The 55,643-nt window shown below is 68.4% G+C and carries 52 protein-coding genes and 1 tRNA gene (2 of these 53 cut by a window edge); 34 read left to right on the top strand and 19 right to left on the bottom strand.

Going from position 1 to position 55,643, the window contains the following annotated elements:
- A protein-coding gene (locus tag ACCD06_RS16760) for an MFS transporter (protein WP_413341927.1) crosses the window boundary here: on the bottom strand, positions 1–132 show its 5' portion. The gene continues 1,152 nt to the left of window position 1, outside the view; only the first 132 of its 1,284 coding nucleotides appear in the window; the start codon lies at positions 130–132; the stop codon falls past the left edge of the window.
- A 306-nt stretch (positions 133–438) separates the two neighbouring features.
- Between ACCD06_RS16760 and ACCD06_RS16765 the strand changes: the two genes are divergently transcribed.
- A complete protein-coding gene (locus ACCD06_RS16765; RefSeq protein WP_109074943.1) occupies positions 439–2,703 on the top strand; it encodes an NADP-dependent malic enzyme in 2,265 nt (754 codons plus the stop codon).
- A gap of 214 nt (positions 2,704–2,917) precedes the next feature.
- Here ACCD06_RS16765 and ACCD06_RS16770 read toward each other — a convergent pair whose 3' ends face one another.
- Complete coding sequence (locus tag ACCD06_RS16770; protein WP_413341929.1) at positions 2,918–3,499, bottom strand: N-acetyltransferase family protein; 582 nt, start codon at positions 3,497–3,499, stop codon at positions 2,918–2,920.
- Between the two features lie 12 nt (positions 3,500–3,511).
- Positions 3,512–4,117, bottom strand: coding sequence for a helix-turn-helix domain-containing protein (locus tag ACCD06_RS16775; RefSeq protein ID WP_413341932.1), 606 nt, complete (start codon positions 4,115–4,117; stop codon positions 3,512–3,514).
- Between the two features lie 160 nt (positions 4,118–4,277).
- On the opposite strand from ACCD06_RS16775, the gene ACCD06_RS16780 reads away from it, so the two are divergent.
- The 7 genes from ACCD06_RS16780 (at position 4,278) to ACCD06_RS16810 (ending at position 12,358) form a co-directional block, all read left to right on the top strand.
- Entirely contained in the window at positions 4,278–5,912 is a 1,635-nt protein-coding gene (locus ACCD06_RS16780) for an ATP-binding protein (protein ID WP_413342515.1), read from the top strand.
- 128 nt (positions 5,913–6,040) lie between these two features.
- A complete protein-coding gene (locus tag ACCD06_RS16785; RefSeq protein WP_413341934.1) occupies positions 6,041–7,084 on the top strand; it encodes a PstS family phosphate ABC transporter substrate-binding protein in 1,044 nt (347 codons plus the stop codon).
- A 40-nt stretch (positions 7,085–7,124) separates the two neighbouring features.
- Positions 7,125–8,507 (top strand): phosphate ABC transporter permease subunit PstC, encoded by a 1,383-nt coding sequence (pstC, locus tag ACCD06_RS16790; RefSeq protein ID WP_413341936.1) that lies wholly within the window; start codon positions 7,125–7,127, stop codon positions 8,505–8,507.
- Positions 8,500–9,813: a phosphate ABC transporter permease PstA gene (gene pstA, locus ACCD06_RS16795; RefSeq protein ID WP_413341938.1), complete on the top strand. Its 1,314-nt coding sequence runs from the start codon at positions 8,500–8,502 to the stop codon at positions 9,811–9,813. Before pstC ends, pstA begins: the two co-directional genes overlap by 8 nt.
- 91 nt (positions 9,814–9,904) lie before the next feature.
- On the top strand, positions 9,905–10,651 hold the full coding sequence (gene pstB / locus ACCD06_RS16800; RefSeq protein ID WP_244560908.1) for a phosphate ABC transporter ATP-binding protein PstB: 747 nt from the start codon (positions 9,905–9,907) through the stop codon (positions 10,649–10,651).
- Between the two features lie 101 nt (positions 10,652–10,752).
- The gene (phoB, locus tag ACCD06_RS16805; protein WP_083896944.1) at positions 10,753–11,457 is read left to right on the top strand and encodes a phosphate regulon transcriptional regulator PhoB; all 705 of its coding nucleotides are present in this window, start codon (positions 10,753–10,755) and stop codon (positions 11,455–11,457) included.
- Positions 11,458–11,629: 172 nt separating this feature from the next.
- The gene (locus ACCD06_RS16810; protein ID WP_413341940.1) at positions 11,630–12,358 is read left to right on the top strand and encodes an S-adenosyl-l-methionine hydroxide adenosyltransferase family protein; all 729 of its coding nucleotides are present in this window, start codon (positions 11,630–11,632) and stop codon (positions 12,356–12,358) included.
- 82 nt (positions 12,359–12,440) lie between these two features.
- On the opposite strand, the gene ACCD06_RS16815 is transcribed toward ACCD06_RS16810, so the two are convergent.
- The 3 genes from ACCD06_RS16815 to ACCD06_RS16825 form a co-directional block, all read right to left on the bottom strand.
- On the bottom strand, positions 12,441–13,166 hold the full coding sequence (locus ACCD06_RS16815; RefSeq protein WP_109152073.1) for a Bax inhibitor-1/YccA family protein: 726 nt from the start codon (positions 13,164–13,166) through the stop codon (positions 12,441–12,443).
- 146 nt (positions 13,167–13,312) lie between these two features.
- Entirely contained in the window at positions 13,313–15,838 is a 2,526-nt protein-coding gene (locus tag ACCD06_RS16820; protein ID WP_413341943.1) for an ABC transporter permease, read from the bottom strand.
- Positions 15,839–16,036: 198 nt separating this feature from the next.
- Positions 16,037–16,804, bottom strand: a complete 768-nt coding sequence (locus ACCD06_RS16825; RefSeq protein ID WP_109074955.1) for an ABC transporter ATP-binding protein — start codon at positions 16,802–16,804, stop codon at positions 16,037–16,039.
- Positions 16,805–16,916: 112 nt separating this feature from the next.
- Here ACCD06_RS16825 and ACCD06_RS16830 point away from each other — a divergent pair, with 112 nt between their 5' ends.
- The 4 genes from ACCD06_RS16830 (at position 16,917) to thpR (ending at position 20,386) form a co-directional block, all read left to right on the top strand.
- Positions 16,917–17,537 (top strand): arylesterase, encoded by a 621-nt coding sequence (locus ACCD06_RS16830; RefSeq protein WP_109074956.1) that lies wholly within the window; start codon positions 16,917–16,919, stop codon positions 17,535–17,537.
- 3 nt (positions 17,538–17,540) lie between these two features.
- A complete protein-coding gene (locus ACCD06_RS16835) occupies positions 17,541–18,692 on the top strand; it encodes an FIST N-terminal domain-containing protein (protein WP_413341946.1) in 1,152 nt (383 codons plus the stop codon).
- Positions 18,693–18,720: 28 nt separating this feature from the next.
- A complete protein-coding gene (locus ACCD06_RS16840) occupies positions 18,721–19,776 on the top strand; it encodes an NADP(H)-dependent aldo-keto reductase (RefSeq protein ID WP_109074958.1) in 1,056 nt (351 codons plus the stop codon).
- Positions 19,777–19,843: 67 nt separating this feature from the next.
- Positions 19,844–20,386, top strand: a complete 543-nt coding sequence (thpR, locus tag ACCD06_RS16845; protein ID WP_413341948.1) for an RNA 2',3'-cyclic phosphodiesterase — start codon at positions 19,844–19,846, stop codon at positions 20,384–20,386.
- On the opposite strand, the gene ACCD06_RS16850 is transcribed toward thpR, so the two are convergent.
- The 3 genes from ACCD06_RS16850 to dnaK form a co-directional block, all read right to left on the bottom strand.
- Positions 20,383–21,567 carry a sensor domain-containing diguanylate cyclase gene (locus ACCD06_RS16850; RefSeq protein WP_109074960.1) on the bottom strand — a complete coding sequence of 395 codons (1,185 nt, stop codon included), beginning with the start codon at positions 21,565–21,567 and terminating at the stop codon, positions 20,383–20,385. The genes thpR and ACCD06_RS16850 overlap by 4 nt on opposite strands.
- Before the next feature lie 215 nt (positions 21,568–21,782).
- On the bottom strand, positions 21,783–22,934 hold the full coding sequence (gene dnaJ, locus ACCD06_RS16855) for a molecular chaperone DnaJ (protein WP_109074961.1): 1,152 nt from the start codon (positions 22,932–22,934) through the stop codon (positions 21,783–21,785).
- 162 nt (positions 22,935–23,096) lie between these two features.
- Positions 23,097–25,013, bottom strand: a complete 1,917-nt coding sequence (dnaK, locus tag ACCD06_RS16860) for a molecular chaperone DnaK (RefSeq protein ID WP_413341952.1) — start codon at positions 25,011–25,013, stop codon at positions 23,097–23,099.
- A 634-nt stretch (positions 25,014–25,647) separates the two neighbouring features.
- Between dnaK and ACCD06_RS16865 the strand changes: the two genes are divergently transcribed.
- On the top strand, positions 25,648–25,851 hold the full coding sequence (locus ACCD06_RS16865) for a hypothetical protein (protein WP_109074963.1): 204 nt from the start codon (positions 25,648–25,650) through the stop codon (positions 25,849–25,851).
- Between the two features lie 49 nt (positions 25,852–25,900).
- On the opposite strand, the gene ACCD06_RS16870 is transcribed toward ACCD06_RS16865, so the two are convergent.
- The 3 genes from ACCD06_RS16870 to ddpX all read right to left on the bottom strand — a co-directional run bounded on the left by ACCD06_RS16870 (position 25,901) and on the right by ddpX (position 28,419).
- The gene (locus tag ACCD06_RS16870; protein ID WP_109074964.1) at positions 25,901–26,443 is read right to left on the bottom strand and encodes a hypothetical protein; all 543 of its coding nucleotides are present in this window, start codon (positions 26,441–26,443) and stop codon (positions 25,901–25,903) included.
- 146 nt (positions 26,444–26,589) lie between these two features.
- Positions 26,590–27,642 carry a polysaccharide deacetylase family protein gene (locus ACCD06_RS16875; protein ID WP_109075010.1) on the bottom strand — a complete coding sequence of 351 codons (1,053 nt, stop codon included), beginning with the start codon at positions 27,640–27,642 and terminating at the stop codon, positions 26,590–26,592.
- Between the two features lie 228 nt (positions 27,643–27,870).
- Positions 27,871–28,419, bottom strand: coding sequence for a D-alanyl-D-alanine dipeptidase (gene ddpX / locus ACCD06_RS16880; protein ID WP_109074965.1), 549 nt, complete (start codon positions 28,417–28,419; stop codon positions 27,871–27,873).
- A gap of 199 nt (positions 28,420–28,618) precedes the next feature.
- Here ddpX and tsaB point away from each other — a divergent pair, with 199 nt between their 5' ends.
- The gene (tsaB, locus tag ACCD06_RS16885) at positions 28,619–29,353 is read left to right on the top strand and encodes a tRNA (adenosine(37)-N6)-threonylcarbamoyltransferase complex dimerization subunit type 1 TsaB (protein WP_109074966.1); all 735 of its coding nucleotides are present in this window, start codon (positions 28,619–28,621) and stop codon (positions 29,351–29,353) included.
- A complete protein-coding gene (locus ACCD06_RS16890; protein WP_109074967.1) occupies positions 29,350–29,820 on the top strand; it encodes a GNAT family N-acetyltransferase in 471 nt (156 codons plus the stop codon). The genes tsaB and ACCD06_RS16890 overlap by 4 nt, the downstream gene beginning before the upstream one ends.
- Before the next feature lie 3 nt (positions 29,821–29,823).
- Here ACCD06_RS16890 and ACCD06_RS16895 read toward each other — a convergent pair whose 3' ends face one another.
- Positions 29,824–30,078, bottom strand: a complete 255-nt coding sequence (locus ACCD06_RS16895) for a sulfurtransferase TusA family protein (RefSeq protein WP_109074968.1) — start codon at positions 30,076–30,078, stop codon at positions 29,824–29,826.
- Positions 30,079–30,167: 89 nt separating this feature from the next.
- Here ACCD06_RS16895 and ACCD06_RS16900 point away from each other — a divergent pair, with 89 nt between their 5' ends.
- The 9 genes from ACCD06_RS16900 (at position 30,168) to ACCD06_RS16940 (ending at position 37,400) form a co-directional block, all read left to right on the top strand.
- On the top strand, positions 30,168–30,581 hold the full coding sequence (locus ACCD06_RS16900) for a MucR family transcriptional regulator (RefSeq protein WP_085087004.1): 414 nt from the start codon (positions 30,168–30,170) through the stop codon (positions 30,579–30,581).
- A 349-nt stretch (positions 30,582–30,930) separates the two neighbouring features.
- Complete coding sequence (locus tag ACCD06_RS16905) at positions 30,931–31,806, top strand: GNAT family N-acetyltransferase (protein ID WP_413341956.1); 876 nt, start codon at positions 30,931–30,933, stop codon at positions 31,804–31,806.
- A gap of 7 nt (positions 31,807–31,813) precedes the next feature.
- Positions 31,814–32,725: a lysophospholipid acyltransferase family protein gene (locus ACCD06_RS16910; RefSeq protein ID WP_413341957.1), complete on the top strand. Its 912-nt coding sequence runs from the start codon at positions 31,814–31,816 to the stop codon at positions 32,723–32,725.
- A 47-nt stretch (positions 32,726–32,772) separates the two neighbouring features.
- Positions 32,773–32,846: transfer RNA gene (locus ACCD06_RS16915), tRNA-Gly, on the top strand.
- A gap of 199 nt (positions 32,847–33,045) precedes the next feature.
- Positions 33,046–33,294 carry a hypothetical protein gene (locus tag ACCD06_RS16920; RefSeq protein WP_109074971.1) on the top strand — a complete coding sequence of 83 codons (249 nt, stop codon included), beginning with the start codon at positions 33,046–33,048 and terminating at the stop codon, positions 33,292–33,294.
- Between the two features lie 636 nt (positions 33,295–33,930).
- On the top strand, positions 33,931–34,533 hold the full coding sequence (locus tag ACCD06_RS16925; RefSeq protein ID WP_413341959.1) for a YgjV family protein: 603 nt from the start codon (positions 33,931–33,933) through the stop codon (positions 34,531–34,533).
- Between the two features lie 119 nt (positions 34,534–34,652).
- Complete coding sequence (locus tag ACCD06_RS16930) at positions 34,653–35,096, top strand: ferritin-like domain-containing protein (RefSeq protein ID WP_109074973.1); 444 nt, start codon at positions 34,653–34,655, stop codon at positions 35,094–35,096.
- Positions 35,097–35,274: 178 nt separating this feature from the next.
- Positions 35,275–35,514 carry a hypothetical protein gene (locus tag ACCD06_RS16935; RefSeq protein ID WP_109074974.1) on the top strand — a complete coding sequence of 80 codons (240 nt, stop codon included), beginning with the start codon at positions 35,275–35,277 and terminating at the stop codon, positions 35,512–35,514.
- A gap of 95 nt (positions 35,515–35,609) precedes the next feature.
- Positions 35,610–37,400, top strand: a complete 1,791-nt coding sequence (locus tag ACCD06_RS16940; RefSeq protein WP_413341962.1) for a hypothetical protein — start codon at positions 35,610–35,612, stop codon at positions 37,398–37,400.
- Positions 37,401–37,439: 39 nt separating this feature from the next.
- Here ACCD06_RS16940 and ACCD06_RS16945 read toward each other — a convergent pair whose 3' ends face one another.
- The 3 genes from ACCD06_RS16945 to ACCD06_RS16955 form a co-directional block, all read right to left on the bottom strand.
- Complete coding sequence (locus ACCD06_RS16945; RefSeq protein ID WP_413341964.1) at positions 37,440–38,240, bottom strand: DUF1003 domain-containing protein; 801 nt, start codon at positions 38,238–38,240, stop codon at positions 37,440–37,442.
- A gap of 280 nt (positions 38,241–38,520) precedes the next feature.
- On the bottom strand, positions 38,521–40,344 hold the full coding sequence (locus ACCD06_RS16950; RefSeq protein WP_109074977.1) for a phosphoenolpyruvate carboxykinase (GTP): 1,824 nt from the start codon (positions 40,342–40,344) through the stop codon (positions 38,521–38,523).
- A gap of 489 nt (positions 40,345–40,833) precedes the next feature.
- Positions 40,834–41,766 (bottom strand): HugZ family protein, encoded by a 933-nt coding sequence (locus ACCD06_RS16955; RefSeq protein ID WP_413341966.1) that lies wholly within the window; start codon positions 41,764–41,766, stop codon positions 40,834–40,836.
- A 236-nt stretch (positions 41,767–42,002) separates the two neighbouring features.
- On the opposite strand from ACCD06_RS16955, the gene ACCD06_RS16960 reads away from it, so the two are divergent.
- The 8 genes from ACCD06_RS16960 to ptsP all read left to right on the top strand — a co-directional run bounded on the left by ACCD06_RS16960 (position 42,003) and on the right by ptsP (position 49,343).
- Positions 42,003–42,698 (top strand): response regulator transcription factor, encoded by a 696-nt coding sequence (locus tag ACCD06_RS16960; protein WP_109152051.1) that lies wholly within the window; start codon positions 42,003–42,005, stop codon positions 42,696–42,698.
- Positions 42,670–44,391 carry a stimulus-sensing domain-containing protein gene (locus ACCD06_RS16965; protein WP_413341968.1) on the top strand — a complete coding sequence of 574 codons (1,722 nt, stop codon included), beginning with the start codon at positions 42,670–42,672 and terminating at the stop codon, positions 44,389–44,391. Before ACCD06_RS16960 ends, ACCD06_RS16965 begins: the two co-directional genes overlap by 29 nt.
- A gap of 193 nt (positions 44,392–44,584) precedes the next feature.
- Entirely contained in the window at positions 44,585–45,001 is a 417-nt protein-coding gene (locus ACCD06_RS16970) for a hypothetical protein (protein ID WP_413341970.1), read from the top strand.
- 178 nt (positions 45,002–45,179) lie between these two features.
- The gene (locus ACCD06_RS16975; RefSeq protein ID WP_413341972.1) at positions 45,180–45,653 is read left to right on the top strand and encodes an HPr kinase/phosphorylase; all 474 of its coding nucleotides are present in this window, start codon (positions 45,180–45,182) and stop codon (positions 45,651–45,653) included.
- Positions 45,650–46,648: an RNase adapter RapZ gene (gene rapZ, locus ACCD06_RS16980; RefSeq protein ID WP_247871315.1), complete on the top strand. Its 999-nt coding sequence runs from the start codon at positions 45,650–45,652 to the stop codon at positions 46,646–46,648. Before ACCD06_RS16975 ends, rapZ begins: the two co-directional genes overlap by 4 nt.
- A gap of 122 nt (positions 46,649–46,770) precedes the next feature.
- The gene (locus tag ACCD06_RS16985; protein ID WP_042690507.1) at positions 46,771–47,169 is read left to right on the top strand and encodes a PTS sugar transporter subunit IIA; all 399 of its coding nucleotides are present in this window, start codon (positions 46,771–46,773) and stop codon (positions 47,167–47,169) included.
- 10 nt (positions 47,170–47,179) lie between these two features.
- Complete coding sequence (locus ACCD06_RS16990) at positions 47,180–47,482, top strand: HPr family phosphocarrier protein (protein ID WP_109074983.1); 303 nt, start codon at positions 47,180–47,182, stop codon at positions 47,480–47,482.
- Complete coding sequence (gene ptsP, locus ACCD06_RS16995) at positions 47,472–49,343, top strand: phosphoenolpyruvate--protein phosphotransferase (RefSeq protein ID WP_413341975.1); 1,872 nt, start codon at positions 47,472–47,474, stop codon at positions 49,341–49,343. Before ACCD06_RS16990 ends, ptsP begins: the two co-directional genes overlap by 11 nt.
- Before the next feature lie 39 nt (positions 49,344–49,382).
- Here ptsP and ACCD06_RS17000 read toward each other — a convergent pair whose 3' ends face one another.
- On the bottom strand, positions 49,383–50,243 hold the full coding sequence (locus tag ACCD06_RS17000; protein ID WP_413341977.1) for a c-type cytochrome: 861 nt from the start codon (positions 50,241–50,243) through the stop codon (positions 49,383–49,385).
- Positions 50,240–51,124, bottom strand: coding sequence for a thermonuclease family protein (locus ACCD06_RS17005; RefSeq protein ID WP_413341979.1), 885 nt, complete (start codon positions 51,122–51,124; stop codon positions 50,240–50,242). The genes ACCD06_RS17000 and ACCD06_RS17005 overlap by 4 nt, the downstream gene beginning before the upstream one ends.
- Positions 51,125–51,176: 52 nt before the next feature.
- Between ACCD06_RS17005 and ACCD06_RS17010 the strand changes: the two genes are divergently transcribed.
- Positions 51,177–52,652 carry a M48 family metalloprotease gene (locus ACCD06_RS17010; protein WP_413341981.1) on the top strand — a complete coding sequence of 492 codons (1,476 nt, stop codon included), beginning with the start codon at positions 51,177–51,179 and terminating at the stop codon, positions 52,650–52,652.
- A 130-nt stretch (positions 52,653–52,782) separates the two neighbouring features.
- Positions 52,783–54,786 (top strand): adenylate/guanylate cyclase domain-containing protein, encoded by a 2,004-nt coding sequence (locus ACCD06_RS17015; protein WP_413341983.1) that lies wholly within the window; start codon positions 52,783–52,785, stop codon positions 54,784–54,786.
- A 65-nt stretch (positions 54,787–54,851) separates the two neighbouring features.
- On the opposite strand, the gene cobT is transcribed toward ACCD06_RS17015, so the two are convergent.
- Positions 54,852–55,643, bottom strand: the 3' end of a protein-coding gene (gene cobT / locus ACCD06_RS17020; RefSeq protein ID WP_413341985.1) for a cobaltochelatase subunit CobT. The gene runs 1,080 nt beyond the window's last position; the window shows 792 of its 1,872 coding nt (coding positions 1,081–1,872); its start codon lies beyond the right edge, outside the window; the stop codon is at positions 54,852–54,854.

The raw sequence follows: 55,643 nt of genomic DNA on the forward strand, positions 1-55,643 counted from the left end.
GTCGGGACCGAGCGGCATCACCATCATGAAATCGAGGATGTTGATGAACTGTACCGCCGCGATCACCAGCGTGATGCGGCGTTCGTCCGGCGTCAGGGCGATGGGAGCCGCAGATTTGGGGGCCAGGGACAAGATGTCGGCTCCGGGAGGGAATAAGCGCGTCGGTTGTGTTCCGCACCGCATTATACCAGCCGTCTCCCAGCCGTCCCAACCGGCATGGTCATGCACGGAAAGCGGATCAGATAGGACGTGAAGCAAACTGGATGTGTCGCCAATCGTCAAAAAAATGCATGATTCGTACAAAAAGCGGGCGATGGAGGCTTGGCGAGTTGCGCGTGCGGCGTATACCATCGCGGCCCCACCGTCGGCAGCGCACCGCACAAAAGGCACCAACGAAGACCGACGGGCATCAGCACTCCGTTGAGGAACACGACATCCATGTCCGACACCAAGCGCGTCACCGACGAAGAGGCCCTGCTGCTGCATTCCAGCGGCCGGCCCGGCAAGCTGGAAATCACTCCGACGAAGCCGCTGACCACCCAGCGCGATCTGGCGCTGGCCTATTCGCCCGGCGTCGCCGCGCCCTGCCTGCGCATCGCCGAGGATCCGTCCCTTGCCTATGACTACACGGCCAAGGGGAACATCGTCGCCATCATCTCCAACGGCACGGCCGTGCTGGGTCTGGGCGACCTGGGCGCGCTCGCCGGCAAGCCGGTGATGGAAGGCAAGGCGGTGCTGTTCAAGCGCTTCGCCGATGTCGACGGCATCGACCTGGAGGTCGACACTCGCGACGTGGACGAGTTCGTCAACTGCGTGCGCTTCCTCGGCCCCAGCTTCGGCGGCATCAATCTGGAAGACATCAAGGCGCCCGACTGCTTCATAATCGAGGAGCGGCTGCGCGAGCTGCTGGACATCCCGGTCTTCCACGACGACCAGCACGGCACCGCGATCATCGCCGCCGCCGGCCTGATCAATGCCTGCGACATCACCGGCCGCCGAATCGAAGACGTGAAGATGGTGGTGAACGGCGCCGGCGCTGCGGGCATCGCCTGCGCCGAGCTGTTCTGCACGATGGGTGTTTCACGTGAAAACATCATCCTGTGCGACACCAAGGGCGTGGTCTATCGCGGCCGTACCAACGGCATGAACCAGTGGAAGTCGTCCTTCGCCGTCGACACCGACAAGCGCACGCTGGAAGAGGCGGTGGCCGGCTCCGACGTGTTCGTCGGCCTGTCGGCCAAGGGGGCGATGACCCAGGAGATGGTGAAGTCGATGGCGGCCAAGCCGATCATCTTCGCGCTCGCCAACCCCGATCCGGAGATCACGCCGGAGGATGTGAAGGCGGTGCGCGCCGATGCCATCGTGGCGACCGGCCGCTCCGACTATCCGAACCAAGTCAACAACGTCCTGGGCTTCCCCTACCTGTTCCGCGGCGCGCTGGACGTCCGCGCCACCACCATCAACGAGGCGATGAAGGTCGCCGCCGCCAAGGCGCTGGCGGCGCTGGCGCGCGAGGATGTGCCGGACGAGGTCGACGCCGCCTATTCCGGGCGCCGGCTGCGCTATGGCCCGGACTACATCATTCCGGTGCCCTTCGACCCGCGCCTGATCGTCACCGTCCCGGCCGCCGTCGCCCAGGCGGCGATGGAAAGTGGCGTGGCGCGCAAGCCGATCCTCGATCTGACCAGCTACAAGCACAGCCTGCGCACCCGTCTGGATCCGACCGCCGACAGCCTGGAGCTGATCCTGGAGAAGGTGCGGACCAACCCGCGTCGCGTCGTCTTCGCCGAGGGCGAGGAGGAGCGGACGATCCGCGCCGCCATGGCCTTCCGCGCCCACGGCTATGGCATCCCGGTTCTGATCGGCCGCGAGGAGGTCATCAAGGAACAGCTGGCGGCGATGGGCCAGCCGCACATCCAGTTCGAAATCCACAACGCCCGCCTGTCGGACGCCAACCGCCGCTATGCCGACCACCTCTACCGCCGTTTGCAGCGCAAGGGTGCCCTGCTGCGCGACTGCCAGCGGATGGTCAACCAGGACCGCAACGTCTTCGCCGCCTGCATGGTGGCGCAGGGCGACGCCCACGCCATGGTGACCGGCCTGACCCGCAGCTTCGGCGTCGCGTACGAGGAAATCCGCCGCGTCATCGACTCGAAGGCGAGCGAGCCGGTGTTCGGCCTGCACCTGTTCATCACCCGCAGCCGCACCGTCTTCATCGCCGACACCACCGTCCATGTCCGTCCCGACGGCAAGACCTTGGCCGACATCGCCGTCGGTGCCGCGGCCAAGGCCCGGCAGATGGGGCACGAGCCGCGGATCGCGATGCTGTCCTTCTCCAACTTCGGCCAGACGCCGCACCCGAACACCGATCCGCTGCGCGAAGCCCTGTCGATCCTCGACAGCCGCCGGGTCGATTTCGAGTATGACGGCGAAATGTCGGCCGACGTGGCGCTGGATTACCAGCTGATGAAGCGGGTCTACCCGTTCTCGCGGCTGTCCGGTCCGGCGAACGTGCTGATCATGCCCGGCCTGCACTCCGCCAACATCTCGGCCAAGCTGCTGAACAAGATGGCCGGCGGCCAGATGATCGGCCCGCTGCTGATCGGCCTGGACAAGCCGGCGCAGATCGTCACCATGGGCGCCTCGGTCAACGATATCGTCACCGCCGCAGCCCTGGCGGCGCACGACTCGCTGCCCTGGTGAGGTGAGGTGCTCCCTCCTCCGTCTCTGTGCGGAGGAGCTCCCCCTCTCCCGCCCCGGGAGAGGGAAGGGGCCCAAGCGAAGCTTGGGAAGGGTGAGGGGTGATCCGAGGAACCATGCGGTTCGGGATGCTTGGATCACCCATCACCCTCCCCACGCCTACGGCGCGGGTCCCCACCCTCTCCCGGGACGGGAGAGGGCGTCAAAAGGAATACCCTCACCCCAGCGCCTTGTAAAAATACGTCGTGTCGCAGAGCCCACCCTGCGGCCACAGGGCGTAGTTCGGGATGACGCCGACCTTCACCCAGCCGGCGCGCTGGTACAGGCGTTCGGCGTCGGGCGAGGCGGTGTCCAGCACCAGCAGGGTCTTGCCGGCGGCGCGGCCAGCGTCCTCGGCAGCCTGCATCAGGGCGGCGGCGACGCCGCGTCGGCGGGCGCGGCGGTGGACCAGCATCTTGGACAGGTCGGCGCGGTGCGGCTGGTTCGGCGGCTGGCCGATCACCAGCTGGACGGTGCCCAGCACGCCCTCCCCGTCCTCCGCCACCAGCAGGACGCGTTCGCCCTGCTCTACCCCGGCCACCACCTGACGCCAGAAGCCCTCCGCGGTGGCGCGGTCGAGCGGGGCCATGAAGCTGACCGACGCGCCGCCCGCCACGCAATCCAGAAGCACGTCGGTCAATCCCGGCACGGCGGCGTGAGCCTCGTCAGAGGACAGCACGCGCACCGTCACGGCGGCACCGCCGCTCTCTCCACCCCGCTGGCCACCCCGCAGGTCGGAGTCCAGGCAGGCACTGTCCATCGCATGCTCCTTTCAGCGTTTAACCGCGTTTAAAGCAGGGCGCCCGTCGGTGGTCAGCGCCACGATGTAGCGGGAGGCCCGGTCGGTCGGGTTGTGGAAGCCGGTCGGCCGGTCGAGCCGCATGGCAAGGCAGTCGCCGGTGGACAGCCGGTGCGTCACCTCCCCCACCGTCAGTTCGATGGTGCCGTCCAGCAGATAGACCTGCTGCTCCACCGTGGCGGCGCGGTTGCCGCTGTCGTAGGAGACGCGGGCGCCTGGCGGCAGCTCCACCTCCACCAGTTCGATCGGCGACGGATAGCCCGGCGGCGACAGATTGCGGCGGCGATAGCCGGTGGCGGGGTCGGCCCAGGCGATCTGGTCGGCGCGGCGGGCGACGGGGCTGGCGTCGGCGCGCTCGGCTTCCGCGAACAAGGCCGCCAGCGTCACCCCCAGCCCGGCGGCGAGCCGGTCGAGCACGGAGGCGGTCGGGCTGCTTTCCCCCCGCTCCACCAGCGAGATCATCGAGCGGCTGACGCCCGACCGTTCGGCGAGGCCGTCCAGCGTCAGGCTACGATCTGCACGCAGGGCACGCAGGCGGGCGGCAAGGCGGCTGTCTATGTCGGTTTTCGCACTTTCCATGATAATAGAATGAGGCTCCATGATATTGGAGTCAACGAAGGACCACACAGTTGCGGTCATGAATCTTTTATGACCGCCGCGCGGCATGCGCGACGATGGTGTAGAAGGGCTGAGCGTCACGCTGCCTGCCCTCTCAACCCTTTACTCCGGTGCCGTTCCCATGCGCCTGAAGGCGTCGCCGCCCACCTCGCTGCTGACCGCGATCCTGTTGATGCTGGTGCCCCTGCTGGGCGTGCTGGCCTGGGCGGTCCATGCCGGGGCGCTGCATGGCGGATTGGCGCTGGCCGCGGCTGCGGCGGCGTTGGTGGGCGCGATTCTGGTCTTGCGCACCTACCGCAGCGATGCCGACGCGATGACCGACTACGCCGGCCGGCTGGCCGAGACCGACGAGCCGCTGGCCCCGGCCGGCACGCCGCCCGCCTTGAAGGCGCTGGCCGCGACCATCGGCCGTCTGCACCGGGTCGGCCTGCGCCGGGCCGAGAGCGTGCGGATGCAGCTCGATGCCGACGAGGCGGTGATCGACGCCCTGCCCGCCCCGCTGCTGCTGATGGATGCCGAACGGCAGGTGGTGCGAGCCAACCGGACCGCGCGGGAGCTGTTCGGCGACAAGGTCGTCGACCGCGACCTCGCTTCGTCCTTGCGCACGCCGGCGGTGCTGGAGGCGGTGGACTCCGTGCTGCGCGGCGGTGCGTCCCGCATCATCGAGTTCACGCTGCCGGTTCCGGTGGAGCGCAGTTTCGAAGCGCAGGTGAAGCCGTTCCAGCGGCTGGTGCCCGAACCCGATCCGTCCCTGCTGGATGGCGATATCGAGGAGGAGCCGGCACCGCGCCCGCCCACCGTCGCCCGCATGGCGATCCTGACCCTGCACGACGTCACCGCCGCCCGCCGGTCGGAGCAGATGCGCGCCGACTTCATCGCCAACGCCAGCCACGAGCTGCGCACGCCGCTGTCCTCGTTGCTGGGCTTCATCGAGACTCTGCGCGGCCCCGCCCGTGACGATCCGGAGGCGCAGGACCGCTTCCTGGCGATCATGCACGATCAGGCCAGCCGCATGACCCGGCTGGTCAACGACCTGCTGTCGCTGTCGCGCATCGAGCTGGACGAGCATATGCCGCCCAGCGGCCGGGTCGATGTGGTGGAGGAGCTGGAGAACGTCATCGCCGCGCTGCAACTGAAGGCGGCAGAGCGTCGCATCCGCCTGCGTCTGGAAGCGCCGGAGGAACTGCCGCCCGTTGTCGGCGACGAGGACCAGCTGACCCAGGTCTTCCAGAACCTCGTCAGCAACGCGATCAAATACACGCGCGAAGACACCGACGTGACCGTCACCGTCGCGCTGGCCGACGGGGCGGCGGTGGGCTTCACCGGCCTGCCCGCGTCCGGCGGTGCGGTGAAGGACAAGCGCGCGTTGCGTGGCGGTACCGCGATGGTGTCGGTGTCGGTGCGCGACCGGGGCGACGGCATCGCCCGCACCCATCTGCCCCGCCTGACCGAGCGCTTCTACCGCGTCGATGCCGCGCGATCCCGTGCCATGGGCGGCACCGGGCTGGGACTCGCCATCGTCAAGCACATCCTGAACCGCCACCGTGGCCGCCTGACCATCGAAAGCGAGGTCGGGGTGGGCAGCGCCTTCACGGTTTATCTGCCGGCGGTGGGAGAGGCCGCATCTCCCTCTCCCCCCCGGGGAGAGGGCCGGGGTGAGGGGGACACACTGCGTATCGTTTCCAAAGCTACCGCCGCGCTCCCCCCTCACCCTAACCCTCTCCCCAGGGGGGAGAGGGGATTGGGTGGGGAGTGAGAGAAACCCATCATTCTGTGACGCCGTCATGAAAGTGTCATAAAAACGCAATCATTCGGTCGCCCTCCCGGTCTATGGTCCGCGCCATTCCGATGGACCAGTCTCCGTTTCCTCAAGGAGGGGCACCCGTGACCACCCGGACGCATGTCTTCGCCGCGACCGCCCTGGCCTTGGCGCTCGGCCTTGCCGCCGCCCCCGCGTCGGCGCAATCGCGCGACCAGATCCGCGCGGTGGGCTCCTCCACCGTCTTCCCCTTCACCACCGCGGTGGCGGAGGTCTTCGGCAAGACCGGCAAGTTCAAGACCCCGGTGATCGAATCGACCGGCACCGGCGGCGGGCTGAAGCTGTTCTGCGCCGGCGTCGGCCCGGCCCATCCCGACATCGCCAACGCCTCGCGCCGGATCAAGAAGTCGGAGGTCGACCAGTGCGCCGCCAACGGCGTCACCACGATCACCGAACTGAAGATCGGCTATGACGGCATCGCCCTGGCCTCGTCCAAGAAGGCCGCTCCGGTGTCGCTGTCGACCGTCGTGCTGTGGAAGGCGCTGGCGAAGGAGGTGCCGGTGAACGGCGCGCTGGTCGCCAATCCTTACAAGCTGTGGTCCGACATCGACCCGTCTCTGCCCAAGGCGGCGATCGAGGTGCTGGGTCCGCCGCCCACCTCCGGTACGCGCGACACCTTCAACGAGTTGGCGATGCTGGAAGGCTGCAGGAAGGTGGCCGAAGTCGCCAAGGCGGTTTCCGACGAAAAGGCCCGTGAGCGCGCCTGCATGACCATCCGCGAGGACGGCGCCTATGTCGAGGCCGGCGAGAACGACAACCTGATCGTCCAGAAGCTGACCGCCAACCCCAACGCGTTCGGCGTCTTCGGCTACAGCTATCTCGACCAGAACCGCGACACGCTGCAGGCGGCGAAGATGGACGGGGTCGACCTGACGGCGGAGACGGTGGCCGCCGGAAAGTACGAGCTGGCGCGCCCGCTCTACATCTATGTCAAGAACGCCCATGCCGGCGTCATTCCGGGCATCCGCGAGTTCATCGGCGAATACACCTCGGAACGCGCGCTGGGCGACGACGGCTATCTGGTCGACAAGGGCCTGATCCCGGAGCCGAAGGCGCTGCGCGATGCCGCCCGCATCGAGGCGGTGAACCTGACCCCGCTCCAGCTCTGATCTCTTCTCCGCCTGCCCCTCTTCCGTCGAAGCGACCCGCATGCAGCTGACCCTCCTCGCCCTGGTCCTGGCCCTGCTCACCGTGATCGGCTTCCTGATCGGCCGGTCGCGCGCGGCGTCGTCGGTCGGCGGACGGGTGGCGGAGCTGCATTCGGTCCCCTCCTACCATGGCGTCTATGTCGCGCTGTGGGCCGGTCTGCCGGCGCTGCTGCTGTTCGTCGCCTGGACGGCGTCGGAAGGCTGGCTGGCGATGCAACTGGTGCTGTCATCATTGCCCGACCGGCTGACCACCGGCGATGGCCAGTCGGTCGCCCTGCTGAAGGCCGACATCCTCAATCTCGCCCACGGCATCGCCACCGGGCGTGAGGCCGATCCGCTGGTGACGGAGGCGGCCGGCCGCTACTCCGCCCTCCGCGACCTTGCCGACTGGAGCCTGCTGGCCTTCGGCGCCAGCCTCGCCGTCGCCGGGCTCGCCTGGGGCCGTCACCGCATCGGCCCCGACCTGCGTGCCCGTCCGGCGGTGGAGCGGGTTGTGCGGGTGGCGCTGGTGGTCTGCTCGCTGGTCGCCATCCTGACCACGGTCGGCATCGTGCTGTCACTGCTGTTCGAGGCGCTGCGCTTCTTCACCGTCGTCTCGCCGCTTGATTTCCTGTTCGGCACCCATTGGAGCCCGCAGATGGCGATGCGGGCCGATCAGGTCGGGTCCAGCGGCTCCTTCGGTGCGATCCCGCTGTTCGCCGGCACGCTTCTCATCACCGTCATCGCGATGCTGGTGGCGGTGCCGGTCGGGCTGATGGCGGCGATCTACATGTCCGAATATGCCGGGCGCGGCGTTCGCACCTGGCTGAAGCCGACGCTGGAGATCCTGGCCGGCATCCCGACGGTGGTCTACGGCTTCTTCGCCGCGCTGACCATGGCGCCCTTCGTGCGTTCGGTCGGCGAGGCGCTGGGGCTGGACGTCAGTTCGGAATCGGCGCTGGCGGCCGGCATCGTCATGGGGGTGATGATCATCCCCTTCGTCAGCTCGCTGTCGGACGACGTCATCAACGCGGTGCCGCAGAGCCTGCGGGACGGCTCCTATGGCCTCGGCGCCACCAAATCGGAGACGATCAGGCAGGTGGTGCTGCCGGCGGCGCTGCCGGGCATCGTCGCCGCGGTGATGCTGGCGGTCAGCCGCGCCATCGGCGAGACGATGATCGTCACAATGGCGTCCGGCCTGACCGCCAACCTGACCGCCAACCCGCTGCAGGCGGTCACCACCGTCACCACCCAGATCGCCACGCTGCTGGTCGGCGACCAGGAGTTCGACAGCCCGAAGACGCTGTCGGCCTTCGGCCTCGGCCTTGTGCTGTTCCTCGTCACGCTCTGCCTCAACATGGTCGCCCTGCGGGTGGTCCGGACCTATCGGGAAAAATATGACTGACCTCGTCGAGCAGGACGTGGCGGCCGTGACGCCCTCCCCTGCACCCGCAACTGCACCGAAGTCGCGCCTGCGCAGCGAAGCCTTCGCCCGCCGCCTGCGCGCCCGCCATGCCGCGGAGCGCCGCTTCCGGCTGGCCGGTGCCGCGGCGGTGGCGCTGGCGGCGCTGATCCTGGTGCTGCTGCTGGGCTCCATCGTCGCCAAGGGCGCCAGTGCCTTCCTGGAGGCACGCATCCGGCTGGAGGTGACGCTGGACCCGGCGGAGGTCGCCGACCGCAATTACGCCGCCCTGCTGCGCCGGGCGCTCTACGCCCAGTTCCCTCAGGTGACCGACCGCGCCGGCAAGCGCGTGCTGAACGACCTGCTGTCGTCGGGCGCGCCGTACGAACTGGAGGCGATGGTCGCCAAGGACCCGGCGCTGGTCGGGACGACGCAGACCGTCTGGGTCCGCGCCGACGACCAGATCGACCAGCTGGTGAAGGGCGGCTATCGACGCGACCTGCCGGAAGGCGAGCGCGGCCTCAGCGACGCCAAGGTCGCGGCGACCGATGCGCTGCTGGCCTCCGGGGCGCTGGCGCAGGGCTTCAACACCACCCTGTTCACCGCCGGCGACAGCCGCGAGCCGGAACAGGCCGGCATCGGCGGCGCCATCGTCGGCTCGCTGCTGACCTTGCTGGTGACCATGGCGCTGTCGGTGCCGGTCGGCATCGCCGCCGCGGTCTATCTGGAGGAATTCGCGCCGAAGAACCGCTGGACCGACCTGATCGAGGTGAACATCAACAACCTCGCCGCGGTGCCGTCGATCATCTTCGGCCTGCTGGGTCTCGCGGTGTTCCTCGGCTTCTTCGGCATGCCGCGCTCCGCCCCGCTGGTCGGCGGGCTGGTGATGGCGCTGATGACGCTGCCGGTCATCATCATCGCGTCCCGCGTCGCGCTGAAGGCGGTGCCGTCGTCGATCCGTCAGGCGGCGCTGGGCATCGGCGCCTCGCCGCTGCAGACGGTGCTGCACCATGTGCTGCCGCTGGCGATGCCCGGCATCCTGACCGGCACCATCATCGGCATGGCTCGCGCGCTGGGCGAGACGGCGCCGTTGCTGATGATCGGCATGGTCGCCTTCATCGTCGACATCCCCCACGGGCTGACCGACAGCGCCACGGTGCTTCCGGTCCAGATCTACATGTGGGCCGACAGCCCGGAACGTGCCTTCACCGAGCGCACTTCCGCGGCGATCCTGATCCTGCTCGGCGTCCTGATCCTGCTGAACGGGGCGGCCGTGATCCTGCGCAAGATTTTCGAGAGACGGTGGTGAGCGCCCCATGAGCATCCCGAGCCCGCTGAAGCTGCGGCCCCGTGGCGACCGGCAACCGAACCGGGCAGCCGCTGCGGCGCTGCCTGCCAAGATGACCGCCCGCGGGGTGAAGGTGTTCTATGGCGCCAAGCAGGCGTTGAAGGGCATCGATCTCGACATCCAGGAAAACCGGGTGCTGGCGCTGATCGGTCCGTCCGGCTGCGGCAAATCGACCTTCCTGCGTTGCCTGAACCGGATGAACGACACCATCGAGGGCTGCCGGGTCGAAGGACGGATCGCGCTGGACGGCGAGGACGTCTATGGCAAGGCGGTCGATGCGGTGCAGCTGCGCGCCCGCGTCGGCATGGTGTTCCAGAAGCCGAACCCCTTCCCAAAATCGATCTACGACAATGTCGCCTACGGCCCGCGCATCCACGGCCTCGCGTCGGGCCGCGACGAACTGGACGAGGTGGTGCAGACCTCGCTGAAGCGTGCCGGCCTGTGGGCGGAGGTGAAGGACCGCCTGCGCGAACCCGGCACCAGCCTGTCCGGCGGCCAGCAGCAGCGGCTGTGCATCGCCCGCGCCATCGCCGTCAGCCCCGAGGTGATCCTGATGGACGAGCCCTGCTCGGCGCTCGACCCCATCGCGACCGCCCATATCGAGGAGCTGATCGACGAGCTGCGGGCCAACTACACCATCGTCATCGTCACCCACAACATGCAGCAAGCCGCCCGCGTGTCGCAGCGCACCGCCTTCTTCCATCTGGGCGAGATGGTGGAGTGCGACGACACCGAGGAAATCTTCACCAACCCGCGCGACGAGCGCACCCAGGGTTACATCACCGGCCGCTACGGCTGAGTCCTGCGCCACTGTGCCCTACTCCTGCCCCTTTCCTCCTTTGTTGAAAAGGCTGTCCCATGCCGGTTAACGTCGAGACGCGCGCTGTCAACGGAGCCACCATGAATGCGGCCCTGAAGCCGCTCGTCCTGATCGTCGAGGACGAGGCCGACATCCTGACGCTGCTGAAGTACAACCTGGAGAAGGAAGGCTTCCGCGTCGCCACCGCCAGCGACGGCGAGGAGGCCCTGCTGGCCGCCGGCGAACAGACGCCGCACATCGTGCTGCTCGACTGGATGCTGCCGCTGATGAGCGGGCTGGAGGTCTGCCGCCAGCTGCGCCGCAACGCCAAGACCCGCGACATCCCGATCATCATGCTGACCGCACGCGGCGAGGAAGGCGACCGGGTGCGCGGCCTGAATTCCGGCGCCGACGACTACATCACCAAACCCTTCTCCCCGACCGAGCTGGTGGCCCGCATGCGCGCCGTGCTGCGCCGCGCCTCTCCCGGCATGACCGACGAGGTTCTGACCTTCGCCGACGTGACGATGGATCTGGCCGCCCACCGCGTACGCCGCAACGGCCGGGACGTACATCTGGGACCGACGGAATTCCGCCTGCTGCGCCACTTCATGCAGCATCCCGGCCGCGTCTTTTCCCGCGAACAGCTGCTCGATCTGGTGTGGGGCCACGACGTGTACGTCGAGCCGCGTACGGTCGACGTACACATCCGCCGCCTGCGCAAGGCGATGAACGAAGAGGACGAGCTGGACCTGATCCGCACCGTGCGGTCGGCGGGTTATGCACTGGATACGAAGTCGGTGTGAGGATTGCTGGCTTCGATTGCCCCCACCTAACCTCCCCCGCTGGGTGGGGGAGGGACTGCCGCCGCTCTCCCGAACAAGTACTCTCCTGCCTAAGCACTTGTCCCCTCCCCCGCCCAGCGGGGGAGGGTTAGGGTGGGGGCAAGTCAGCAGCGGCACTGGTGAGATTGCTCCCATGATCCTGCTCTTCACCGACTTCGGCCTCTCCGGCCCCTACACCGGCCAGATGAAGGCGGTGTTGGCGCAACAGGCGCCCACCGTCCCGGTCATCGACCTGTTCGCCGACGCCCCCGCCTTCGACCCGCAGCTGTCCGCCTATCTGCTGGCCGCCTACGCCCCGGCCTTTCCCGCCGGCAGCGTCTTCCTCTGCGTCGTCGATCCCGGTGTCGGCACCGACCGCCGGCCGGTGATGGTCGAGGCAGATGGGCGTTGGTTCGTCGGCCCGGACAACGGCCTGTTCGCCCTGTTCGCCCGCCGCGCAACGTCGCTAAACGCCTGGACCATCGACTGGATCCCGGACCGGCTGTCCGCCAGCTTCCATGGCCGCGACCTGTTCGCTCCCGTCGCCGCCGGCCTCGCCACCGGCCGCAGCATCGCGCGCAGCACGCTCGCCCCCACCGCCATCGACCGTCCCGACTGGCCGGACGAACTGCCGCGCATCGTCTATGTCGACGTCTACGGCAACGCCATGACCGGTATGCGCGCCGCCACCCTGCCCGCCGACGCGGTGCTGTCCGCCGCCGGCAACCGCGTCACCCGTGCCCGCACCTTCGGAGCCGTCGGACCGGGGCAGCCGCTGTGGTACGAGAACTCCAACGGGCTGGCGGAGATCGCCGTCAACCGCGGGCGGGCCGACCGGGCGCTGGGACTGGCGGTCGGCGACCCGGTGACCGTGGAGACCTGACCAAAAGAAAACCGCCCGGAAGCGGGTGCTTCCGGGCGGCGGCTGCGTGATCCGATGCTTGTCCGATCAGGCGTCTTGAGGATCAGTCGTTGTTGCGCTGGCCCAGGAACTGCAGCAGGAACTGGAACAGGTTGATGAAGTCCAGGTACAGCGTCAGGGCGCCCATTAGGGCCAGCTTGCCGGTGCTCTCGTGATCGTAGCCCTCGGCGTAGCTTTCCTTGATCGCCTGGGTGTCATAGGCGGTCAGGCCGGTGAAGATCAGCACGCCGATGGCGGAGATCGCGAAGTGCAGGGCCGGCGACTGGAAGAAGATGTTCGCCAGGCCGGCGATCACCAGACCGATGACGCCCATGATCAGGAACGAGCCCATCTTCGACAGGTCGGCCTTCGTGGTGTAGCCGTACAGGCTCATCGCCAGGAAGGTGGCGGCGGTGACGAAGAAGGTCAGCGCGATCGACGCCCCGGTGAAGACCAGGAAGATGGCCGACATCGACAGGCCCATGGCACCGCAATAGGCCCAGAAGATCAACTGGGCGGATGCGAAGGACAGGCGCTGGATGCCGAAGGACAGCACCATGACGAAGGCCAGCGGGGCCAGCATCACCACCCACTTCAGCGGCGTGCCGAAGATGGCCTGGAGCATGGCCGGGCTGGACGACACGAGCGCGGCGACCAGACCCGTCAGGATCAGGCCGGCACCCATGTAGTTGTACACGCGCAGCATGTGCTGCCGCAGGCCTTCGTCGAAGTATCCCCGATCTGTCGCGCGGCCCACGGTCGCGAAGCGGTTATAGGTCGGGTCTGCCATGGTTTGGTTTCCTCGGTGGAATAGGGTGATCCCGTCGCAGGACATATTGGCGAGTCCGTCAGGCGGTTCAATAGGAATCGGCAGCGCTTTTTCCAGATGAAAAAGCTTTCACGATTCGTTTTTCCTGCGGCTTCATGACTCAGGCATCACTCGTTCCGAAGCAATGGCGCCGAAGGCTGGCCCAGAGCCCGCCAAGTACCATAGAACCCGAAAGCAAGCGTGATCGCCGTGCTCAGCAAAGCGGTGGTGACGACCGCCGACGGCAGGAAGCTCCACTCCCAATGCATCAGGAACGTCAGCACCGCCCAGGCGGTCAAGGTGCCGATGATGCCGGCGATCACCGCGGTCAGCAGGCCGAGCAGCCCATATTCCAGCAGGAAGGCGCGCAGCACGTCGCCGCGCGTGGCGCCCAGCACCTTCAGCACCACCGCGTCATAGACCCGCCGGCGGTGCCCGGCGGCAACCGCACCGGCCAGAACCAGCGTGCCGGCGGCCAGCGTGATCCCGGCGACGATGCGCACCGCGGTGCCGATATGGCCCAGCATCTCCGACACCGTGTCCAGCGCGTCCTTGACCCGCACCATGGTGATGTTGGGAAATCGCTGCAGCACGGCGCGCTGCACTTGGTTCTCGGCGTCCGGCGTGGCGCGGACGGTGGCGACCCAGGTCTGCGGCGCGCCTTCCAGCGTGCCGGGGGCGAAGACCATGGTGAAGTTGATCGCCATGCTGCTGAAATCGGCGGAGCGTACGTTGGCGACCTTCGCCTCGATGCTGCGGCCCAGGATGTTGATGGTCAGGGTGGCGCCGGGACCGATGCCGAAGGCCTCGGCGACGCTCTGGTGGATGGAGATCAGCGGCGGTCCGGCATAATCCTGCGGCCACCAGCTGCCGGCGGTGACGGTCGAATGATTCGGGATCGTCGCGGAATAGGTGATGCCGCGGTCGCCGGCCAGGATCCAGGCCTGTTCCGGATTGACCAGCGCCTTTTCCGCCTCCTGCCCGTTCACCCGCTCGATCCGGCCGCGCAGGCTCGGCACCGCCTCGAAGGCGCTGGTGCCGGGGATGGCGGTCACGAGGTCCCGCAAGGGATCGAACTGGTCGCGCTGGATATCGACGAAAAAGAAGGCGGGGGCGTCCTGCGGGATCGTCTCCGACACCCGGCGGGAGAAGTTGCCCTGGATCAGCGCGATGGCGACCAGCACCGTCAGGCCGAGTCCCAGCGACAGCACCACCGCCGCCGTCGGATTGCCCGGCCGGTGCAGGTTGGCGAGCGCCAGCCGCAATCCCGGCCGCCTGACCCGCCCCACCCGCTTCGCCCCCCAGGTAACCAGGGCGGCGGCCGCGCGGAAGGCCATGAAGGTAGCGATGGAGCCGCCGACGAACCACAGGGCGAACAGCTTGTTGTGCGCCGTCAGCACCGCCAGCCCGGCGAGCGCCAGGGCCGACAGGATCATCGCGACGGTATAGGGCGTGCGCGGCCTCCCGCCGGCCGGGGTGATGACGTCGCGGAACAGGGCGCCCGCCGGCACCTCCCGCGCCCGGCCGAGCGGCCACAGCGAGAAGGTCAGCGCGGTCAGCACGCCATAGAGCGCGGCGAGAGCCAAAGCTCCGGGATAAACGCCGATATGCGCCGACACCGGCAGCACGCCGTCGAGCAGCCGGCCCAGCGCCAGCGGCGCAACCGCGCCCAGCGCCAGCCCGATGACGATGCCCAGCAATGCCAGCGCCAGGATCTGGGCCAGATAGAGCTCGAAGACCAACGCCCCCGGCGCGCCGATGCACTTCATCATGGCGATGGTGCGGGCGCGGGAGTCCAGATGGCTGCGCACCGCATTGCCGACCCCGACGCCGCCGACCAGCAGCGCGGTCAGCCCAACCAGGGTCAGGAACAGCGTCATGCGGTCGATGAAGCGCTCGATCTGCGGCGAGGCGTTGGTGTAGTCGCGCATCCGCCAGGGCGCATCGGGAAAGCGGATGCGTAACCCCTCCTGCCACGCCTTCAGGTCGGTTTGCGGCGGCAGCGCCACCTTGGCGCTCCACCAGGTGAGGCTGCCGGGTTGCAGCAACCCGGTGCCCTGCAGCGACGGCAGCGCCACCAGCACCCTCGGCCCCAGCGAGAAGGCGTTGGAGGAGGCGCGGTCGGGCTCGCGGTCCAGCACGGCGGCGACGCGGTAGGCGCCTTCGCCGATGCGGATGCTGTCGCCGGGCTTGACCCCCAGCCGGTCGACCAGACCGGCCTCGATCACCGCGCCCCAGCGGCCGTCCTTCTGCGCCAGCGCGTCCCGCAGGTCGCCGCCGCCTTCCAGCGTCACGGCGCCGTAGAGCGGATAGAGGTCGTCGACCGCCTTCAACTCGACCAGGGAGGAGCGCGCCTCGTCCGCGGCACGGGCCATCGCCCGCATCTCGGCGGAAGTTGATACCCGGCCATCGGCCTTCAGCGCCGTCATCTGCTCGTCGGTCGGCGGGGTGTAGAGTTGCCGCAACGCGACGTCACCGCCCAGGATCGACCGCCCGTCGCTCGCCAGCCCGTCGAGCAGCCCGCTCGACACCGACTGCACCGAGGCGATGGCCGCGACACCAAGGGCGAGGCAGGCGAGGAAGACCCAGAAGCCCTTCAGACCGGTGCGCAACTCCCGCCGGGCAAGCCGGAGCGCGAGGCTGAGGTTGGTCATCGCAGGCTCCCCTTCCGCCCGCGCTGATCCCCTCTCCCCCCCGGGGAGAGGGTTAGGGTGAGGGGGATGCGTGGCGAGGATTGCGTGGGTGATCGGGGCGTCGCACGCCGAGCAGCGCCACGCCGCGCATCCCCTCACCCCACCCCTCTCCCCGGGGGGGAGAGGGAGAGTCCACCGCCATCGTAATTCCCATCCCCCTCACTCCCCCGCCGCCTGCAGCTTCGCGCGCCGGGCCGCCTGCCCGTCGTCGGCGATGCGGCCGTCCGCCAGACGCACCGTCCGGTCGCAGCGTGCCGCCAGCGTCTGGTCGTGGGTGATCAGCACCAGCGTCGTCCCCCGCCGCTCGGCAAGGTCGAACAGAAGCTTGACGATGGTGGCGCCGGTGTCGATGTCGAGATTACCGGTCGGTTCGTCCGCCAGCAGCAGCGACGGCTCGGTGACGAAGGCGCGGGCCAGGGCGGTGCGCTGCTGCTCGCCGCCGGACAGCTGGCCGGGATAATGATGGATGCGGTGCCCCAGCCCGACCTGCTCCAGCCCGATGCGGGCGCGGTCGAAGGCGTCGGCGACGCCGGCGAATTCCAGCGGGATGGCGACATTCTCCAGCGCCGTCATGGTCGGCACCAGATGGAAGGCCTGGAAGACGATGCCGACATGCTGCCGGCGGAAGCGCGCCAAGCCATCCTCGTCCAGGTGCCCGAGATCCTGGCCGGCGACGCGGACGGTGCCGCCGCTGGGGCGTTCCAGACCGGCCATCACCATCATCATGGTCGACTTGCCGGAACCGCTGGGGCCGACCACGCCGACCCGTTCCCCGGCCGCCACCTGAAGATTCACGCCGCGCAGGATGTTGACGGGTCCGGCACCGCTGTCCAATTTCAGGTGGACGTCGTCGAGTTCAACGATGAAGTCGTTGGAAGACCGGGCGATGGAATTTGACGACGTTGCAGGGGACTGAGCCTTGGACATGCGACTCTCGCACAAGCGGAACGGACCATCGCCATATGGAACGACCCGCCGGGCTTTCAACACGGGCGCCTTCGCTGCGGCGCTGGCCTTCGTCTTTGCCGCAGGGGTATCGATGACCGTTCCGACCCGCGCGGATGCCGCGCAGCCGGTGAAGCTGCTGGCGCTGGGCGACAGCCTGACCGCGGGCTACGGGTTGCCGGAACAGCAGGGCTTCACCCGCCAGCTGGAAAAGGCGCTGGCCGCCAAGGGCTACAGCGTCACCGTCATCAATGCGGGCGTGTCGGGCGACACCACCGCCGGCGGCCGGGCGCGGCTGGACTGGGCGCTGGCCGACAAGCCGGACGCCGCCATCGTCGAACTGGGCGCCAACGACATGCTGCGCGGGCTCGACCCCGGTCAGGCCAAGGCGAACCTCGACACCATCCTCAAGACGCTGACGGAGCGGAAGATTCCCACCCTGCTGGCCGGCATGCTGGCCTCGCCCAGCCTGGGCAAGCCCTACACCGACACGTTCAACGCCATCTACCCGGATCTGGCGAAAGCCTACGACCTGCCGCTCTATCCCTTCTTCCTCGACGGGGTGGCGCTGGACCGGTCGCTGATCCAGCCGGACGGGATGCATCCCAATGCCCAGGGCGTGGCGGTGATCGTGGAGCGCATCCTGCCCTCCGTCACCGCGCTGCTCGACGGCCTCCCCAATATCGGCAAGACTACCGTCAAAACCGGAGGCTGACCCATGACCGTGACCCTGGACAGCGACACCCGCTTTCACGCCGCCTGCGCCGCCGGGGCGGAATGGGGACCGACGGTCAAGGCCTGCCTCGACCGGTTGGGTCCGGTCGCCGGCTGCAACCTGGGCTTCCTCTACCTGACCGACGGTCTGGCGGAACATGCGACCAGCATCGTCACCCTGCTGCGCGGCGTCACCGGGATCCGTCACTGGGTCGGCACCGCCGGCATCGGCGTGATGGCCAATGGCGAGGTCCTGTTCGACGAGCCGGGGATGGCGATCATGGCCGCCCGTCTGCCGGAGGACAGCTTCCGCCTGTTCCCCACCCTGACCGACGGGCTGGAGCCGCTGCGCGGCAGTGCCGGCGGCTGGCTGGACAAGCATGGCGCGGCGCTGGCGCTGGTCCATGTCGACCCGCACCACGCCGACATGGCCGGACTGGTCGCCCGTCTGTCGGAGGAAGCCGGCGTCTTCCTGGTCGGTGGGCTGACCGCCTCGCGCGGGGAGTTCCCGCAGATCGCCGCCGGGGCCGAGGACGGCGATCCGGTCACCGAGGGCGGCGTGTCGGGCGTGCTGTTCGCGCCCTACCTGCCGGTCGCCACCGCCCTGACCCAGGGCTGCCGCCCGATCGGGCCGACGCGCACCGTCACCGCCAGCGACGACAACGTGATTCTGGAGATCGACAACCGCCCGGCGCTCGACGTCTTCAAGGAGGACATCGGGCCGGAGCTTGCCGCCGACCTGCGGCAGGTCGCCGGGGTGATCTGCGCCGGGCTGCCCATCGCCGGGTCCGACACCCAGGACTATCTGGTCCGCGACCTGATCGCCATCGACCCGCGCGCCGGCTGGATCTCCATCGCCGAGCGAGTGACCACCGGCCAGCCGGTGATGTTCACCCGCCGTGATCCCGAAACCGCCGCCGCCGACATGCGCCGGATGCTGGACAGCCTCAAGAAACGGGTGAAGGCGACGCCGAAGGGAGCGGTGTATGTCAGTTGCATCGCCCGTGGTCCCGGCCTGTTCGGCGCCGCCAATGCCGAGCTGTCGATGATCCGCGACACCTTCGGCGACATTCCGCTGACCGGCTTCTTCGCCTCGGGCGAGGTGTCGCACAACCGGCTCTATGGCTACACCGGCGTGCTGACGCTCTTTCTGTAAAGATCATTTCGAATAAGGAACGTTCCGGATGCAGTATCGTCCGCTCGGCCGCACCGGCCTGTCGGTCAGCGCCATCGGCCTGGGCACCATGACCTGGGGCCGCCAGAACACCGAGGCCGAAGGCCATGCCCAGATGGACGCCGCGCTCGACCGTGGCATCAACTTCTGGGACACGGCGGAAATGTACGCCATCCCGCCCACCGCCGACACCTATGGCAAGACGGAGGCGGTGATCGGCAGCTGGTTCCAGTCGCGCGGCAAGCGTGACAAGGTGATCCTCGCCAGCAAGATCATCGGCGCGCCGGCCGGCGGCTTCGGCTGGGTGCGCGAGGGCAAGTCGCGGCTCGACCGTGCCAACCTCTTCGCCGCGGTGGAGGCCAGCCTGTCGCGGCTGAAGACCGACTACATTGACCTCTACCAGATCCATTGGCCCGACCGCGTCACCAACCGCTTCGGCGTCCGCACCTACAAACACAAGCCGGAGCAGGACGGCGTGCCGATCGAGGAGACGCTGGCGGCACTGGCCGAACTGGTGCAGGCCGGCAAGATCCGCCATGTCGGCCTGTCGAACGAGAGCCCCTGGGGCGTGATGCGCTGGCTGCGCGCCGCCGAGGTGGCAGGGGAGGTGGCTGGGCTTCCGCGCGTCGCCTCGATCCAGAACGCCTACAACCTGCTGAACCGGACCTTCGAGAACGGCCTGTCGGAGGTGGCCCTGCGCGAGGATGTCGGGCTGCTCGCCTATTCGCCGCTGGGCGCCGGCACGTTGACGGGCAAATATCTGAACGGCGCCATCCCGCCGGGCAGCCGCCGCGCGCTCGACCACCGGCCGTCGCGCTATGCCACCGTCAACGCCGACGCCGCGACGGAGGCCTATCTGGACATCGCCCGCCGCCACGGTCTGGCGCCCAACCAGATGGCCATCGCCTTCACGTTGCAGCAACCCTTCGTCACCTCGTCGCTGATCGGGGCGACGACGATGGAAACGCTGGTCTCCAACATCGACTCCATCGACGTGACCCTGTCGCCGGAGGTGATGGCGGAAATCGACGCCGTGCACAACCGCATGCCGGATCCGTGTCCGTAAGCTGTCGTATGGTCCGCCCCTCATCTGAAGGAGGGGCGGATCAGTTCAGCAAACCCGGAGGTGCCCCATGCTCCGCCTGTTCGTCGCCCTCGATCTGACGGAGGAGGTTCGCCAACGGCTGGCCGGTCTGGCCGGCGGGGTGCCCGGCGCGCGCTGGACCGAGCCTGAAAGCATGCACCTGACCCTGCGCTTCATCGGCGAGGTGCCGGAGGATCAGGCGATGGACATCGACGCCGCGCTGGCGGAGATCCGGGCGCCGGCCTTCACGCTCACCTTCGACGGTGTCGGCATGTACGGCAGCGCGCGCCGGGCGCGGGTTCTATGGGCGGGGGTGGAGCGCAACGAGGCGCTGGCCCATCTGCAGGCCAAGATCGAATCCGCCCTGGTTCGCTGCGGCCTGCCGGCGGAGGAGCGAAAATTCTCCCCCCACATCACGCTCGCCCGGCTGAAGGACGCGCCGGCCGACCGCATCGGCCGCTTCCTGTCCGACCGCGGCCTGTTCCGCGCTGGCCCGATGCGGGTCGAGCATGTCACGCTCTACCGCAGCCATCTCGGCAATGGCGGGGCGGTGTATGAGGCGTTGCGGGAGTATCCCCTGGACTCTGTCTAGGCGGTGATGCTGTCCCAGGGCTGGGCTTCGGCATCCGCTTTGACGCCGCCGCCGACCACCCGATTCTTGCCGTCCTGCTTGGCGCGGTACATGCGCTGGTCGGCCAATTCCACCAACGATTCCCAGTCGGCCGGGCGGTCGGTCGTCTGTTCGGCGATGCCGATGCTGGCGGTCTGCAGGCTGCCGTCCGGCCGCTTGCCGAAACCGGCCCGGCGCATCCTCTCCACCGCGATCATCGCGCCATCCAGCGGGGTGTCCGGCATGACCACCAGGAACTCCTCCCCGCCCCAGCGCACCAGCGCGTCGGACTGGCGCAGCAGGCTGCGGATGGTGTTGGCGGCATGGCGCAGGACGCGGTCGCCCTCCTCATGGCCATAGCGGTCGTTGACCGCCTTGAAGTCGTCCAGGTCGACGAAGATCGCCGACAGCGGCTGTGCCGCGCGTTCCGCATGGGCGACCTGGAGTTTCAGCAACTCCTCGCCGATGCGGCGGGAGAAGGCGCCGGTCAGCGCGTCGTGCGCCGCCTGCTCCAGCAGCGCGATCATGAAATGCAGCTGGCTGATCGCCGCCAGCGTCGCCACCACCGCGATCAGCGCCAGCAGCCACAGCGCGCTGATGTAGGATGGAAACGGCATCACCAGCGAGCCGTAGAAGCCTGCGGCCAGATGGGCGCCCAGCATCGGGGCGGCGAACAGCGCCCCCTCCACCGCGGTCAGCGGAAAGACGCTGAGCCCCGCGACCATCACGAAGGGCAGATAGCCATAGCCGGCACTGACGGCGATGCGCAGGTCGTCGACACCCTGGTTGTAGAGCAGCGGGTGCGAGATGGCGAAGAACAGCGTCGGGATCGCCAGCAGGGCGGTCAGCCGCCACCAAGCGCAGGTCATGTCCTCGCAGGACCGGCGGTCGAAGGCGAGCGCCAGGAAGGCGGCACTGGCGCTGAGGCGCAGCACGATCAGCCAGACGGCCAGCTTCCATTCGAAGACGGTGACGTCGATGGCGATCCACAGCGGGGTCAGGACGCCGAAGATCAGCGCCACCATGCGCACGCGCGACTGGATCATCGCGGCGCGCCGCCGCTGCAGGATCGGCGTGTGACCGGCCGGCCAGATCAGATCGGGCAGTTCGTCGCTGCGGACGAAGGCGCCGAAGAGGGCGGCAAGAAGCCTGTCAACCCGCATCAGACAGCCTGCCCCCGGCATCGGCCGGACATGTCGCCAATGGATTAGCCATGCTGGGTGATTACACGGGCATGACCTCCCCTTCAACGGGTTTCGCGCCGAAATGGCTGATCAGCCGCTGGAAAACACGGAAACATCCCGGCATGCGACAAAAAGTAACGGGCGGCGCGTCACCGACACGCCGCCCGTTGAATAATGTCCGCTGCGGTGAAGGATCAGTCCTTCAGGTCTTCCCAAAGCTCCTTCACCTTGGCGAAGAAACCCTCCGACTGCGGATTCGACCCTTCCTTGGCGGCGCCCTCGAACTCGCGCAGCAGTTCCTGCTGGCGCTTCGTCAGGTTCACCGGGGTCTCGACCACCGCCTGGATGTACATGTCGCCGCGCTGGGCACTGCGCAGAACCGACATGCCCTTGCCCTTGATGCGGAACTGGTGGCCGGACTGGGTGCCCGGCGGCACCGTCACCTTGGTGCGGCTGCCGTCGATCGTCGGCACCTCCACCGAACCGCCGAGAGCCGCCGTGGTCATCGGGATCGGCACCCGGCAGTGAATGTTGGCGCCGTCGCGCTGGAAGATCGGGTGCGGCGCCAGCGCCAGGAAGATGTAGAGGTCGCCGGCAGGCGCCCCGCGCAGCCCCGCCTCGCCCTCGCCCGCCAGACGGATGCGGGTGCCGTCCTCGACACCGGCGGGGATGTTGACCTGCAGGGTCTTTTCCTTGCGCAGCCGGCCGGAGCCGCCGCAGTTCTTGCAGGCGTCCTTGATGACCTTGCCGGCGCCGTGGCAGCCGGGGCAGGTCCGCTCAATGGTGAAGAAGCCCTGCTGCGCCCGCACCTTGCCGTGCCCCTGGCAGGTCGGGCAGGTGATCGGCTGGGTTCCCGCCGCGGCACCCGAGCCGTTGCAGCTGTCGCACTGCACGGTGGTGGGGACACGGATGGTGGTCTGGGTGCCCTTGAAGGCCTCCTCCAGCCCGATCTCCAGATTGTAGCGCAGATCCTGGCCGCGGCCGGACGCACCGCCGCCGCCGCGGCGCCCGCCCATGAACTCGCCGAACATCTCGTCGAAGATGTCGGCGAAGCCGCCGCCGCCGCCGAAGTCGAAGTTGAAGCCGCCGGCCCCGGCGCCCGCCCCCGGACCACGGCCACCCTCGAAGGCGGCGTGGCCGAACCGGTCGTAGGCCGCGCGCTTCTGATCGTCCTTCAGGACGTCATACGCTTCGCTGATTTCCTTGAACTTCTGCTCGGCGTCCTTGTCACCCTGGTTGCGGTCCGGGTGGTACTGCATCGCCATCTTGCGATAAGCCTTTTTCAGCTCATCCGCGCTGGCGTTCTTCGCCACACCGAGCAGCTCGTAATAATCCTGTTTCGCCATGGGGGCCGACCGCCTTTGAGTCGTTCTGGTCCAAACTGTCCGCGTCGCGCCGGAACCTGAGCCCAGCATACCGAAGGCCCGCCGCCGGCAAACGGCGGCGGGCCATCGATGCTCGCGTCAGGTCCGTATCAAAAAGAAGCTGCCTGCCCTAAGAGATGGGCCTTAGGCCGACTTCTTCTTGTCGTCCTGGACCTCTTCGAAGTCGGCGTCGACGACGCCCGGCTCGTTCGGCTGGGCGCCCGGCGCCTCGCCGCCCGCACCCGGGGCCTCGCCCTGGCCGGCCTTGTACATCGCCTCGCCCAGCTTCATCGACACCTGGGCCAGCGCCTCGGTCTTCGCCTTGATGCCTTCCAGATCCTCGCTGTCCAGTACCGACTTCAGCTCGGTGACGGCAGCCTCCGCGGCGGTCTTGTCGGAGGCCGGGATCTTGTCGCCGTTCTCCTTGATGGTCCGCTCGGTGGTGTGGATCAGGGCGTCGGCATGGTTGCGGGCGTCGACCAGCTCACGGCGCTTCTTGTCGGCGTCGGCGTGGGCCTCCGCGTCCTTCACCATCTTCTGGATGTCGGCGTCCGACAGGCCGCCCGAGGCCTGGATGCGGATCTGCTGCTCCTTGCCGGTCGCCTTGTCCTTCGCCGTGACGCTGACGATGCCGTTGGCGTCGATGTCGAAGGTCACCTCGATCTGCGGCACGCCGCGCGGGGCCGGCGGGATGCCGACCAGATCGAACTGGCCCAGCATCTTGTTGTCCTGCGCCATCTCGCGCTCGCCCTGGAAGACGCGGATGGTGACGGCGTTCTGGTTGTCCTCGGCGGTCGAGAAGGTCTGGCTCTTCTTCGTCGGGACCGTGGTGTTGCGGTCGATCAGACGGGTGAAGACGCCACCCAGCGTCTCGATGCCCAGCGACAGCGGGGTGACGTCGAGCAGCAGGACGTCCTTGACCTCGCCCTTCAGCACGCCGCCCTGGATGGCGGCGCCGATGGCGACTACCTCGTCCGGGTTGACGCCGCGGTGCGGCTCACGGCCGAAGAACTGCTTCACCGCGTCGATGACCTTGGGCATGCGGGTCATGCCGCCGACCAGGATCACCTCGTCGATCTCGCTGGCCTTCAGGCCGGCATCCTTCAGGGCCGCCTTGCAGGGCTCGATCGTGCGCTGCACCAGATCGTCCACCAGGGCTTCCAGCTTGGCGCGGGTCAGCTTGATGTTCAGGTGCTTCGGACCGGTCTGGTCGGCGGTGATGAAGGGCAGGTTGACTTCGGTCTGCGTGGTGGACGACAGCTCGATCTTCGCCTTTTCCGCAGCTTCCTTCAGGCGCTGCAGCGCGAGCTTGTCCTTGCGCAGGTCGATGCCCTGCTCCTTGTTGAACTCGTCGGCCAGATACTCGATGACCCGGCTGTCGAAGTCCTCGCCGCCCAGGAAGGTGTCGCCGTTGGTCGACTTCACCTCGAACACGCCGTCGCCGATCTCCAGCACGGAGATGTCGAAGGTGCCGCCGCCCAGGTCATAGACCGCGACGGTGCCGGTGCCCTTCTTCTCCATGCCGTAGGCGAGCGCGGCGGCCGTCGGCTCGTTGATGATGCGCAGCACGTCCAGGCCGGCGATCTTGCCGGCGTCCTTGGTGGCCTGGCGCTGGCTGTCGTTGAAGTAGGCCGGGACGGTGATGACCGCCTGCGTGACCTTCTCGCCCAGATAGTTCTCGGCGGTCTCCTTCATCTTGGTGAGGATGAAGGCGCTGATCTGGCTGGGGCTGTACTTCTTGCCGTGCGCCTCGACCCAGGCGTCGCCGTTGTCGCCGGAGATGATGCGGTAGGGAACCAGGCCCTGGTCCTTCTTCGTCAGCGGATCGTCGAAACGGCGGCCGATCAGACGCTTGATGGCGAAGAGGGTGTTTTCCGGATTGGTGACCGCCTGGCGCTTGGCGGGCTGGCCGATCAGCCGCTCGCCGCCCTGGCTGAAGGCGACCATGGACGGCGTCGTCCGCGCGCCCTCGGCGTTCTCGATCACCTTGGCGCTGCCGCCTTCCATAACGGCGACGCACGAGTTCGTGGTGCCGAGGTCGATACCAATCACTTTGCTCATGTTCAGCCTCTTTCGTTCGGCAGATGCGTGGCGGCCCGTCTGGTCCGGCACCGCCGCGATCCCCATAGGGTCGGTGAAACGTCGGTGGAGCGCGTGGGGGTCTGGTCCCCGGGGAGCGATGCTTGAGAGCGACGCCTCCGGGTCCGGCCCGTGCTGGCGGAGATATAGGCGGAGCCGTTTCGGGCTGCAACAGGGTGGCGCGCCTTTCGACCCGCAAATGCGGCGAAAAAACGCTGCCGCGACATCCTCCGCCACGCCGCCGCCGCCCCGCTGCTCTTCGCAATAGAATACCAGCGTATTCAATCAAGCGAAGACGAGTATCCCGATAATCACCCTCTCTGATTCAAATCGTCACAGATGTTACAAGTGATTAATGCTTCGATTGTGAACCAGTCAATGCAGTTAACCTTTCATTAACAAGCAATGGCGTGCAGAGGCTCTTCCAATCAATTCGCGGTTGCTGCGATTATTCATGTCTTGGAGAATCTAATAGTGAAAATCCGAAAGGAATATGCTATCTCCTTTGTGTCATAAGGGACGACCGCAAGGGATTGGGCCAGCGACACCCTGTCGCCGCCACCAGAGCATGCGGTTCTATGCAACGCTGGTCATACAGGTGTGAAAGGGAAGCGCGATGATGGACGAACGACGCGATGTGGCCCTGGCCATCAAGTCCTGCCTGGACAGCCTGATGAGCGACGCGACGCGTTGCGACCTTGATGACCTCGCGCGCTTCATCAGCCTCGCCGCTCTCGCCGCGGAAGAGGCGGCCGTCGCCCACGACCCCCAGGCCGTCCGTCTGAAGGCGCTGATGGTGACCGGGGCCGGCCACTGCTGACCGGCACCCCCGGTCTTCCTTGACGTGCAGGGGCGGACGCCCTTCTGCTTTACAATATCTCAGCGTTGCGGATGGCGTCGTCGATCCGGCCCAGCATTTCGGCGCAGGACTCGTCGCCATCCATCAGGTCGGGAAGCGCGAAGCTGAACATCGCGACCGCGGCCACACTCCCCGCCGTATCCGGGCGTTCCGCGCCGACCAGCCACAGGTAATGGGTCTCGGCGCGGCCTTCCTCTTCCGTCCGCATCATCGCCTGGGCGATCACGGCTCCGTCGGCACGGCTCTCCACGGTCCGGTCGCCCGCCCGCGGGTCTTGCGGCCGGACGAAGCGCAGCGCCATCTCCTGCAGGGTGGCTGCCGTTCCGCCGGACTCCGGCCGAGGCACCACCCGATCCGTCACCAGCCGAAGCACCCCGCCGGCCGGCGGCGGCGGCCGGAAGGTGCCCACCGGCTGCCCTTCATGTTCTTCCACATCGACCGCCCAGCCGGCCGGCAGCCGGAACCGCACCGTATCGGACCAGCCGATGTCGGACGCCTGCACATCCCCTGGCCCGTTCCCCTGCCCGCTCGCCGAATATGTCTCGTCGGCCATTGCCCGCTCCCGAAAATCGCCACTCTGAAAAAAACTCGCGGGCCTCGCAACGGCACGCCGGGACCGGCACCATAGGCGGCGCCCGTCTTCCCGCCAATGCCCGATCGAACCGGTCGGGATTGCCGCCGCGATCTCCCGTCCCTGGATTATTCCGGGATCAGGAACTGAACGCCGAGCCAGCGCCAGCGGCCGTCGGCGGCCGGCAGGGTGCAGTTGACGCGGGCGCGGCCCGGCGGGAAGGGATCCTTGATGCGGACCTCCACCCGATCCTCGGCGATGCGCTCCAGCGCGGTGCGGCCCTGGCCGGCGGCGAAGCAGGCCAGCTTGGAGCTGTCACCCACCCCGTCGGCGATGGTGAAGCCCAGCGGCGGCGGGTTGACGGTGACCAGCGGGTCGTCGGGCGTCAGGTCCGACACCGGCAGCGGCAGCGCGTTGGCGGCCAGCTCGAAGCGGTCGGCGCTGCCGTAGGTCTCGTTCATGACGAAGCGCGGCAGGCTCCAGGGATCGGCCTGCGGGTGCAGGACACCCGATTGCTGGCCGAAGGCGGCCGCGAAGCCCTGGTCGACCACCAGTTGCCGCACGGCCAGCGAATATTCCCCTTGTGGATAGGCGAAGACCGCCGGGCGCTTGCCCAATTCGGTCTGGAAGCGGTCGGACATCCGGCGCAGGTCGGCCGCCAGCTGATCCGGGCTGCGCGACAGCATCGACTGGGTCGAGGTGCCGAGCGCCCCGATGGTGACCCCCGCCGCCGCCAGCTGGCGGATCTCGGTCCAGCTCATGTGGGTGGGGGAGCCGCGGTCCACCGCGTCGGTGGCGACGAACAGGGTGAAGGGCAGGCCTGCCGCCTTCAGCCGCGGCCAGGCCTCGGTGAAGGCGGAGCGGCTGGCCTCGTCGATGGTGATCGCCACCGTGCGGTCGGGCAGCGGCTTGCCGCTGCGCAGGGCGTCCAGGATCTTCGGCAGCGGCAGGACGTGGTAATCGCCGTCGGTCAACTCGTCGAGATGAGCTTCGAACTGGTCGATGCGGATGCTGATCGAGGGGTTCTGGTCCTCGCCGAAACGATCATAGGCGAAGACCACCGCGCTGGCGCTCTGCGGTGAAACGGATTCGGCGGCGGCGGGCCGGGACACCGGCACGAACGCGGTCCAGACGGACAGCGCGGCGGCGGCGAGTACCCTGACGGCACGACGGAACGGCATGGCGGCCTGCGGAAAAGGCTGATCGGGGCGACCTTCGCCCAGACGCAAAGGATGTGCCACAGTCTCCGCCATACGAACAAGCTCCGTCCGCCGCTTTTCCACGGAGGGCAGCGATGCGGTGCGCGCGTGCAACAATGGAAGACCTCCGCCCCGGTACAAGCCGGGATGGAGAACCCGGCGTCTCCGGCTATCCGTCTGCGGCCATCACCATTCTTGCACCGCCCGTCCTTACATCAGCCGGCCGCCGGCCGCCGCGTCGGTCAGCAGCGGGTAGCGCTCGGCTTCCGGAAGCTGATAGTGCCACCATTCCGACGGGTAATGCTCCCACCCGGCGCCGACCATCACGCCCAGCAGCAGGGTGCGGTTGCGCTGCTGTTCGGCGGTCAGGTCGCTGCGGCCATGGTGCGACCGCTCGGTCATCGCATCGAAGCCGGTGCCCATGTCCAGGGCCGAGCCGGCGCCATCCACCAGCGTCAGGTCGACCGCGACGCCGCGGGTGTGGTTGGAGCCCAGACGCGGGTCGGCGATGTAGACGGGGTCGGGAAAGGCGTGCCACAGCTTCCATTGCGCCTCCGCCGGGCGGAAGGCATCGTAAATCCGCAGGCGGCAGCCGATGCCGCGGGCCAGCCGGATGGCGTCGCCGAGCCGGCGGGCCGCGTCGGGATGCAGCAGGCACACCGCCGAGCGGTAGATCGGCACGCCGGACAGGTTGTCGGCGGTGGCGTAGAGAAGCTCCAGGTCGATGTCGAAGGCCGGAGGCGCGATCTCGGTCAGCATGGAATGGACAACCGTCGGCGTATGAGGAAAACGATCGTCCTCTAGCATGGCCGCGGCGCCATCTGCCATGGTCACGGGTCTGCCATGCCCGAGGTGGACTTTTCCAATGGAACGGCCCCCGCATGGCAATCCGGGGAAGGCGTGCCTGCGTATTAGAATTCGGCCGTCCGCATGACGCGGCGGCCAGGAAGGCGGAGCGATGAAGGTTCTGGGTCTGGATACGGCCACGTCCGGCTGTTCGGCGGCAGTGTGGGAGGGAACGGCCGGTCAGGCCGGCGGCGCGTGCGTGACCGTACGGCGCAGCCCGCCGATGTCGCGCGGTCAGGCCGAAGTGCTGGTGCCGCTGGCGCAGGAGGTGATGGCCGAGGCCGGCGTCGGCTTTGCCGACCTCGACCGCATCGCCGTCACCGTCGGGCCGGGCGCCTTCACCGGGCTGCGCATCGCCCTGGCCGCCGCGCGCGGCATCGCCGTCGCCCAGGGGCTGCCGGTGGTCGGGATCACCAGTTTCGACGCCATCGCGCATGGCGTGCCGGCGGCCGAACGCGCCGGCCGTTCGCTGCTGGTCGCCGTCGACAGCCGGCGTGCCGAGCCCTTCCTGCAACTGTACGACGTGGCGTTGACCCCCGTGGGCGAGCCGGCGATGCCCGACCCCTCGGCGATCGCCGGCTGGCTCGACGCACTGTGCCCGTCCGGTCCGCTGCTGCTGGCCGGCGACGCGGCGGCGGCGGTGCTCCCGCTGCTGGGCGGCCGGACCGACGTCGTCGCGGCGTCCGGCGACGGGCTGCCGGACGCCGCCGTGGTTGCGGCGCTGGGGGCGGCCCGCCCCACCGGACTGCCGGTCGAGCCCTTCTATCTCCGCCCGCCCGACGTCACCTTGCCGAAGGCTGCGGCCTCCAAGCCCGCCCCCAAGCCGGAACCGGGAGCGGCGGCATGACCGCGTCCTCCGTTCGCCTCCACCCCGCCGGCCCGCTGGAGGCCGGGGTGGTCGCGGCCCTGCAGCAGGCCTGCTTTCCCGACGATCCGTGGGACGAGGCGTCGGTCGCCACCCTGACCACGCCGCCGGCCGGCTTCGCCGTCATCGCGCTCGATGCGCAGGACCAGCCGGTCGGCTTCGTCATGGCCCGCGTCGCGGTGGAGGATGCCGAGATCCTGGCGATCGGCGTGCTGCCCCAGGCGCGCCGCGGCGGCATCGGCCGCCTGCTGGTCGAGGCTGCCGTCACCGGATCGCAGAACCTGGGTGCGACTGCGCTGTTTCTTGAAGTCGCCGAGGATAATCCGGCAGCATCGAGTCTATACAAGGCCAGCGGCTTTTTTTCCGTCGGGCGCCGCCCCGGATACTACAGGCGTGTCGACGGCCGGGTCGCCGCGCTTGTCCTGCGCCGCAATCTCGATGGGGCATAGGGGTTAATTTTTCCGCACGATCAGGCGGTGGACTCCGTCAGGATCATCCAATCGTTCGGGCTGGACAGACAGAATGCTGTGCCCCAACTCGATCAAGGATCGTGGAACGTTTTCCAAGGGTTCACCGGCATTCAGCCGGACTTCGAGTGTCTGCCCCGCGTCCATCCGTTCTACCATCAACTTGGTCTTGACGAAGGTTAACGGACAAACCTGCGAGGTGATGTCGAGAAACAAGTCTGCGGAGATTTTTTCGGTCACCGATTCCTCTTTGCTCCAAAGGATGGATATTGCACGACGCAGAAAACCTCTTTATATGGTGAGGTACGAATGCCGCGGAGCAAGCTTACATGAGCAACGGGTCCCCTTCCAACGCGCTGTTGTCTCTGACCACGGAGATCGTGGCGGCGCATGTCTCCAACAATACAGTCTCGCTGACCGATCTTCCGACTCTGATCGAACAGGTCTACAAGTCGCTGGCCAACGTCGGCACCGAACCGGTGGTGGCGGAGGAGCGGCCGCAGCCTGCCGTGCCGATCAAGAAGTCGGTGACGCCGGACTACATTGTGTGCCTGGAAGACGGCAAGAAGCTGAAGATGCTGAAGCGCCATCTCAAGACGGCGTACAATATGACGCCAGAAGAATACCGGGACCGCTGGGGCCTGCCGACCGACTATCCGATGGTCGCGCCGAACTATGCCCGTCAGCGCAGCTCGCTGGCCAAGCAGATCGGTCTCGGCACCCGCGCCCGCCGCGGCGCCTGAGGGCTGGGGCTTCCGCAGGGCGGACCGGCGTCATGACGGCGCCGCCGCCCGTGCCTGCCCTCTCCCGCTTCTTCTTTCCGCATTGGCTGCCGGGATATCGAGGGTCCCAAGGGGCCACATCCCCGAGGCGGACGATCCCTGAAGGTCGTAGCAGGTTTCGGCTGACGGCACGCGACGATGTCGGTTGACCGGCAACCGGCGGATCGTGTTATGCCTTGTGGTGCGTGCGACGCTGTCCGTCCCGACCCTGGCCGCCGTGGCCTGGCGGCGGCAAGCCGGCGCGGCGCACAGTCGAGAACCATCGCAGCGGACCGTCGACATGGCTGATGCAAGCTTGGACCAGCCGGGAATGACCCGGACTAGCCCGGAGCGGAGCGACGCGTCCGCACCCGAGGACGCCACCATCGAAAAAGCGACCGCCGGCGAAAAGCTGACCGACGGCATCCGCCTCGGCACGCTTGAAGTGCGGCTGGCCCGCTCCGCGGAGGAGATCGACTGGGCGCAGGCCTTGCGCTACCGCGTCTTCTACGAAGAGATGGCGGCGATCCCCTCCCCGGAGATGCAGGCCCGGGGGCGCGATTTCGACGATTACGACGGCGTCGCCGACCATCTGCTGGTCATCGACCATTCCCGCGGCAACGGCCCCGACATGGTGGTCGGCACCTACCGCCTGATCCGCCGTCCCGCCGCCGAGAAGGTCGGCCGCTTCTATTCCAGCGACGAATACGACATCGGCCGCCTTGCCAGCTATCCCGGCGAGGTGCTGGAGCTTGGCCGGTCCTGCGTCGACGCCGGCTATCGCACGCGCGGCAGCATGCAGCTGCTTTGGCAGGGCATCGCGGCCTATGTGTTCCAGCATGACATCGCCCTGATGTTCGGCTGCGCCAGCCTGCCCGGCACCGATCCGGATGCCATGGCGGAGCCGCTGTCCTACCTCTACCACCATCATCTGGCCCCGGCGGATCTGCGGGCGACGGCCTTGCCGGAACGCTTCGTGTCGCTGGACCGGATGGCGAAGGAGCACATCGACCCGCGGCGGGCGCTGAATATCCTGCCGCCGCTGATCAAGGGCTATCTGCGGCTCGGCGGCTTCATCGGCGACGGCGCGGTCATCGATCACCAGTTCAACACCACCGACGTCTGCATCGTGGTGAAGACCGATCTGATCACCGACAAGTATTTCAAGCATTACGAACGTCGCAGCCGCGACAGCCAAACCGGCTGAGGCGATCATGACCCGCACCGCGCGCGCCCTGGGGTCGTCCGGCCGCGGCGCCCTGCGCCTGACGCTGTACCTGCTGTGGACGCTTCTGCTGATCCCGCTGCAGGCATTGGCGGTGGCGCGCGGCTGGCGGCTGTGCCGCACCCTGCCGCCCTTCTACCACCGGGTCTGCGCCCGGCTGATGGGGCTGGACGTGGTGGTGAGCGGCCAGCGGGTGGCCGACGGGCCGGTGCTGTTCGTGTCCAACCACTCCTCCTACCTGGACATTACGGTCCTGGGCTCGCAAATCCCCGGGTCCTTCGTCGCCAAGTCGGAGGTCGGGAGCTGGCCCTTCTTCGGCCTGCTGGCCCGGCTTCAGCGCACGGTGTTCGTCGAACGCAAGGCACGCAATTCGGTCGACAAGCAGCGTGACGACATCGGCAGCCGTCTGGATGCCGGCGACAGCCTGATCCTGTTCCCGGAGGGCACCTCCAGCGACGGCAACCGCACGCTGCCCTTCAAGACCGCCCTGTTCGCCGTTGCCGCCCGCCGCATCGACGGCCGTCCGCTCATCGTCCAGCCGGTCAGCATCGCCGCCACCCGGCTGGACGGCATCCCGATGGGCTTCGCCTTCCGCCCCTTCTATGCGTGGTACGGCGACATGGATCTGGCGCCGCACCTGTGGCAGGCCTTCCGCCTGGGCGGCATGACGGTGGAAGTGGAGTTCCACCCGCCGGTGACCATCGATGGCTTCAGCAGCCGCAAGGCACTGGCCGAGCATTGCCAGCGCGTGATCGCCGACGGTGTCGCCCGCGCCATCTCCGGCCGCCCCGACGGGCCGTCCCCGGCGAAGCACGCCGCCGTCCCGGCCGCCGCCGGTACCGCCACGAGTACCGCCACGCCCGTGTCGCCGGTCGCCGATCCCGCTCCCGGGAGTGCTTGATTCCGCTCTTGTATCCGCCGCTGCAGTCGCCTATAAACAGCGGGCGCGCGGGTGTAGCTCAATGGTAGAGCAGAAGCTTCCCAAGCTTACGACGAGGGTTCGATTCCCTTCACCCGCTCCAAACGCCGTGCCGCCTGCATGGCAACCGGCCTTGAGCCGCTCCCTTCCAAAATCCGATTTTTCTGACGAGCGGTTCGCATCGAGGGGTGCGGATGGGCGCTCTCCTTTGCGTTGGCGGTTCGCCGATGGCGCGGTTGCCGGGATCGCCCGCAATCCCTGAAGCTGGGCGCCATTGTCCCTCAGCCGAAAGGAGAACGCCGATGCCGCCGATCGAAAGAGCCCGCCGGCTGAGCCGGTCCCTGCAGGCCCGCTTCCGCATCGACCTGTTCTCCGCCCTCGTGGAGCGCGAGTTCGAACGGCGGTTGGCCGACGCCATCCTGGAGGCTGAACGCGACGCCTACCGCCGTGGGCGCGAAGAGGCGCAGGCCGGGGCGAATGGCGGCGTGGTCAGTCCATCTCCGCGGCCGGAAGCGGCGGTTCGGCCGGGCGGCCCGCCCATGACCATGTAAGACCGGCCCGCTCGGCACAGGCATAGTGCCAGGGGTTCTGATGGCCATGTCCGGCCCAATGCGGGTCGCCGGCGCGGATCGGCCGGCCGCAGCCACAGCACAGATGCCTGTTGCGACCGGCACGGCCACCGTGGCCGCGCGCTTCGCCGGTCTTGCCCGATTTCGGCTTCGGTTCCCAGCCAAGCGAGGCAGGATGGCGGCCGTACAGCGCCATGATGATTCCCCCAGTTCGTCCGGATTGCGCCACTTACCGGATGATCCCCCGATCCCGGTCCGGCAGCGTCGATAATGACACAGTCGATAACGATTCTGCCGTGACGGTGCGAGAATGCCGCTGCACGCCTTCAAAGCCAACGGCAAGGATGGTCGGGATCCTCTCCGAAATCGTCGGGCCGCCTCCTGACAAACCCTTCACAACCCCTTCAACGGAGGGGCAATGAGGCAGAGGACATACAATAATCACCGGAGTTATCCGCAAGCTCCACATGATTGCGTTTCCAAACTGTCGGGGACATCGCCGCGACCATCTTTTGGTCTGTTTCCGGTCACATCGATGTTCATATCTGGTTAACCGTCCGGGACTAGCGTCCGCCGCCTTCGCTGCACTGCGGCATGTTTTTCATGCGAAGGCGCTTCATGACGGTATTTCTGCTCGATTATCTTCCAACCCTCTCGGCCCTTCCCGCAACGATCTCGCCGGTTGTCATGACCGGCATTGCCGGGTTGTCGGCCGCCACCCTGTCGACGCTTCTCGGCGGCCGGCGGGCGATCCTGACGGCGCAGGCGGCGGCCTCCTCGCTGTTCCTGCTCCATTTCCTGCTGCTGGGCGCCTGGACAGCCATGCTGATGTGCGGGCTGGGGCTGATTCAGATGGCGGTGCGCGTCCAACGGCAGCCATCCCGGACACTCGGCCTGCTTTATGGGCTGACGGTGCCGGCGGCGCTCGCCGTGGCGGTGCTGAGCTGGCAAGGGCCGATGTCGGCGCTGTCGGCCACCGGCTTCCTGCTGGCGACGCTCGGCCGCTGGCAGACCGCGGTCGGACGGATGCGGGTGTTCTTCGTCATGGCGACGGTGGTCGGGGCTGGGCACAACCTGCTGGCAGGATCGGTCTTCGGCCTGATGTCGGACGCGATGGGGCTCTGCGGGCATTGCGTCGGCCTGTGGCGGGCCGGGATGCTCCGCAGCCCGATCCGCCGCCAACCGCCCACCACCCGCGGTCTGTCCGAAGCGTCGGCGTAAGGGTACGGCCACCGGCGTCAGGCCCGTCGCACTGGTATTGCCCCCGGCGGCAGGTTGGAACATTCGGGCCCGCCGCCGGGTTGTGGCAGCGTAGGGGACGCATGGGAGGGCCTGCCGCCATGGAAAAAGACGAGATCGTCGATACGCTCAATGACCTGATCCGCATCGTCGAGGATAGCCACGAAGGCTACCGGCAGGCGGCGGAATCCGCCGAGGACGAGGATCTGAAGGCTCTGTTCAACGATCTCGCGGCCCAGCGCGGTGCCATCGTGCGCGAGACTCAGCGGCTGGTCGCCGAACAGGGCGGTGCGCCGGACATGGGCGGCACCATGCTGGGCGGTGCACACCGCTTCTTCCTGGAACTGAAATCCGCCGTGCTCGGCCATGACCGCGTCACCATCATCCAGGAGGTCGAGCGCGGTGAAAGCGAATGCCTGCGCCGTTACGAAGAAGCGATGGCAAAAGAGCTTCCCCTGCCCATCACCGCGGTGATTGCCCAGCATCTCGACCGCATCCGCGTCGACCGTGACCGCATGGCCGCCCTGCGCGGGGTGGTGGCATGATAGTGCGTCGCAGCATTGCGGGTGTGGGAAAGCGGGCGTAGGCTTTTACCGGTGGCTGCAACGCATTGATACGGCTGTAGGGTCGTATCGCAGCCCCCGCCGATTACCGGCTCCGATCATCCGGCCCCGCTCATCGAACCCCGGTGGCCGGATGTCCACTCCATCTGGACATGGATTGATGAACAGCGACAAATCGAAAAATGCAGACCCGGTCGGCAACGATCTGGTGACGAAGGGCGCTTTCGCCCTGTACCGCGCAGAGAACGCCCACCGCGTATCCGAGTTCAAGAAGTCCAAGAACGCCGAGGCGGCCATCGCCGCCGATTTCGACGCCTACCGCACCCGCTATCTGCGGAAGTTCAAGGACATCTCCGACAGCCTGTCCGAACAGGGCCTCACCGTCACCCACGCGGTCTGACCCGTCCCGCAGAACCGGGACCTATGGGGCCGGGGCAGCACTGAAACGAATGGGAAAGCCGCGGGGCCGCCGCTATACTGCGCGGCATGGCCCGTATGCTGTTCCTCCGCGACATCGACGCCGACGTGCAACTGCGCTGCCGCACCTGCGGACATGGCGGCGTGCTGCCCCGTGCCATGCTGGAACGGCGCTTCGGCCCCAATTACCCGGTTCTGTCGATCGCGCCGCATTACCGCTGCTCGCGCTGCGACTCCCGCGACATCGAAAGCCGGCCGATCCTGGCCGAACCCCTGGCCGCCGGCCTCCCCGCCGCCAGCAATGACGAGCCGTCCTTCGATGCGCCGCTGGCGGCGCTGAACGGGCTGCTCGCCTCGCTGCGCGGTAGTGACGGCGGCCGGGACAGGACGGCCGATGCGGAGGAGCCGCCCGCCCCCCCTCCCCCTTCACCGGCGCCCGTTCGCGGCAAGCCGGTGTTGGAACGTCCGCTGTCCGATCTCGTGGCCGACGGTCCGGCGGAGGATGGCGCCGCTCCGCTGTGGGAACCCGTTTCGCTCGCCGACATGGCGCGCCTGGGCCGCCCGTCGCCGCCCGACGATTGGGATGACGATTGGGACGATAAGCCGGCGACGGGCGATTCCAGGACTGCCGCCAACGACGAGCGGCCGGAGCCAGCCCGCGAGGAGGTCGCCGACGCCGGTGCCCCGGACGGTGCCGACTTCGAAGTTGGCGATCCCGAAGAAGATGATGGTGACGAGACGCTGATGGCGATGCGCCGGTTGCTGGCGCAGGCCTACGGCTCCGACGACGATGAGGACGACCCGGCGCCTGCTCCCCAGACCGCCCGCGCTGCAAGCTTTGCCGAGCACCCGCCCGCTGATGGTCCCGCCGGTGAGGGGCCGGACCTGCATGGCGGCGATCAGGGTGAGGACGACCTGGGCGGGGAAGACCGGGGCGGGGACGAGCCGCCGGTCTTCTCGCACAAGGTCCTGGTGCGCAGGGATTTCGAGGACGACGGCGCGGACGCGGGGGCCGATCCCTGGCACCTGGAGTCCGGGGACGACGGCCAGGAGGATGATCCCGAAGACGGCGGTCCGGATGGCGAGGAACCGTCGGAGGAGGAGATCCTGTCCTTCGCCATCCGCGACCCGGAGAAGCCCGCCCCGGCTCTCGCCTCCCGTCCGGCGAAGCCCGCGCCGCCGCCTGCCGAACCGTTGGACTTCGACCAGCATCGCGCCGAACGCCGGGCCCAGCGCCCGCCTCCGCCGCCGGAGGATGAGGAAGGCTTCGATCGGACTCTCGCCGCCCTGCGCTCCATGATCGAGGACGCGGCGAACGAGCCGGCGGAGGAAGAGGAGGACGCTGCGCCGCCGCCGGCCAAGGGACCCCGCAACGCCGGCAGGATGGTCGAAAAGCCCGCCCGTCGCGAGGAGCCGGATGATCCGGCACCTGACCGGGGCGAGGATGACTGGTCGGTGCCCGCTGGCTGGGGTGACCCCGATCCGGTGCCGGAGGCTGCTGCCCCGGAACAGGAACCGGAACAGGAAAAGGACCCGGCACCCGCCGGCCGCCGCTCCGCCCAGGAGCGCGAGATCGAGGAGGCGATGAAGGCCCTGCGCGGGCTGATCGAGGACGAGATACAGCCGGATTCGCCGCCGCCCGCTTCCCAGCCGAAACCCCGCGCCGCCAAACCGCGCCCGCCGGCCCGCAGCGGATCGGCCGCGCCGGAGGCAGGGCCGCCGCCCAATGCCAAGCTGCCGGATGTTCAGCCGGAGACGGCAAAGCCCGCCAATCCGGAAACCAAGCCCGCCGGCGAACCGACACCGCTCAGCAAGACCATCGCCGCGCTGCGCGGCATGCTGGAACTGGACGGCCGCCGCAAGCGCTGATGCGCCGCCCGGCGATGCTCTTGTCCGGCGGTATCCGGTTCACTTGCGCAGCCGTTTTTCCTGCATGATTTCCAGCTGCAACTGCTGAATTTCGGTCAGCCGCTGCCATTGGCGCTGGATCAGATAGTCCATCTTCTCGTGCAGATGCCGGATTTCCAGCTCGGCCTTCAGGTTGACGCGATAGTCGTTTTCGGAGCGCAGCCGGTCCTTCGCCTCCTGCCGCTTCTGGCTCATCATGATGACGGGCGCCTGGATGGCGGCCAGACAGGACAGCAGCAGATTCAGCAGGATGAAGGGGTAAGGATCGAAGGCCCGCGCTTCGCCTTCGAGGATGTTGATGAGCATCCACACGCACAGGACAACGGCGAAGGAGATCAGGAAGGCCCAGCTGCCGCCGAAGCTGGCGAGACCGTCCGACAGCCGTTCGCCCAGCGTGCGGTGGTCGTCGTACTCCTCCTCCGGGTTCTCGGCCAGCGTCTCGTGCCGGGCGAGGCTTTCGGCGACCTCGCGGTCCAGTTCGCTGAGTTCGCCATGCTCCTCCTTCAGCAACTCGGCGACATAGAGCGAGCGGTAGCGTGCCAGCTCCTGCCGGCTGATCTGCGCGTCCGGTTCCAGATGCGGGTGGTCGTGGCGGATGCGGTCGGCGAGGCTGGGGCGCAGCGCGTCCAGCGCGATCAGGTCGCGCTTCGGCCGGCGCTTGCCGCTGATGGCGCAGGGCTGGCGCTTGGACGACAGCAGGCCGCCGGCGTCCTCATGCTCGGCCGATTGGAAGGTCGGTTCCGCGGAGTCGTCACCATCCTGCGGTGGGCCATCCTGCGGTGGAATCTGATGATCGGACATGAGTCGCCCTCCCTGGCATGCGCGAACCGGCGCGGGCGACTTTATGCCCGATCTTTTTGACACGCCGGTTAAATCACCGACAGGCAAATGCGGCAGGTAAGGATGGCATCGCCTTGCAAAGGCTGAACCTCGGCGATCCCGCCCCCCGACCCCAGCGCCGGCGAGGCGGTTTCGGATGAATTCCCGTTCATCTTCACCGCCGCAACGGAAAAGGGGCCGCCTTGCGGCAGCCCCTATCCTTACCTGCTGACAGGCCTTACGTACTGACGGCTTCGGCCGGTCAGCCGATGCGCCAGACGTCCGGGCTGTTCTCCAGCCGCTTCAGGAGGGCGAGGCGCTGCTGCTCGATCTCCTCCGGCAGGCGGTCGCCGAAGCGGTTGAACAGTTCTTCCTGGTCCCGCGCCTCGGCCTCGGCCTCCTTGCGGTCAATGTCCATGATCTTGGCGAACTTGTCGGCCGGGAAGTTCAGGCCCGACCAGTTCAGATCCTGGTAGCGCGGGGAATAGCCGAAGGGCGATTCCGCCACGTCGGTGGCACGGCCGCGGACGCGGTCCACGATCCACTTCAGCACGCGCATGTTGTCGCCGAAGCCCGGCCAGACGAACTTGCCGTTCTCGTCCTTGCGGAACCAGTTGACGCGGTAGATGCGCGGCAGGCTTTCGATCTTGCCTTCCATCGACAGCCAGTGGTTCCAGTAGTCGGCCATGTTGTAGCCGCAGAAGGGCAGCATGGCGAACGGATCGCGGCGGATGGCGGCCTGGCCGACGGCGGCGGCCGTGGCCTCCGAGCCCATGGTCGCGGCCCAATAGACGCCTTCGCGCCAGTTGTAGGCTTCGAACACCAGCGGGAAGGTCTTCGACAGACGGCCGCCGAAGATGAAGGCGCTGATCGGAACGCCGGCCGGATCCTCCCAGGCCGGGTCGATCGACGGGCACTGCGCCGCCGGGGCGGTGAAGCGGCTGTTCGGGTGGGCGGCGACCCGGCCGCAGCCCGGCGTCCAGTCCTTGCCCTGCCAGTCGATCAGGTGCGCCGGCGCCTCGTCGGTCAGGCCTTCCCACCACACGTCGCCGTCGTCGGTCAGGGCGACGTTGGTGAAGATGACGTTGTGGTCCAGCGTCTTCAGCGCGTTCGGGTTCGACTTCACGCTGGTGCCGGGGGCGACGCCGAAGAAGCCGGCCTCCGGGTTGATGGCGCGCAGCGTGCCGTCCGGCTGCGGCTTGATCCAGGCGATGTCGTCACCGATGGTGCGGACCTTCCAGCCCTCGAACTCCTTCGGCGGGACCAGCATGGCGAAGTTGGTCTTGCCGCAGGCCGACGGGAAGGCGGCGCCGACATAGGTCTTCTCGCCGGTCGGGCTTTCCACGCCCAGGATCAGCATGTGCTCGGCCAGCCAGCCCTGCTCGCGGCCCATGGAGGACGCGATGCGCAGCGCGAAGCACTTCTTGCCGAGCAGAGCGTTGCCGCCATAGCCGGAGCCGTAGGAGACGATGCGGTGCTCTTCCGGGAAGTGGACGATGTACTTGTTGTCGGCGTTGCAGGGCCAGGCCACGTCCTGCTGGCCGGGCTCCAGCGGGGCGCCGATGGAATGCAGGCAGGGAACGAAGTCGCCGTCGCCCAGGATGTCCAGCACCTTCTGGCCCATGCGGGTCATCAGGCGCATGTTGACCGCGACATAGGGGCTGTCGGAGATCTGCACGCCGATGTGCGCGATGTCGGAGCCCAGCGGCCCCATGCTGAACGGCACCACATACATGGTGCGGCCACGCATGCAGCCTTCGAACAGGCCGTCCAGCTTGGCCTTCATCTCCACCGGGTCCATCCAGTTGTTGGTCGGACCGGCTTCCTCGCGGGTGCGCGAGCAGATGTAGGTGCTGTCCTCGACACGGGCGACGTCGCCCGGATCGGAGCGGCAGAGGAAGGAGTTCTGGCGCTTGGCCTCGTTCAGGCGGATGAAGGTGCCCGCTTCCACCATCTCGTTGCAGAGACGGTCATATTCTTCCTGCGACCCGTCGCACCAGTGAACGCGCTCCGGCTTGCATTTCAGCGCGATCTCCTCGACCCAGGCCAGGAGCTTCTTGTTCCGCGTCCGCGTATGTCCAGTCATATCGTCCCTCTCGAAGGCTGGGCCGGTCCCCTTGCGCCCGGGCATGCCCCTCGCCGGGGGTCCCGCGGCCGGTCCGGCCGTTCTTTCGTCCGTTGTCGTGTCGTCAGATGGAAGGCGGCCGCCGCATCAGCGGGGCGCCGGTCCGAAGAGGCGGCCGGGTTGGAAACCCGCCGCGATGCGCTGCACCGGCAGGGTGCGGCGACGATACGGTGCAAAAGGTGGTCCTGAGGCGACAGGTCTGGGGGCCAATGGCCCGGACGGGAAACGGGTCGATCCGTTATGGTCCACTGAAGTGTTCTCCTGGTTGCGCGTGCCCGCGCGCCGCGTTCTTGTTTTTGGTGCGGCGCCCGGTGGTGTCGAAGCGACCTCTCGGCTGGTCGTTCAGGCTGACGGTTGGCTTCTCGTCTCTCTCGTTGTTATCTTTTTTGCTGACCGTTCTTCTTGTTCTTCTTTTTATCTTCTTGTTGTTCTTCCCGGCGCTGGGGTCCGTCAGGCACCCTCGTCGCCGGCTGTTTCGGTTCCAGCCTTTTCGGTCCCGGATGTCGATCCTCCGGGTTGTCCGGACCCGTCCTGCGGCCGGATCAGCGTGTCCAGCATCAGTTTAGCCGATTCGGGGTCATGGATTCTCTGCTCAAAATCGACGCGGGCGACGTACCCCCCGCGTCGCAGATCGCATCCCTCCGGGTCCACGCCGGTCAGGCTCCAGCTGTCGCCCTCACCATCGGCGGCGGGCGCCAGTCGGGGGCCGTACCCCGCGCCGTTCAGGCGGTCGAGCAGCGCCGCCTCGCCCGCCGCCAGGGCGGGGACTGCGGCGGGAAGGTCCAACTCCGAAGCGGAGAGCCAGTGGATGCGGCCGAAGCCGGCGACCAGATGGGCACGCTCCACCGCCACGCGGTAGATCGCGAAATCGGCGAAGCCGGCATAGAAGGCGGCGTCGGGATGGCGGCGCAGATAGCGCTCGCGGTGGATCGGATCGTCCGACCGCTCCGCCCGGCCCAGGACCGACAGGCGGGCGCCGGTTAGCGGCTGCGCCAGTCCGGCGGTGCCGTCGAACAGCAACCCGATCCGGCCGTCGGCCAGCAGGTTGCGCGTATGATCGGCCAGCGTGGAGAGCAGAAGCAGCGGACTGCCGTCATGATCGAACGCCACCAGCACCAGCGAGGGATAAGGCCAGCCGGCGGCGTCCGCCACCGCACCGTCATCGGCCGGCCGCTGGGCGGTCGCCAACGCGGCGCGGTCGCAGGCACGCATCAGGCGCCGGGCGCCCAAGGCCGCAGCCATGGTTGCCGGAGCCGGGATGGCCGGATCCTGTATGGCGGACTCCGGGCCGCTCCGGCCGGTGCCCGGCGGCGTCGCGCCCTCCTTGCCGTCCGGCGTGGCGCCGGCCGGAGAGGACGCGGGAAGGGCGTTCGAAAAACTCATTCCAAAACGAGTGCGTTCTCCCGCGCGGCACCGTTGTTCGGCGCCGCATTGCCGCCATATTGGACCATACAAATGCTGCGGGAAAAGGGAAAACTGCCTCTGGTACCTGGACTCTGGCATAAAGTATTGGAATGACCACTCCTCCTATGCCTGATGTTTCCGCTAACATTTCTGAGAACCGGCACTTCGACCACCCCGACCTGACCTGACCCGTTTCAATAGGATCTGTTACGACCATGGCCCACACCGTCGCCCTGGTGGATGACGACCGCAACATCCTGGCTTCGATCTCCATCGCCCTGGAGGCCGAAGGTTTCGACGTGCGCACCTACACCGACGGCGCCGAGGCGCTGCGCGGATTGAGCCAGCGCCCTCCCGACCTCGCCGTGCTCGACATCAAGATGCCGCGCATGGACGGCATGGAGTTGCTGCAACGCCTGCGTCAGACCAGCCAGATGCCCGTCATCTTCCTGACCAGCAAGGACGACGAGCTGGACGAGCTGATGGGCCTGCGCATGGGGGCCGACGACTACATCAAGAAGCCCTTCTCGCAACGCCTGCTGATCGAGCGCATCCGGGCGCTGCTGCGGCGCGAGGCGCTGCGCGGCGAGACCGTGGAGGCCGATCCGGGCCAACTCATCACCCGCGGGCCGCTGCTGCTGGACGGCGCCCGCCATGCCTGCAGCTGGAAGGGCCAGCCGATCGACCTGACCGTGACCGAATTCCTGCTGGTGCGCGCGCTGGCCCAGCGGCCGGGCCATGTGAAGAACCGCGACCAGCTGATGGACGCGGCCTATGGCGAGCACGTCTATGTCGACGACCGCACCATCGACAGCCACATCAAGCGGCTGCGCAAGAAGTTCAAGGCGGTCGACCCCGACTTCTCCCAGATCGAAACGCTCTATGGCGTCGGCTACCGGTACAAGGAATAGCGCGGTGTCCACGCTGGGCCGGGGCAGGACCAGACGGCGCGTGTCGCCGCTGACCCTGCGCATCCTTGCGGTGAACGTGCTGGCGCTGGTCCTGCTGATGGCCGGCCTGCTCTATCTCGGCCGCTATCAGGACCGGCTGATCCAGGCGGAGACCGAGGCGCTGGAGACGGAGGCGCGCATCTTCGCCTCGGCGCTCGGCGAAGGGGCGGTGAACCGCATCCTGACCGCCCCCTCCCCCACCGGCGACGAGGGGGGCGAGCGGTTCGAACTGGCGCCGGAACTGGCCCGGCCGATGATCCGCCGTCTGGCGGAGGCGACGGCGACGCGCACCCGCCTGTACGACATCGACGGGCGCATGCTGTCCGACAGCCGGGTGCTGGTGGGGTCGCAGGGCCGCATCGAAATCCGCGAGCTGCCCTCCCCGCCGGCCGGCGACCCGCTGTCGCGCGCCATCAACGACCTCTACACCCGCCTGATCGACGTGGTGCCGAGCCGCGAGGGGCTGCCGGTCTACCGCGAGCAGCCGGGCGAGCCCAACCCCGATGTGGAACGCGCGCTGGGCGGCGAGGCGGCGGCCACCGTCTGGCGCGTCGATGGGGCCGGCGGCGATCCCGAATTGCTGCTGACCGTGGCGGTGCCGGTCCAGCGCTACCGCGAGGTGCTGGGCGCGGTGCTGCTGACCCGCGGCGGCGGTGAGATTGATCGCGCCATCCGCTCCGTCCGCTTCGACATCCTGCGGGTGTTCGCGGTGGCGCTGCTGGTGACGGTGGGGCTGTCCTTCTATCTGGCCGGCACCATCGCCCGGCCGATCCGCCGGCTGGCCCAGGCCGCCGACCGGCTGCGCACCAGCCACGGACGCCATGCCGAGATTCCCGACCTGACCCGCCGCGGCGACGAGATCGGCGAGCTGTCCGGCGTGCTGCGCGAGATGACCGACGCGCTGTGGACGCGGATGGACGCCATCGAACGCTTCGCCGCCGACGTCGCCCACGAGATCAAGAACCCGCTGACCTCGCTGCGCAGCGCGGTGGAGACGGCGGGTCGCGTCAGCGATCCGCGCCACCGCGACCGGCTGATGGCGATCATCGCCGACGACGTGCAGCGGCTGGACCGGCTGATCAGCGACATCTCCAACGCCTCCCGCCTGGATGCCGAACTGTCGCGGGCGGAACCGGAGCCGGTGGACATCGGCCTGCTGCTGACCATGCTGGCCGAACTGCGCCAGACGGTTGCCGAAACCGTCGATGAGCCTGTGTCGGCCGGCGGGACGGGAGAGGCCGCCGCCGCGCCGCCGCGCGTCGTCGTGGACGTGCCGGCGGGCGAGCGGCTGGTGGTGCCGGGGCTGGAGGGCCGGCTGACCCAGCTGTTCCAGAACCTGATCGACAACGCCCTGTCCTTCTCGCCGCCCGGCGGTCTGGTGCGGCTGACCGCCCGGCGCAGCGGCCGCAGCGTCACGGTGGTTGTGTCGGACCAGGGACCGGGCATCCCGGAGGGGAAGGAGGAGGCGATCTTCGACCGCTTCTATACCGAAAGGCCGGCGGGCGAAAAGTTCGGCACCCACTCCGGTCTCGGACTATCGATCGTGAAGCAGATAGTCGGTGCGCACAACGGTTCAGTATTTGCGCAAAATAGGAAGATATCGGATGGGAGCATCGATGGTGCCGACTTCGTCGTGACCCTGCCTCTGCTGTAAGAAGCTCTGCGGAATTTCATACATCCTTTGCACTCTCGGCTAGACAAGCCGCCTGTAAGCACCGATCATGGCTTGGGTCGTTCTCTCCTGCCGGCTGCCGAGGCGCTCGGACCATATCGGTTCGGTTGTTTGCCTTTGCCTCCTACGCCCGGAAGAGGGTGGCCACAGCCCGGAACAAGGATGTGGGGTTGCCATGCCTGAGTCCGCTCCACCCGATTCCCCCGTGCAGTTTCCGCGCAGCCCCGGCCGCCGCTCCTTCGGCATCGACGCCGCTTCGGCGGAGGTCGTCGATCTGCGCCGTTACCGTCTGGCCCGCCTGATCCGCGATGCCGGCCGGCAGCAGGGCGAGCTGGCGAAGCTGATGCGGGACTCCGCGCAGGAGCGGACGCAGCTGGCGGAAGCGCTGCAGGGTGCGCAACGCCACCTCGCCAGCATCGCCGACAACTACAAGGTCCTGCTGGTGCGGCTGAAGCGGGAAAAGGACTTCCGCGACGCCTGCCAGGAGGCGGCCGAGTTGGACGATCTGGACGAGATGATCCGGCGTCGCGACGCGCTGGCCCTGGAACTGGAGGCGATCCGCCGCACCCCCCGCGGCGCCGTCGGCGCCTGAGGAGTCCCACCGCCCGATCCATTACGCCGCCTTATCAATCAGACCGCCTTATCAATCAGACCGAAAGAACGGTCGGAAGCGGATGGGGGAGCCCGGACAGGTTTCCCCGCCTGACATCATCGGCCACCGTTCCGTTTCCATTGACAGAATCGGCGCCACGTCTCACCTTCGCCAGACTATGGTGACGATTCACGGCACCTGCGTCTTGCTCTCCGGAATCGGCGTGCTGCTGCGTGGAGAGTCCGGACGGGGAAAATCGGATTTGGCCTTGCGACTGATCGATGGCGGCGCCTTGCTGGTCGCGGATGACCGGGTGGTGCTGCAGAGCGAGCCCGGCCGCCTGACCGCCTCTTCCCCGCCCGCCCTGGCCGGGCTGCTGGAGGTGCGGGGCGTCGGCATCCTGCCCGTTCCCTCGACCCCGTCCGCTCCCGTCGGTCTCGTCGTCGATCTGGTTTCCCGTCCGGAGGTGGAGCGCCTGCCGGAGGCGGAGACAGAGACGCTGCTGGGTGTCGCCCTGCCCCGCCTCGGGCTCTGCGCCTTCGACGCCTCGACCCCCGCCAAGATCCGCCTTGCCGCCGCCAGCCTGTGCGGCGGCCGGCTGGACCGGGTGCCCGCCAGCCTGTCCGCCCAGCCGAGCCCGGTCACATCATGACATCTCCCGACGTGCCGTCTTCCGAAGGGCTGGGCGATTCCGCCACCACCATTGCGTCCCGCGGGCGCGTCGTGCTGGTCACCGGCCTGTCGGGCGCCGGCATGTCGGTGGCGCTGAAGGCGCTGGAGGATCTGGGCTACGAGGCGGTGGACAACCTGCGTCTGTCGCTGGTCCCCGCCCTGATCCGGCAGGCCGACCCGAAACGCCGGCCGCTGGCCCTGGTGATCGACAGCCGCACCCGCGACTTTTCCGCGCAGAACTTCCTGGACGAGCTGGAGGAGTTGCGGGGCGACGACGACCTCGACGTCAGTCTGGTCTTCCTGGATTGCGGCGACGAGGTGCTGCAGCGCCGCTTCACCGAAACCCGCCGCCGCCACCCGTTGGCGGAGGACCGCACGGTGCCCGACGGCATCCAGCGCGAACGCGCCCTGCTGTTCCCGCTGAAGGAGGAGGCCGACGTCACCATCGACACCACGCAACTGTCCATTCACGATTTGCGGCGCATCCTGTCCGGACATTTCCGGCGTGACGCCCAGGCAGCCCTGCAGGTGTTCGTGACCTCCTTCTCGTTCCGCCAGGGACTTCCGCGCGAAGCCGATCTGGTCTTCGACGTGCGGTTCCTGACCAATCCGCATTACGATCCGGAGCTTCGGCCGCTGACCGGCCTGCATCCGGCCGTCGCCGCGCGGGTGGAGGGCGACGCCGACTACCCGGCCTTCTTCCGGAACCTGACCGAACTGCTGCGCCCGCTGCTGCCGCGCTACAACCAGGAAGGCAAGAGCTACCTGACCATCGCCATCGGCTGCACCGGCGGCAAGCATCGCTCGGTCTTCGTCGCCGAACGGCTGGCGGCATGGCTGAAGGAGCAGGGGCTGCGGGTCAACCTGAGCCATCGCGAACTGGACCGGCAGGGCCTGCGCACCGGGGCCGCGGCCGGGGCCGCCAACGCCCAGGGCGGCAATCAGGCCCCCCACTCGGCCCCTCATCAGGGATGATGCAAATTGCGCCTTGACGACCATACGTCCAACCAACGATCCAGATGCGATGAGGGCAGGCGCCTTGCGGCATCGGCCCTCGCGCAGGTCTCCGGGGAGGACCCAACCTTGAAGGATGTCCCATGATCGGTATGGTTCTTGTCACCCACGGGCGGCTGGCCGAGGAGTTCATCGCCGCGCTGTTCCACGTCGTGGGCGAACAGCAGCAGGTGCGCGCCGTGTGCATCGGGCCGGACGACGACATGGAACAGCGCCGCCAGGACATTCTGAATTCGGTGGCGGAGGTCGATGACGGATCGGGTGTCGTGGTGCTGACCGACATGTTCGGCGGCACGCCCTCCAACCTCGCCATCTCCATCATGGACAAGGCGAAGGTGGAGGTGATCGCCGGCGTCAACCTGCCGATGCTGATCAAGCTCGCCAGCGTGCGCAAGACCGAGCCGCTCGACAAATCGGTGATCGCCGCCCGCGACGCCGGGCAGAAATACATCAACGTCGCCTCCACCCTCCTGTCGGACTGAACCGCCCGCGATGAGCCACCCCGACGACATGGCGCCGACCGACGGCGAGATCCGCCGCACCGCCACCATCACCAATCAGCGCGGCCTGCACGCGCGCGCCTCGGCCAAGTTCGTCAAGCTGGTCGCCACCTTCGATGCCGAGATCTCGGTGCGCCGCGGTGATTCCGTGGTGTCCGGCGAATCGATCATGGGGCTGATGATGCTGGCCGCCGGTCCGGGGACCTGCGTGGAACTGCGCGCCAGCGGCGCCCAGGCCGACGCGGCGATGGACGCCCTCCTGGACCTGATCAACCGCAAGTTCGATGAAGAGTGACCTGCCCTCCGCCGTTCCGGCCGCCATCCCCGCCGGTGGCCCGGTGGCCAGCCCCGACCGCGGCGGTTCCGGCGGAACGCCCTCGCTCGAGTCCTGGAGCACGTCTGCCGGCGGTTCCGGGCGCGCCCTGCGCGGCCTCGGCGTGTCGCCCGGCATCGCCATCGGCCCGGCCCATGTGGTGGAAAGCGGCGCCGTCGCCATTCCCGAATATGTGATCGAGCCCGACGCGGTCGAGGCGGAGGTCGCCCGCTTCAACGAGGCGGCGACCAAGGCGCGCCGCCAGATCAAGAAGCTGAAGAGCAAGGCGCTGGTCCTGCCCGACTCGGCGTCGGAGGAGATTGGTTTCCTGCTGGACGCGCATCTGTCGATGGTCACCAACTCGCGCCTGACCCGCGGGGTGGAACATCGCATCAAGCAGGACCGCGTCAACGCCGAGGCCGCCATCCAGGCGGAGATCGCCGCCATCGCCGCCACCTTCGCCGGCATGGACGACGCCTATCTGGCCGGCCGCATCGACGACATCCGCGAGGTCGGGCGGCGGCTGACCCGCAACCTCATGAAGCAGGAATACCGGGCCTTCAGCACCCTGGCCCCCGGCAGCATCATCCTGGCGGAGGAGCTGACCCCGGCCGACACCGCCCTGCTCGACCCCGCCGTCGTCGGCGGCTTTGCCACCGTGCTGGGCGGGGCGGAGGGGCACACGGCGATCCTCGCCCGCTCGCTCGGCCTGCCGGCGGTGCTGGGCGCGCCCGGCCTGCTCGCCGGCGTTCGCAACGGCGTGACGGTGATCGTCGACGGGATGCAGGGCCGCGTGCTGATCGACCCGCCGGCCGACGTGCTGGACGACTACGGCGAACGCCGGGCCGCCCGCGAACGCGAGCGCCAGGGATTGAAGAGTTTGCGCAAGCTGCCCGCGGTCACCCGCGACGGCACCGCCGTGACGCTGATGGCGAACCTGGAGCTGCCCCGCGACCTGGATCAGGCGCTGGAGCATGGCGCCCAGGGGATCGGCCTGCTGCGGACCGAGTTCATGTTCATGAACCGCGACCATCTGCCCGACGAGGATGAGCAGTACACCGTGCTGCGCACCATGATCGAGGGGATGGGCGGCCGCACCGTCACCGCCCGCACCATGGATCTGGGCGGCGAGAAGCTGGCCGGCTGGATGGCGGGGCGCTATGGCGAGCCGGCCAACCCGGCGCTGGGCCTGCGCGCCATCCGGCTGGGCTTGCGCGAACCGAAGCTGCTGGAAACCCAGCTCGCCGCCATGCTGCGGGCCGGCGCCCATGGGCCGCTGCGCATCCTGCTGCCGATGATCGCCTCGGTCGCCGAGGTGCAGAAGGTGCGGGAGATGATGGGGCAGGTCGCCCGCCGTCTGCGCCGCCGCGGCGTCGCCATCGCCGATCCGCTGCCGCCGGTCGGGGTGATGGTGGAGGTGCCGGGCGCGGCGCTGGCGGCCGACGCGCTGGCCTATGCCGCCGACTTCTTCTCAATCGGCACCAACGACCTGACGCAGTACACGCTGGCCATCGACCGCGCCGACGAACAGGTCGCCACCCTCTACGACCCGTTGCATCCGGCCGTGCTGCGGCTGATCCAGTTCACGGTGGAGGCCGCCCTGCGCGCCCGCATCCCGGTGTCGGTCTGCGGCGAGATCGCCGGCGACCCGCGCTATTGCGCGCTGCTGCTGGGGCTGGGCGTGCGCGAGCTGTCGATGGCGCCGCTGTCGGTGCCGGCGGTGAAGAAGCGCATACGCTCGCTCGACCTGATGGAGGCGAGCCGCCGCGCCCGCGTCATCATGGACCAGAGCGACAGCGGCCGCATCGCCACGCTGCTGGACGACTTCAACGCGATCCTGTGACGCCGCCTCTCAGGGCATCTTTTCTCAGCGCACCTTTTCTCAGGGCGCCTTGCGTCCGGCCATGTGGCCCAGATATGCGACGACGCGGTCCAGATCGGCATCGCTCAGCATCGCCGGATCGAAGCCCGGCATCTGCTGGTTGGGCCATGTCCGGACGGAGCGGGGATCGCGGACCAGCCTCTTCAATCCGGCGGGGGTGAGATATTCGGTCGGGTTCATCGGCCGGTTCAGGTCCGGCCCCATCGTGGCGCTGCCTGCGCCGTTCAGGGTGTGGCAGGCCATGCATTGGGTGATGAACACCGCCTGACCGGCGCGGATCGGCGAGTCGGCGGCCAGCCCCGGCTCGACCGCCAGCTGCGGCCAGCGCCGCAACGGATCGTCCGAGGCGACGATGCGGGCCAGTTGGTAGGGCCATTGTTCGCTGCGCACCCCCGACGCCTCCGGCCGCACCCACACCAGATAGAAGGGACCGGCGGAGACCTCCTTGCCCGGCAGGTTGGGCCAGGGCCGGTCGGCCGGCTCCACCGCCAGGAAGGCGACGGCGCCGTCGGCACCGGTGCGCAGGCAAAGCTCCGGCGGCAGCTGCGCGGTGAAGCCGTCCGACGCCACTCCTTCCAGCACGGTGTCGGGCGGAAAATCGCCAATGCCGATCAGGCTGGCGAGCGGCACGGCGCGATAGCGCATCGGCCGGCCATAGGAGATGTCGGCGGGAATGTCGACGGTCACCGCGTCGGGCCGGGCCAGCAGGGCGTCGCGGTCGAACACCCGCTCGGCCCCAGCGACGGCGATCGTCAATGTCGGCCCGCCGGCCAGCGCCCTATGCGCAGGCAAGGCGGCAAGCAGAAGAATCAAGGTGGCGAGCAGGCGCCCGCCCATAGGCGCAATCGACGGCTTCATCATTCCGGGTCGTCCTCCGCTTCGTCCTCATCCCAAGGGTCTTCACCGTCCGGCTTGGCGCTTGGCAAGGCGGCGGAGGCCGGTTCCCGCTCCAGCCGTTCGATCTGCTCGGGGTGGGTGATCTCGATCATCGGCCCATTGCGCAGCGTGATCCAGCCGCGCACGCGCACGCGGCACCCCTCGTAGGACAGTGGATCGATGCCGGCGCGGGTGACCTCGCGCATCGCGGCGCGGCCGATATGGACGGTGACATCGTTGCGCCAGTCGGCGCCGAAATCCAGCCAGGTCTCGCCGCCGCCCTTGGACACCGCCAGCACCACCCCCTCCAGCAGCTGGAAGCTGTCGCGGTCGCGGGCAAGCTCGTCCGCGTCGCCGGCGTCGCGCACGGCATAGACCCGGCTGCGCCACAGCCCGTGCCCGGCATTGCGCGCGGCATCCTCGCCGGCCAGCATCTCGGCGGCATAGGCGCGGGCGTCGGGCCGGGTGTGGACCCGCGCCATCCCGCGGACCAGCAGCGCAGATTGCAGCCACAAGCCATCCTCCCGCACCAGATGGACGAGCAGCCGGCCATGGCGGTCGACCGGCGCCGGCCCATGCAGCAGGACGCGGCGGTCCAGCGCCAGATCGCTCAGCGCCCTGGTCGCCGCCTCCGCCAGCGGCCAGACGCGCCCGTCGGCCGGGTTGGCCGCGGAGCCGGCATTGCGTGGCGGCTTGGCCGCCTCGATCCCCGCCAGCCGGACCTGCCGGCCGTCCTCCAGCTCCAGCGTGTCGCCGTCCAGTACGGCGGTGACCCGCAGCGGCTCCGCAGAAGCGACGCCGGCCAGAAGCAGTCCGCACAGCAGCAGGAGGGCCAAGGGCACAAGCGGAAGCGGGACACGTCGCATCGGGAATTCCGTCGTTGCGGAACATCCGCCGTCGGGCGGGGTTCTGACCGGTATGCCGACCCACGTCTCCTTCCGCAAGCCGTTCCGCAAGCTGGCGCCAGCGCTGGCCGCACTCTGGCTGGCCGCCATCCCCGTCCTGGACACACCGGCCCGGGCCGGGCTGCTCGACAACGTCCTGTCCGGCGGCGACGAGGCGGCGCTCGGCGCGCAGGAGCATCCGAAGATCCTGGCCCAGTTCGGCGGGGCGGTGAAGGATGCAAAGCTGCAGGGCTATATCGACCAGCTCGGCCGCAAGCTTGCCGCCACCACCGCGCTGGCGCGCGAGCCCTGGACCTTCACCGTGCTGGACAGCGACGTGGCCAACGCCTTCGCCCTGCCCGGCGGCTATGTCTACGTCACCCGCGGCCTGCTGGCACTGGCGGAGGACGAGGCGGAGGTGGCCGGGGTGCTGTCGCACGAGATCGGCCATGTCACCGCCCATCATTCGGCCCAGCGCCAGACCCGGCAGACCATCGCCGGCATTCTCGCCGCCGGGGTCGGGATGGTGTTCGGCAACGACACGCTGGCGCAACTGGCCGGGCTGGGCGGCACCGCCGTGGTCGCCAGCTATTCCCGCGAGCAGGAGCTGGAGGCCGACCAGCTCGGCGTCGAGACCCTGCGGCGGACCGGCTACGACCCCTTCGCCATGGCGACCTTCCTGGAGACGCTGCGCCGCGACAGCCAGTATGAGGGGCTACGCGCCGGCAACAAGGGCGAGGGCGGCTTCGACTTCTTCGCCAGCCATCCGGCGACCGAGGACCGCATTCGCCGTGCCGCCGACCTCGCCCGCAAGATGCCGCAGGGCGGTGCCCGTCCGCGTGATCCTTACCTGGCGGCGGTCGACGGCATGATCTATGGCGACAGCCCGGAGAACGGCTATGTCCGCGGCCGGACCTTCGCCCACCCGCAGCTGGGGATCGCCTTCACCGTGCCACAGGGCTATGCGCTGCTGAACGGCGCCGATCAGGTGGTCGCCAAGGGGCGGAACGGCACCGCCATGGCCTTCGACGGCGGATCGGCCGCCGGCGTCTCCGACCCGGTCGCCTTCCTGACCAGCGTCTGGGGCAAGGGGGCCAACCTGTCCAACGTCCAGCGCATCACCATCGGCGGAATGCCGGCGGCGACCGCCACCACGCGCGGCGAGTCCAACGGCGACAGCGCCGACATCCGGCTGGTGGCGATCCGCGCGCCGGACGGAAAGATGTACCGCTTCACCTTCCTGGCGCCGGCAGGGGCGCTGGCGCGTTTCGATGCCGATTTCCAGGCGGCGGCCAACAGCTTCCACCGCCTGACCGCGGAGGAGGCCGCCCGCTACCGCCCCCGCCGCGTCCAGGTGACGACGGTGCGGCCCGGCGACAGCGTCGACGGCTTCGTCCGCCGCATGCCGCAGGAACCTTACGCCGAGGAATTGTTCCGGATCATCAACGACCTGCCGCCCGGAACACCCCTGCAGCCCGGCCACCGGGTGAAGGTGATCGTTGGCGAATAGGGGGCGAATAGGGGGCGAATAGGCGGCGAACAGCCCCTCTCCGCAATCACGAGCGTGGCCGCATGAAATCCGCGTAAGGATACAGCCCGGCGGGTTGCCGCCGGACGGGCGGGCGGGTAGGCTGCCGCGCATGTCCGACACCCCGTCAGCACGCGCCCCGATCGCACCGGCCAAGGCTGCGAAGCCGCCGCAGCCGCCGAAGCCCGCCGGGCGTCGGCGGCTGCGGCTGCCCATTGCCGCGGTGCTGGTTGCGGGGTTCGGCTCCCTGATGCTGGCGGCGGTCGCCAGCGTGCTCGTCCTGGGTTTGGTCAGCGCCACCACCAACACCTTCGCCCTGCTGAACGACAAGGCCGATCTGGCGCTGGCCGGGGTGGAGGTGCGGGTCCGCCACCAGCTCGACCCCGCGCGGGAGATGGCCCGCTTCGTTGCCGGGCTGGTGGAGCGTGGCGATCTGCGCGCCGGCGACACCACGGCGATGATCGACACGCTGCGCGGTGCGCTGGCCGGCGCGCCGGACGTCACCGGCCTTGCCTTCATCCGCCCCGACCTGACCGGGGTCCGCGTCGGCCGGCTGAACGGCGACCTGATCGCCGAGCCCTTCGACATGCAGGGCGAAAGCGACATCCCGCCGGAGGTTCTGGACGGTCCCAACCGCAGCGCCGCCAGCTGGGCCGACCCGCGCTGGCTGAAGGAGGCGCAGAACAGCTTCGTCACCCTCTATCAGCCGGTGCGGCGTGATGGCCGCTATTTGGGGCAGGTGGCGGTCGGCGTCTCGTTGGGCGACCTGTCGCGCTTCCTGCAGGTGCTGTATGTGGAGCAGGGGCTGAACGCCTTCGTGCTGTACGACCACAGCCATGTGCTGGCCCATCCGGCGCTGGTCGGCCGGACCTTCGATTTCTCCGGCAAGCTGGACGGGCCGCCGCTGCCGCGCATCGATCAGGTCGACGATCCGGCGCTGGCGGCGCTGTGGTCCAGCGGCGTGCCGGTCCAGTCGCTGAAGAAGCGGGTGGAGGCGCGCGGCGTGCGCGTTCTCGGCAGCGAATACATGTTTCTGACCCGCAAGATGGCGGGGTACGGCCAGCAGGACTGGATCATCGGCATCGGCTATCGCGACGGCGAGATGGGGGTGGAGATCCGCCGTCTCTATGTCACCGGCGCCGTCGGTTTCGCCATCCTGCTGGTGTCGGTCGGAGTGGCGCTGCTGGTCGGGCGGCGGATCAGCCGGCAGGTGGCTCGGCTGGCCGAGGCCGCCGACCGCGTCCGCGCCTTCGAATTCCGCGCCATCCCCGACCTGCCGGACTCCCGCCTGCGCGAGATGGCGCGCGCCGCCGCCGCCTTCAACGCCATGATCGCCGGCCTGCGCTGGTTCGAGACCTATGTGCCGAAGGCGCTGGTCCTGCGCCTGATGCGCCAGCGCGAGACCGAGGGCGGGCTCGATTCCGTCCAGCGCGAGGTGACGGTGATGTTCACCGACATCCGCGGCTTCTCGCGCATGGCCGAGCATATGGCCGCCGCCGACACCGCCGCCCTGCTGAACGAGCATTTCACCCTGCTCGCCGCCTGCATCGAGGCGGAAGGCGGCACGGTGGACAAGTTCATCGGCGATTCCCTGATGGCCTTCTGGGGCGCGCCGGAGGCGCAGGAGGACCATGCCGTCCGCGCGTTGCGCGCCGCGCTGGCGATCCACCACGCCATCCGCGCCGACAACCGCCGCCGCGTCGCCGCCGGCCGGGCGCCGATCCATGTCCGTGTCGGGCTGCACAGCGGCCCGGTGGTGGTGGGCAACATCGGTTCCGACAGCCGGATCAACTACACCATCGTCGGCGACACCGTGAACGTCGCCGCCCGCATCGAGGAGCTGTCGGCCGCGCTCCAGGGCGATGCCGAAGTGATCGTGCTGACCAGCGGCGTCACCGCCGCCAAGGGCAAGGACGCCGTCCCTCTGGTCCGCCAGGGCGGCCGGTCACTGCGCGGCCGCACCGGCATGACCGAACTCTGGCGCCTGGTGCTGGAGGAGGAGAAGAAGGCCGCACCCCCGGCGGGGGAGAAGGCGACGCCATCTCTCTCCCTCCCTTCCCTTCCCGATGCGGGAGAAGGCGCGAAGCCGGCGTTCGCAGGTAAGGATACACCCTGATCCGGGTCGGAATTTCCAGCTAAGTCACTGAAAAGACTGGAAACATCCCTTCCCGCTTCCTTACGTCAACGCCAGCCGCGACGGCCACCGCGGCGGTCGTCCTCGTCGAACAGTTCGGCCAGCTTGTTCATCATCGTGCCGCCCAGCTGCTCCGCATCGACGATGGTCACGGCGCGGCGGTAGTAGCGGGTCACGTCGTGGCCGATGCCGATCGCCACCAGTTCCACCGGCGACCGGGTCTCGATCTGCTCGATGGTCTGGCGCAGGTGGCGTTCCAGATAGTTGCCGGCATTCACAGACAGGGTGGAGTCGTCCACCGGCGCGCCGTCGGAGATCACCATCAGGATGCGGCGCTGTTCCGGCCGGCCGAGCAGCCGGTTGTGCGCCCATTGCAGCGCCTCGCCGTCGATGTTCTCCTTCAGGATGCCTTCGCGCAGCATCAGGCCCAGATTCTTGCGGGCGCGGCGCCACGGCATGTCGGCGGCCTTGTAGACGATGTGGCGCAGGTCGTTCAGGCGGCCGGGATGCGGCGGCTTGCCGGCGGCGACCCAGGCCTCGCGCGCCTGCCCGCCCTTCCAGGCGCGGGTGGTGAAGCCCAGCACCTCCACCTTCACCGCGCAGCGCTCCAGCGTGCGGGCGAGGATGTCGGCGCTCATCGCGGCGATGGAGATCGGCCGGCCGCGCATCGAGCCGGAATTGTCGATCAGCAGCGACACCACCGTGTCGCGGAAATCCATCTCCTTTTCCGCCTTGAAGGAGAGCGGCAGCACCGGGTTGGCGACGACGCGGGCCAAGCGGGCGGCGTCGAGGATGCCCTCCTCCAGGTCGAAGTTCCACGACCGCTGCTGCTTGGCCAT

The sequence above is a fragment of the Azospirillum sp. CT11-132 genome (assembly GCF_047302835.1).
Lineage (GTDB): Bacteria > Pseudomonadota > Alphaproteobacteria > Azospirillales > Azospirillaceae > Azospirillum.

Coding starts and splice junctions, on each gene's coding strand:
- ddpX (WP_109074965.1), bottom strand. CDS start 28,419: ATGCTGACCGAGATCGCGCCTCCGGCCTTCGACATCGACCTGGAGCTT.
- ACCD06_RS16940 (WP_413341962.1), top strand. CDS start 35,610: ATGCTGTTCCTCCGCGACATCGACGCCGACGTGCAACTGCGCTGCCGC.
- ACCD06_RS16970 (WP_413341970.1), top strand. CDS start 44,585: ATGCCTGAGTCCGCTCCACCCGATTCCCCCGTGCAGTTTCCGCGCAGC.
- ACCD06_RS16870 (WP_109074964.1), bottom strand. CDS start 26,443: ATGGCCGACGAGACATATTCGGCGAGCGGGCAGGGGAACGGGCCAGGG.
- ACCD06_RS16770 (WP_413341929.1), bottom strand. CDS start 3,499: ATGGACAGTGCCTGCCTGGACTCCGACCTGCGGGGTGGCCAGCGGGGT.
- ACCD06_RS16890 (WP_109074967.1), top strand. CDS start 29,350: ATGACCGCGTCCTCCGTTCGCCTCCACCCCGCCGGCCCGCTGGAGGCC.
- ACCD06_RS16965 (WP_413341968.1), top strand. CDS start 42,670: ATGGCGTCGGCTACCGGTACAAGGAATAGCGCGGTGTCCACGCTGGGC.
- ACCD06_RS17015 (WP_413341983.1), top strand. CDS start 52,783: ATGTCCGACACCCCGTCAGCACGCGCCCCGATCGCACCGGCCAAGGCT.
- ACCD06_RS16975 (WP_413341972.1), top strand. CDS start 45,180: ATGGTGACGATTCACGGCACCTGCGTCTTGCTCTCCGGAATCGGCGTG.
- ACCD06_RS16815 (WP_109152073.1), bottom strand. CDS start 13,166: ATGGCAGACCCGACCTATAACCGCTTCGCGACCGTGGGCCGCGCGACA.
- ACCD06_RS17000 (WP_413341977.1), bottom strand. CDS start 50,243: ATGATGAAGCCGTCGATTGCGCCTATGGGCGGGCGCCTGCTCGCCACC.
- ACCD06_RS16955 (WP_413341966.1), bottom strand. CDS start 41,766: ATGAGTTTTTCGAACGCCCTTCCCGCGTCCTCTCCGGCCGGCGCCACG.
- ACCD06_RS16875 (WP_109075010.1), bottom strand. CDS start 27,642: ATGCCGTTCCGTCGTGCCGTCAGGGTACTCGCCGCCGCCGCGCTGTCC.
- phoB (WP_083896944.1), top strand. CDS start 10,753: ATGAATGCGGCCCTGAAGCCGCTCGTCCTGATCGTCGAGGACGAGGCC.
- ACCD06_RS16950 (WP_109074977.1), bottom strand. CDS start 40,344: ATGACTGGACATACGCGGACGCGGAACAAGAAGCTCCTGGCCTGGGTC.
- ACCD06_RS16810 (WP_413341940.1), top strand. CDS start 11,630: ATGATCCTGCTCTTCACCGACTTCGGCCTCTCCGGCCCCTACACCGGC.
- ACCD06_RS16930 (WP_109074973.1), top strand. CDS start 34,653: ATGGAAAAAGACGAGATCGTCGATACGCTCAATGACCTGATCCGCATC.
- ACCD06_RS16985 (WP_042690507.1), top strand. CDS start 46,771: ATGATCGGTATGGTTCTTGTCACCCACGGGCGGCTGGCCGAGGAGTTC.
- ACCD06_RS16775 (WP_413341932.1), bottom strand. CDS start 4,117: ATGGAAAGTGCGAAAACCGACATAGACAGCCGCCTTGCCGCCCGCCTG.
- ACCD06_RS16905 (WP_413341956.1), top strand. CDS start 30,931: ATGACCCGGACTAGCCCGGAGCGGAGCGACGCGTCCGCACCCGAGGAC.
- ACCD06_RS16920 (WP_109074971.1), top strand. CDS start 33,046: ATGCCGCCGATCGAAAGAGCCCGCCGGCTGAGCCGGTCCCTGCAGGCC.
- ACCD06_RS17005 (WP_413341979.1), bottom strand. CDS start 51,124: ATGCGACGTGTCCCGCTTCCGCTTGTGCCCTTGGCCCTCCTGCTGCTG.
- tsaB (WP_109074966.1), top strand. CDS start 28,619: ATGAAGGTTCTGGGTCTGGATACGGCCACGTCCGGCTGTTCGGCGGCA.
- rapZ (WP_247871315.1), top strand. CDS start 45,650: ATGACATCTCCCGACGTGCCGTCTTCCGAAGGGCTGGGCGATTCCGCC.
- pstA (WP_413341938.1), top strand. CDS start 8,500: ATGACTGACCTCGTCGAGCAGGACGTGGCGGCCGTGACGCCCTCCCCT.
- ACCD06_RS16960 (WP_109152051.1), top strand. CDS start 42,003: ATGGCCCACACCGTCGCCCTGGTGGATGACGACCGCAACATCCTGGCT.
- ACCD06_RS16900 (WP_085087004.1), top strand. CDS start 30,168: ATGAGCAACGGGTCCCCTTCCAACGCGCTGTTGTCTCTGACCACGGAG.
- ACCD06_RS16990 (WP_109074983.1), top strand. CDS start 47,180: ATGAGCCACCCCGACGACATGGCGCCGACCGACGGCGAGATCCGCCGC.
- ACCD06_RS16835 (WP_413341946.1), top strand. CDS start 17,541: ATGACCGTGACCCTGGACAGCGACACCCGCTTTCACGCCGCCTGCGCC.
- ACCD06_RS16945 (WP_413341964.1), bottom strand. CDS start 38,240: ATGTCCGATCATCAGATTCCACCGCAGGATGGCCCACCGCAGGATGGT.
- ACCD06_RS17010 (WP_413341981.1), top strand. CDS start 51,177: ATGCCGACCCACGTCTCCTTCCGCAAGCCGTTCCGCAAGCTGGCGCCA.
- ACCD06_RS16780 (WP_413342515.1), top strand. CDS start 4,278: ATGCGCCTGAAGGCGTCGCCGCCCACCTCGCTGCTGACCGCGATCCTG.
- ACCD06_RS16830 (WP_109074956.1), top strand. CDS start 16,917: ATGACCGTTCCGACCCGCGCGGATGCCGCGCAGCCGGTGAAGCTGCTG.
- ACCD06_RS16925 (WP_413341959.1), top strand. CDS start 33,931: ATGACGGTATTTCTGCTCGATTATCTTCCAACCCTCTCGGCCCTTCCC.
- pstB (WP_244560908.1), top strand. CDS start 9,905: ATGACCGCCCGCGGGGTGAAGGTGTTCTATGGCGCCAAGCAGGCGTTG.
- ptsP (WP_413341975.1), top strand. CDS start 47,472: ATGAAGAGTGACCTGCCCTCCGCCGTTCCGGCCGCCATCCCCGCCGGT.
- ACCD06_RS16850 (WP_109074960.1), bottom strand. CDS start 21,567: ATGCGGGTTGACAGGCTTCTTGCCGCCCTCTTCGGCGCCTTCGTCCGC.
- ACCD06_RS16840 (WP_109074958.1), top strand. CDS start 18,721: ATGCAGTATCGTCCGCTCGGCCGCACCGGCCTGTCGGTCAGCGCCATC.
- dnaK (WP_413341952.1), bottom strand. CDS start 25,013: ATGAGCAAAGTGATTGGTATCGACCTCGGCACCACGAACTCGTGCGTC.
- ACCD06_RS16935 (WP_109074974.1), top strand. CDS start 35,275: ATGAACAGCGACAAATCGAAAAATGCAGACCCGGTCGGCAACGATCTG.
- pstC (WP_413341936.1), top strand. CDS start 7,125: ATGCAGCTGACCCTCCTCGCCCTGGTCCTGGCCCTGCTCACCGTGATC.
- ACCD06_RS16820 (WP_413341943.1), bottom strand. CDS start 15,838: ATGACCAACCTCAGCCTCGCGCTCCGGCTTGCCCGGCGGGAGTTGCGC.
- ACCD06_RS16765 (WP_109074943.1), top strand. CDS start 439: ATGTCCGACACCAAGCGCGTCACCGACGAAGAGGCCCTGCTGCTGCAT.
- ACCD06_RS16825 (WP_109074955.1), bottom strand. CDS start 16,804: ATGTCCAAGGCTCAGTCCCCTGCAACGTCGTCAAATTCCATCGCCCGG.
- ACCD06_RS16910 (WP_413341957.1), top strand. CDS start 31,814: ATGACCCGCACCGCGCGCGCCCTGGGGTCGTCCGGCCGCGGCGCCCTG.
- dnaJ (WP_109074961.1), bottom strand. CDS start 22,934: ATGGCGAAACAGGATTATTACGAGCTGCTCGGTGTGGCGAAGAACGCC.
- thpR (WP_413341948.1), top strand. CDS start 19,844: ATGCTCCGCCTGTTCGTCGCCCTCGATCTGACGGAGGAGGTTCGCCAA.
- ACCD06_RS16865 (WP_109074963.1), top strand. CDS start 25,648: ATGATGGACGAACGACGCGATGTGGCCCTGGCCATCAAGTCCTGCCTG.